The following is a 57,671-nucleotide window of genomic DNA, read 5'->3' on the forward strand; positions in this document are numbered from 1 at the left end:
AAATCATCTTCCCGCTCTGTACGCCTGTACTCGCTACTGTGGCCCTGTTCATCGCCGTCGGCTCTTGGAATGCCTGGTTTGATACGTTCCTGTATGCGTCCTCGGATGTCAAGCTGAGCACCCTGCAATATGAAATGATGAAGCTCCTGGGCTCCACAATGAGCACGAACAACGACCCGTCCATGCTGGCTGGAGGACAGAACAATCAGACGCAGGCAATGGTCACCCCGGCTTCCATCCGTTCTGCGATCACCATCGTTACCGCTGTGCCGATCCTGTTCGTGTATCCTTTCTTGCAGAAGTATTTCGTGGTAGGATTGAACCTGGGCAGTGTGAAGGAATAATTATCCACTCAGGGAATCACATGAGGAATGAGATAGCGATATAGGTATACTATAACCGTTCCGGGTGCAGCCGGAGCGGTTTCTCCTGTTCCATTACAGGGGAGCCGGAGAGAATCAGGAATCTTAATCAAAGATGGTGAATCCGATGCTGAAAGTACTGTTTGCTGATGACGAGCCGCTCATGCTGGAAGGGCTGCGGTTTCTGGTGGACTGGGATGAATTAGAGTTTGAAATCTGCGGTGAAGCGCTGGATGGCGAGGATGCGCTGCAGCTGATTGAGAACAAGCGGCCCGATCTGGTGATTACCGATGTGCGTATGCCGGTTATTGACGGCCTTGAACTGATAAGAAGAGCGTCCGAATATGAGAGCGGTCTGCGGCCCAAATTCATTATCTTCAGCGGCTATGCCGACTTCGAATATGCCAAGCGGGCGCTGAAATACGGGGTGTCCAATTATCTGACCAAGCCGCTGGATGAGCGGGAGCTGACGGAGGCGCTGCAGATTGTAAAAGAAAATATCGAACAGGAACGCAAAAGCTCAACGCGGCGCGAAGCTCTGGCGGCTCTGATGCAGGCGGACACGGTAGCCAGGCTGCTGATGCGGGAGAATACGGCGGAAGCGCTGGCGGACGGGCTGAAGGCGCTGGGCATCTCACCAGCTTCAAGATTATGCTGTGTCCTGGTTCACGGGGCCCAGCCTGACAGTGCGCAAATGCGCAGCCGGCTCACCAGTGTGAACAGCCGGGAAGCGCTGCGCGGCATCACCGCCTATCCGTTCACGGCCGGAAGCCGCAAGCATGGCTATCTGCTTGCGGCTCCGCCGGAAGGACCGGCGCTTGATCCGGCTGCAGTCAACGGGTGGATCGAGGCTATGCGTCCGCTCTATGATTCGCCGGTCCAGTTCACAGCCAGCAGGCAGCACCTGGGCACGGATTCGCTGAACACGGCCTATCACGAGGCGTTGGCTGCCGAATGCTGTTCTAAGGAGGCCGGCAGCGGTGAAGCCGCCTGCTTCTTTCAGGAGCCGGAGAAGAGCCGGATGGCAAGGCTTCCGGCGGAGCTGCGAAGCTCGCTGCTTGCGGCAGTTACCGGGGGCAGTCCGGAGCAGCTCAGCGCAAGGCTGCGCGATGTGTTCAACATCTTCGCCGCAGAAGTAGCTTCGAGCGCCTGGATCGACGGCTTTCTGGCTAATATCAAGGCCGAGCTGCTCCGTGAGATTGCTGTCCGGGGAGGAGACTCGGCCGTATGGGCGGAGAAATGGTTTCCGCCCCGCTATACCGCCGCCTGTCTGCCGCACCTGGAGCGGCAGACAGAAGAGGAACTGGGTGAGGCGGCAGTATGGTTTGCCGCAGCCGCTGAGGCTGCCGGGGAGGACCGGATGATGCCTGCGGTGACCGCATACATCCGGGAGCATTATCAGGAGAAGCTGAAGCTGCAGGATATCGCGAAATCGCTGCATGTTAACTCGGCTTATCTGGGGCAGCGATTCAGGAAGCATTACGGCAGCTCTTTTAACGACTATCTCCATGAATTCCGCATTGAAGAAGCCAAGAAGCTGCTGCGCCGCACCGAGCTGGGGGTCGCAGATGTCGCAAGCAGGGTCGGCTATTCGGACGCTGATGTGTTCGCCGCCAAGTTCAAGGCACTTAACGGAGTCACGCCTTCAGTATATAAGAAGAGTTAGACATAAGGGGAGGGGACTGGCATGAAGGAACCAAGGAAGCCCTCTGCCTTCATCAATGATGTTCCGCTGAAATACAAGTTTCTGTTCATCTATTTAATGTGTGTGCTCGTTCCCATTCTCGTCATCAACGCCCTGTTCTACGTGCAGATCAGCCGGAGTGTGGAGGCGCGGGAGCGGGAGAACCTTGAGATCTCGGTGGACCGTGTGGCCTATGACCTGATGCAGATTGTGAACGAATGCGTGGCGATCAGCAATACGGTTGCCGCGGACCGCCCCTTCTTGGAGATGATGGATTACAATTACCCGGATAACGAGGCGTATTATGATGCCTACAATGATTCGCTGAAGGATAAGCTGCGGCAGTACAGCAACCTGCATTCCTATATCTATTTCATGGGCATCTACACCTCTAATCCGACGATCCAGAACGGCAGCAGTTACTCCATTCTGTCAGATGCGGATAAGAACAGTGAATGGTACCGCAAAATCTCCGGCAGTTCAGATAATGTGCTGTTGACCTCCTATCAGGGAACGAATCCGCTGAATCCGCCGCAACAGGAGATCTTCGTGAGTGTCATCCGCAAGCTGGATAATTTCTCGGGACAGCCCTACACCAAATATCTGCGGATTGATCTGCGGCTGAGCAGCATGCAGGCGCTGTTCGGGAAGGAGCGCGACTACCTGGGATTCAAGCTGCTGGATGAGCAGAACCGCGTGGTGCTGGCTTCCGACCGCTCCTACTCCTCTCTGGATGCGAACGCCTTGCTGAAGACAGACACCAGTCTGGGACAGCAGTCCAATCAGATTATCCGTCCGCTGAGCGGCGCTACCTTCACCGAAGGCTGGCGGCTCGTGGGAATGCCGGAGGGACGGAAGATAAATCATGAGATGAGCCGGGCGCTGCGGTTGTCGCTGATCCTTGCCCTATGTACCACGATCATCCCTACCTTACTGATGATGGTGGTGATCCGTTCTTATAATCTGCGGGTAAGACTGCTCTATAAGCATATGAAGCTGGTCAAGTATGAACAGTTCGAGAATATTGACATCTATGAGGGGAAGGACGAAATCGGCGGGCTGATCCGCAGCTTCAATCTGATGACCGGCAAAATCCGCAATCTGATCAATGACGTGTACAAGCTGGAAATTCAGAAGAAGGATCTGGATCTGGAGCGCGTGCGGGCGGAGCTGAAGTATCTGGAGAGCCAGGTCGACCCTCATTTCCTCTTCAATACACTGAACGCCATTCTCGTCATTTGCAAGAAATACAAATATGAAGAAGTGACTGATGTCATCCGCAATCTGGCGCTGATTATGCGCAGGCTGCTGAGCTGGAAGGATGATCTGATCACGGTGGAGGAGGAGATCTCGTTCATCGAGATGTATCTGCAGATCGAGAAATTCCGTTTCCAGAGCCGGTTCTCCTATGAGCTTGAGATTGACCCTGCGGTGCTGAAATACCGGATTCCGAAGATGAGCATACAGGCGCTGGTGGAGAATTCCTGCAAGCATGGCCTGCAGTCGGTCAAATGGGCCAGAACTATTCAGGTATCGGCAGCACGGGCTGATTCCGGACTGCTGATCAGGGTGGCTGACAACGGCAAGGGGATTGAGAAGGATAAGCTGGAATGGATCTTAAATCATCTGGACACGGAACAGGATTCAGGTAAAAATGTCGGGCTGCGCAATGTATATAAACGCTTGATGCTGTATTTTAACGGCAAAGCCACCTTCAGCATAGAGAGCACCGAATATGAACGGACTGTAATCACCATCCATATCCCGGATGACCTGAGCCTGGTTCCTGAAGTGGAGGAATCTCATGTATAAAGTGGTTTTGGCGGACGATGAAACGATTGCGTTAGAGGGCCTGCGGATGCAGACAGACTGGGAAGAGCTGGGCTTCGAGATCTGCGGAGCCTGTGAGAACGGGGAGGAGGCGCTGGCTGCGATTGTGGAGCATGCGCCCGACCTGGTAATTACCGATATCCGTATGCCTGAGATTGACGGGCTGGAGCTGATCCGGCGCGTACGCGCACTTGAAATGGAGCAGCCTGTCTTCATCGTGCTCAGCGGCTACGGTGAATTTGAATATGCCAGAACAGCGATCCGTTACGGCGTCAGACACTATCTGCTGAAGCCGGTTCCGGATGCGGAATGGGATAAGGTGCTTGCGGACATTACGGATGAGCTGGAGCTGAGCCTGAGGCAGAAGCTGCAGCAGAGGCTGATGGCTAGCCGGCTGCTGCCGCTGGCCATTGCCCGGATGCTTGAAGGCCATCCGGCCGAGCCGGAGGAGGAGGCAGCGGAGCAGATGGACCGGCTGGATGAGGCCTCAGCGGGCTGGACCTATCTGCATGTGGAGGGTCCCGGCGGATATGTGTCTGCGCTATGCCGTGAGCTGGCGGGTCCGGCCGGCGCGTTGTTCATTGATCTGGCCGGCAATCAGGCCGGACTGGTTGTGGAGAGTACGGCAGATACTGCCGGACTGGCGGAGCAGATCGATACGATGCTGAACCGGGAGGGGGGCAAGGGCTCGGTGAGCATCGGGCCAAGTGTACGTTCGCTGCGCGAGCTGCCTGTGTCCTACCGGGAGGCCGCCGGGGCCGCCGCCCGCCAGTATTTCTATGCGGAGAGCAGCGGTCCGGTGAAGACAGGCGGCGAAGCTGCCGGGCAGCAGGGCTATATCATGTCTTCAGCAGAGCAGACCTTGGAACTGATCAGCGAGGTGGAACGGCTGCATGAGCAGAAGGCGCTGGAGCTCTTGAGCGGGATGTTCCGGGAATTCCGGGAGCACCGGACGGCACCCGGCGTGGTCCAGATGACCAGTATGGATATTATGCTGAGAAGCATGGAGCTGCTGAACGAATTCGGAGGAGCGGATGAGCAGCGGATCGCTCCGCTGGATTTTTTCAGAACCGAGCCCAAATCGCTTGAAGCCCTTCAGGCGGCGGTCCAGGCCGTGCTGATGAACTGCATGAACTTCATCCGGCAGCATAAGGAACGCAGCTCGGAGCATCCGCTGACCCGGGTTGAATGGTTCCTGAGGGACAATTATGCCAAGCATCTGACGGTAAAAGAAATTGCCGAGCAGTTCTACATCAATCCGGTGTATCTGGGCCAGGCCTTCATCAAGAAGCATGGGGTCAGCATTCTGGAATATATCCATAATCTCCGGATTGAAGCCGCCAAGAAGCGGCTGACGGAGACCGGCGATACCGTAAGAAGTATCATGGAGAGTGTGGGCTATGTGCACTATCATCATTTCTTAAGAGAGTTCGAGAAGCGGACGGCGATGAAGCCGGTGGCGTTCCGCGAACAGGCCCGGGCCGGGACAGAATAGTGTCCATTTATTTATTCAGGGTCCATTTGTTTACTTTGGTGATGGTAAACGCATTCAAATGCGTTATGATAGAACTAGCTGTGCCAAAATATTGTATTTACAGGAGGTTGGAGAGAATGAACCAGAATAGCAGCACGGTTCCTGCATTGCATGACATGTTCCGGGATGCCTTCAAGATCGGAGCCGCCGTCAGCACACCTATTATTTCCGCACAGGGTCCTTTCATTGCGAAGCATTATAACAGCATCACTGCCGAGAATGAGATGAAGCCGGCCCTTGTCCAGCCGCAGGAAGGGGAGTTCACCTTCGAGTCAGCGGACCGGATCTTTGACTTCGCGGAAACGCACGGGATCGGGGTCCGGGGACATACGCTTCTGTGGCATAACCAGACCGGGGACTGGATGTTCCAGAATGCGGAAGGCGGACCATGCACTAGAGAGCAATTGCTTGCACGTCTGCAGACCCACATCAATACGGTAGTTGGACGTTACCGGGGACGGGCCTATGCCTGGGATGTGGTGAATGAAGCGATTGAGGACAAGTCAGAAGAGTATCTGCGTGATACGAAGTGGCTGCAGATTATCGGTGAGGATTATCTCCGGCAGGCGTTCGAGATGGCTCATCAGGCGGATCCTGACGCCTTACTGTTCTACAATGATTATAATGAGACTGACCCTGTCAAAAGCAAAAAGATCTACAAGCTCGTCCGCAGCCTGCTGGACCAGAATACGCCGATCCACGGCATCGGGATGCAGGGACACTGGAATATCTACGGCCCGTCCATTGACGAGATCCGCAGCGCGCTGGAGCTGTATGCATCGCTGGGCCTCAAGATCCAAATTACCGAGCTGGATCTCTCCGTGTTCAACCATGACGACAAACGCACGGACTTGAAAGCGCCAACAGCAGAAATGCTGAAGCTGCAGGAGGAACGTTATGCGGAGATTTTTGCTGTGCTGCTGGAATACAAGCAGGCGATCGATTCGGTAACCTTCTGGGGCGTGGCCGACGATTATACGTGGCTGGACGGCTTCCCGGTCCGCGGCCGCAAGAACTGGCCGTTCCTGTTCGATGAACAGAAGCAGCCCAAGGCTTCGTTTGGCCGCCTCGCGGCACTGACGGCTCCGAAGTTGTAATTATCCTCATTCATCCTAACTACTACCTTAACTACTAACGATATTCTGGAGGGAATCCTATGACATACCAACTGAAGCAAGCAACCGGCAAGGTGCCGCCGCAAGGCAATCCCCTGGTAGCGCACAGATACGGAGCCGATCCTTATGCGCTGGTATATGGGGACAGAGTCTACCTGTATATGACCAATGATGCGCTGGAGTACGATGAGAACGGCACGGTAAAAGAGAACTCCTACAGCAGCATCAATACAATTACGGTCATCTCCTCGGCTGACCTGGTGAACTGGACTGATCATGGCCCGATCGCTGTAGCGGGACCGCAAGGCGCGGCCAAGTGGGCGACCCAGTCCTGGGCACCGGCAGCGGTCCGCAAGGTCATTGACGGGAAGGATAAGTTCTTCCTGTACTTCGCCAACAATGCCAGCGGCATCGGCGTGCTGTCCAGTGACAGTCCGGTCGGGCCGTGGGTAGACCCGATCGGGGAAGCCCTGATTCTGCGTTCCACTCCCGGCGTGGAGGATGTGACCTGGCTGTTCGACCCGGCGGTGCTGGTGGATGAGGACGGCAAGGGATATATTTATTTTGGCGGCGGTGTGCCGGAAGGTCAGTTCGCTGAGCCGGGCACCGCGCGGGTGATGCCGCTTGGTGAAGACATGATCAGTGTAGTGGGAACGGCCCAGGTGATTCCCGCTCCGTACATGTTCGAGGATGCCGGCATTCATAAGTGGAAGGGCACTTATTATTACACTTATTGCTCGAACTTCTACAAGGGGGAGCGCGCAGAGGGCAGTCCTCCAGCCGGTGAGATTGCTTACATGACAAGCAGCAGTCCGATGGGACCGTGGATGTATCAGACGACCATTCTGAAGAATCCGGGACATTTCTTCGGCGTATCGGGGAACAATCACCACGCGATTTTCCAGTTCCGGGACAGCTGGTACATCGCCTACCATGCCCAGACCTTATCCAAGGCCCAGGGGATTGCGAACGGCTACCGCTCGACGCATCTTAACCGCCTGGCCCATAACGAGGACGGGTCCATCCAGGAGATTCATGCCGACTATGAGGGCGTATCGCAGCTGGGCAGCCTGAATCCGTATGAACGTATTCCGGCGGCAACAATGGGCTGGAGCGCAGGCGTGAAGACCGAATATCTGGCTGAGGGCGGCGTTCAGGCCGTAACGGAGGTGGAGCATGGCGGCTGGATCGGCTTATCCGGGGTAGACTTCGGCAGCGGAGCAGACGCATTCCAGGCTTCGGTGCTGGGACTGGAAGCAGGCGGTGTGCTGGAGCTGCATTTGGATGAACCGGCCGGCCCGCTGATCGGCAAGCTGCAGGTTCCGGCGGCAGGCGCAGCGCAGGGATGGACGGAATTGAAGACAGAGGTCCAGGGAGCGGCTGGCGTTCATGCCCTCTATCTTGTTTTTGCAGGAGAGAGCGGTAAGGATTTGTTCAAGCTGGCCCATTGGCAATTCACTTAAGCAGCATAACTAACAGCAAGGAGGCGGCACATTGAATACAGCCATCATTACTAATCCAGTACTATGGGCAGATGTCCCGGATGTGGATGTAATCCGGGTCGGCCCGGTGTTCTATATGGTCAGCACCAGTATGCACTCGATGCCGGGCTGTCCGATCATGAAGTCGGTGAATCTGAAGGACTGGGAGATTGTGAGTTACGTCTTCGATACCTTCGAGGACACTCCGGCCTTCCGGCTGGAGGACGGTGAAGGCATCTACGGGGGCGGCTCCTGGGCGGCCTCGCTGCGGTGCAGGAACGGAATCTATTATGTATGCTTCTCCTCCAATAATACGGACCGGTTCTACATCTACCAGACCCGGGATATTGAGAATGGGCCGTGGGAGCGTTCGGTCATGCAGGATCTGTACCACGACCCGGCCCTGCTGCTGGATGATGACGGCCGCAATTATGTGATCTACGGGAACGGGGATATCCGCATCCGGGAGCTGAATGAGGATCTGACCGGATGGATGCACGGGGGAACGGAGCAACTGCTGCTCGAAGGTGAGCGGGAGGGAATTATGCTGCGGATGGAGGGCTGTCATGCCCATAAGCGGGGCGGATATTATTACCTGTTCTTCATCGAATGGCCGTCAGAGGGCAATATGCGCAGACGTCAACTGTGCTACCGCTCCCGCGAGCTGCTGGGTCCTTACGAGCGCCGGGTTATCCTGGACGATAACATAGGCTATGAGAACCGCGGTGTAGCGCAAGGCGGGCTGGTGGATACTGAGGACGGCGACTGGTACGCAGTGCTGTTCCAGGATCACGGGGCGGTTGGACGCGTTCCCTGCATATTCCCTGTAGCCTGGGAGAACGACTGGCCGGTGGTCGGAGATGGCGGCAAAGCTCCGGTAAGCTTCGGGACGAAGCTGCCCGCCGGTGAGCCGAAGGCGATTGTAATCAGCGATGAGTTCGATTATAGGGAGAACCGGCTGGAGCTTCAGTGGCAGTGGAACCATAACCCTGACAATGAGCTGTGGTCAGTCACCGAGCAGCCGGGCTGCCTGCGGCTGCGCACGGGACGGGTGGCCGACAGTGTCGTGTCAGCGCGCAACACGCTGACCCAGCGGACCGAAGGCCCGGCTTGCAGTGCAGAGACGGTGCTATATCTGGGCGGCATGAGTGAAGGAGACCGGGCGGGCATGGTTGCTCTCCAATCCGGGTACGGCACAGTTGAGGTGGCGGCCGGAGAGCAGGGACAGTTCGCCGTGGAGATGTGCGTCACTGGTGATAACGGCTCCAATGTGGTAGAGAGCATCCCGTTCGCAGGCCAGCGGATCTGCCTGCGGATTGATTTCAACTTCAGGGATGGTGTGGATGAAGCTTCGTTCTTCTATTCCGGGGACGGGGAGGTCTGGCACTCCATCGGACAGACGCTGCATATGAAATATACGCTCGATCACTTCATGGGCTACCGGATCGGCTTATTCAATTATGCGACCCTGAAGCCCGGCGGCTATGCTGACTTCGGTTATTTCCACTACCGGAGAGAGGATTAGACCCGGGGCTGGAAGCGGGAAGCATATTCGCTTGGAGTCAGGGAGGTATGCTGCTTGAAGATTCTGCCGAAGTACGTCAGGCTCACGAAGCCGACCCGGAAGGCGACCTCCTGAATCGGGTACCGGCGGAGCTGGAGCAGACGGCTGGCCTCATGCACGCGCAGCATATTGACATATTCAATTAAGGTCTTGCCGGTGTTCTTCTTGAACAGATGGCAGAAGTAGTTAGGCGTCACGCAGCAGATCCGGGCGGCGGACTCCACGGTCAGCGGTTCGTGGAAATGGTTGCTGAGGTGGATCAGCAGCGGCTCGATGCCGGTCTCCGGACGGTCTTTTTTGGAACGCGGGGCTTTGAACTCCGCCATGGGGTAAGCCAGACCCATGGCGGAGAACAAGCCGCCCTTGATACATAATTCATATCCGAAGCTTTTGCTCTGATAACTCTGTACAATATGTTCAATGCTTGCTCTGATCTGCCCGGTCACCGGCTGGTCTGCGGAATAGAAGGCCGGCAGCCGGAGCTCTCCGCTGAGCAGCGGCCGGATATGCTGAAGCTCGGTAGGGTCTCTCATCCCGCTCAGCAGCGCCTCGTTATAGACTACCGCATACAGCTCGCTGCCGTCCTCTGTCGGATAGGCGGCATGAATCTGCGGCCGGCTGACGAAGGCCAGCTCGCCTGCAGTCAAGACTCTCGAATGAGGACCGACCTGGACGCGGAAGCTGCCCTTAGTGACGAGAATCCATTCCAGGTGGTCATGCCAGTGGGGCGGTATGATGCTGCGGTCCGGAAAGCAGATATGAAACACATTCACCGGGAACAGCTCTTCCGGCATTTCCGTATGCTCTTTTTTCCACGGATAAGGCTTGTCCTCGAAGGTTTCTTCCAACGTAATCCCTCCACAAAAACGTAATATCGTATTATAGATGCGTACTTTTAGGTGTAGTAACGCGGCTTGGCACTCTTTATACTGTGGTTGCAACCTTATTATAGAACTGTTGGAGGGATCGCGCTATGTTTCTTGAACAGAATGGCCGGCTGATCAGAGAATATGACCATGAGAAGGTCTGGATAGAGCCATGGGGTGCGAATTCGCTGCGGATTCGCGCATCCTATGCGCAGATTACCGATGAAGAGTGGGCGCTGCTGCCTGCACCGGAGACCCCGGGCGAGATAACGATTACTAAAGAGCGGGCAACGATTGTGAACGGAAAGATCCGGGCGGAGATTACGGAGAAGGGGCAGATTTTCTTTTATAACCAGCATGGTAAGCTCCTGCTTAACGAGACCGAAGATACGTACCAGTTGAAATATGGCGGCAGAGAGCTGGCGGCGGTTCCGGGGAGCAGTGATTTCTCCGTGAAGCTGCGGCTGGAGGCGGACCCTAACGAGAAGCTGTTCGGGATGGGGCAATACCAGCATTCCTTCCTCAACCTGAAGGGCTGTTCCCTGGAGCTGACCCACCGCAACAGCCAGATCAGTGTTCCGTTCGTGCTGTCCAGCAGCGGCTACGGGTTCCTGTGGCATAATCCGGCAGTCGGTCAGGCGCACTTCAGTCTGAATGTGACCGAATGGACAGCCCCTTCGTCCAAGCAGCTCGATTACTGGATCACTGCCGGGGATACCCCTGCCGAGATCGAGGAAGCGTATGCCAAGGCGACGGGAACCGTGCCGATGATGCCGGATTACGGCATGGGCTTCTGGCAGTGCAAGCTCCGTTACCGCACCCAGGAGGAACTCCTGGAGGTGGCGAGAGAGCATAAGCGGCGGAATCTGCCGATTGACGTCATCGTGGTCGATTTCTTCCACTGGACGAACCAGGGGGACTGGCGTTTTGATCCCGAGTACTGGCCTGATCCTGAGGCGATGGTGCGGGAGCTGCAGGAGATGGGCATCGAGCTGATGGTCTCGGTATGGCCGACCGTGCAGACGGAGAGTGAGAATTACCGGGAGATGCTGGAGAAGGGGTATCTGCTCCGCTCCGACCGCGGGGTCCGCACCCAGTTCCAGTTCCTCGGGCAGAATGCTATTTTCGATGCGACCAATCCTGCGGCCCGCGAGTTCCTGTGGGGGCTGATTAAGCAGAATTATTATGACAAGGGGATCAAAATCTTCTGGCTGGACGAGGCCGAGCCGGAGCTGACCGTCTACGATCATGATATTTACCGGTATCACATCGGCTCCAGCAAGCAGATCGGCAACCTCTATCCGATGCGGTACAGCCAGACGTTCTATGACGGAATGACTGCTGCGGGGCAGGAGAACATTATCAATCTGGTGCGTACCGCCTGGGCAGGCAGCCAGCGTTACGGGGCGCTTGTCTGGTCCGGGGATATCCATTCCAGCTTCAAGGTGCTGGCGATTCAGGTGCGGGCCGGGCTGAACATGGCGATTGCCGGCATTCCCTGGTGGACGACCGATATCGGCGGCTTCCACGGCGGCAACCCGGCCGAGCCTTCCTTCCGCGAGCTCATGGTCCGCTGGTTCCAGTACGGCGCGTTCTCGCCGGTGTTCCGGCTGCATGGGGACCGGCAGCCGTTTGTGCCGCCGACCGGCACGAGAGGTGGCGGTGTGTGCGGCAGCGGCTCGGACAATGAGGTGTGGAGCTACGGCGAAGAGGCCTACGCCATCTTCAAGGAGTTCATGCAGATCCGGGAGCGGCTGAAGCCGTATATCCGCGGGCTGATGCAGGCTGCCCATGAGCAGGGAACCCCGCCGATGCGCCCGCTCTTCTATGATTTCCCGCAGGACCCGGACGCCTGGAACGTCGAAGACCAGTATATGTTCGGGCCGGACCTGCTGGTCGCCCCGGTGCTGGCCGAGGGGGAACGGTCGCGCAGCGTATACCTGCCGGCTGGCGCGCAGTGGACCCACGTCTATACCGGCGACACCTATTCCGGCGGACAGGCCATTGTGGTCGATGCGCCGCTGGAGCAGATTCCGCTCTTCGTGCGTGACGGCGCCCCGCTGCCGATTCTGGGCGGAGCAGAAGAGTAAGGACGTTGTTAACAAGGGCAGCGATTCTCCGGTGGAGGGTCGCTGCCCTTTGTTAGTTGGGGCGGAATGTGTGTGGACGGATGTATGCGAAAAACCGAACACATTGGGCGTGACAGAGGCACGCGGGCGGAATGTAGACGAAAAACCGACCACATTCGGCGTGGCGGAGGCGTGTGAGCGGAATGTAATCGAAAAACCGACCACATTGGGCGTGACAGAGGCGCGTGGGCGAAATGTAATCGGAAAACCGATTAGATTGGGCGTGACAGAGGCGCGTGGGCGAAATGTAATCGGAAAACCGATTACATTGGGCTTGCGGGAGGCGTGCGAGCGAAATGTAATCGAAAAACCGATCACATTTGGCGTGGCGGAGGCGCGAGGGCGGAATGTAATCGAAAAACCGATTACATTTGGCGGCGGCGAGAGGGTAGCCCGCAGTTGGAGCAACGATGTATTCACATCTCCACATACCCTTTGCCATACTACTAACTCACTCCCACCTAACCCTCGTCTAACTCCGGCCCTATTACGCCCCCCCGCCCTACTCCCCCTCCCGCCCCTGCGGCTCTCTGGCGTTCAGCTTCTCCCGGTAGGTCCGGGGAGAGAAGCCGGTCAGCTGCCGGAACTGGCGGCAGAAGTGCTCGACATTCGCGTAGCCGCAGAGCGCGGCGATCTCGGCGATCTTGTGCTGGCCGTAGCCCAGCTTCTCCTTGGCCAGGCGAATGCGGCAGTGAATGACATCCTCCATGCAGGAGATGCCGAAGGTCGATTTGTAGATCGTCTGCAGATAGCCTGCGCTGATATGCAGATGTTCGGCCATGGAGGACACGGTCCAGGGGTAGCCAGGGTTGCTGTATAAGGTCTTGCGCAGCTCCAGCAGATTGTAGTATTGCGGCGTCAGCTTATCCTGGGTCGCCTCCGAGAGCTTGTTGAACAGGAGGCGGAACAGGTAGTCAATGGACAGCTCGCGGTAATCGTTCTGGAATGAATTCTCCAGGGTCAGCAATTGGAACAGCTGGTGGCAATAGCCGGGGTCGGGCAGCGAGAACGGCTTGGCGATCGGTACCACGCTTTCCGTGATATAAGATTCATCCGCATCGAACCGGACCCAGTCGTTAACGTATTTCTTGGCGCAGGCCCGGTAATAGATGGGGTGGCCCGGCGGATACAGGACTGCCGAGTGAGCGGGGAATTCCTTAAGCTCTCCGTTCACCTCGAATTGCGCCGGGGTCTGGGTCAGAACAAGAAGCCAGGCGTCCAGTCCCTCAGGGATGCTGTAGACGAAGTTCGCAGGATGTGCGGCATCGTATTCCACGTAGTGTATGGTGGGCATTGGCTTCTCCTTTCTTCGGATAGATCAAATAATGGTCAGTAAATATCATTGTTAGAATTTCGCTGAATCTCTATAATTTGTAGTGAATATGATGATAGTATCTGAAGGCTGACAGAGAATTGAGAGATTATTGTTATGAGAAATCATCAATAGAAGAAAGGTTGTTGCTTAATGATACCACAACAGGGCGAAGATCGGAATTATATCCTCTGCTACACCCGGCTGCCGCAGGAGGATATCGTGTATGCTCCGAAGCTTGCGCATAGTATGCATCTTGCCTGCAGTGCAGACGGCATAAGCTATCAGGCGCTGAACCATAACTCGGGTGTTCTGTTCGCCAAGGCAACCGAGAATGCAGACGGAACGCTCCGGGCCAAAAGCCTGAAGCAGCCGTACCTCTTCCAGACAGCGGACGGGAGCTTCGGCGTCATTGCCGTGCGGACGGAGGCTGCAGGTGAACCCGATGAAGAGAGCAAAGGGAAGGTGCTGGTATTCTCATCCGGGGATCTGCTGCAATACACGGAGATTGGGCTGCTGGAGCTTAAAGCCGATACGTATGTGAGCGATGTTGCGTGCACCTATGACTCTGAGCGTAAGGTGTACGAGATTCACTGGACGGATGAGGACGGCCAAGGCTATGAGAATACAATCGCCGATATTATGAGGCTGAGGGGCATTTCTGCACCGGAAGAAGCGCAGCCGCTCACGGCAGATACAATATCTACAGATATCGAAGGCATTCTGCCGCGCAATGTGATTGCTGTACCCGAAGAGATTGGCCGCAGGCTCCGCTTCAAGCTTACCGTTCCTGAGAATGTGGCCGTGGTGGTCCCTGACCGGATAAGCGCGGCTTCGCCGGAGGAGCTGAAGGCAGTCCGGGCGACCGCGCTGTACAGCGACGGCACGCAGGCATCCAAGCGGGTGAACTGGGATACGTCCGCTATCGATTGGGACAAGGCGGGTACCTACAAGATCACGGGTGAGATCCATCAGGACCATTTTGCATTCCCTATTGCACTGAACCGCGCAGACCCCTGCATTACGAAATGGAAAGGAAAATATTATTTCATCGCGACTAATGATGCGGATAAGGAACATACGCTGTATATGAGGGAAGCGGATACAATTCCCGGGCTGGTTACCGCAGAGGAAGCCCTGATTCTCGATTCCTCTACCTATGAAGGAATCGGCGGCCTGCTATGGGCGCCGGAATTCCATATCATTGAAGACGGGCTGTATATCTTCCATGCGGCTACACCCGGCGAATTCTTCCACGAAGAGTCGCATGTGATGAAGCTCAGCGCGGGCGGAAACCCCATGAACGCTGCAGACTGGTCCAGACCCCGCCGGGTGGTGAAGAAGGACGGCAGCTATCTGTGTGAAGCGGGTAAGACGATCTCGCTGGATATGACGGTCATCCGCTGGAACGGCCAGCTCTACGCTGCATGGTCAGAGCGCCAGTTCCTGCCGGTTGATCTGGGAGCTTGGGTCTATATCGCAACGATTGATCCCAAGGAGCCGTGGAAGCTGACCAGTGATCCGGTGCTGCTGACCCGCCCGGAATATGGCTGGGCCAATAACCATACGTTTGTGGATGAAGGCCCTTTCGCCCTCTACACCGATGACAAGCTGTACCTGACCTTTGCCAGTGCGGCGGTGGATGCAACCTATGTCGTCGGTCTGTTGACCGCTGACAAGGGTGCGGATCTGCTGGATATCCGCAGCTGGACCAAGGGCAACTATCCGTTGCTGACCTCCAGAAGTGTGCCGGGTGAATATGGTCCGGGTCATAACTCCTATGTGACGGACGATGACGGGGTGATCTGGAACGCCTACCATGCGCGGCCGAGCATTGACGGTCCCCGCAGCTCAGGTCTGCGCCGTGTACATTTCGACATTGACGGGGCACCGGTGCTGGATCTCACCGAAGAGAAGGATCTGAACCCGCAGCTGAAGCAGGTATCTATAGAAGTGAATGTAGGCTAGACCTGCCGGCCGGACCGGCCTTATAATCTATATGAAGCTATGCAGATGGAACCCTTGACCCGTGATTATACTGGCCGGGGGTTCCTTTGTTTTCGTTTGGTCCTCCGTCCACAACCAGGCGGACGGGCCGGGCAGCCAACCATTATAACAGAGGAGTGAATCCGGCATGTACGGAATAATCATTGTTGACGACGAGGTGTTTGTCCGCAAAGGCCTGATCGGGATGATTGACTGGGCGGGAAGCGGCTTCGAGATTACCGGCGAGGCGGATGACGGGGAGGATGCGCTGGAGCTGATCCGTGCGAAGCGGCCGCAGCTGGTGATCACCGACATCCGTATGCCGATCCTGGACGGCATCGGTCTGATTGAAGCGGTGACGGAGGAGCAGCTCGGCACCAAATTCATTATTATCAGCGGATATAATGATTTCCGGTATGCCCAGCAGGCTGTACGTTACGGTGTACTGGATTATGTGCTAAAGCCGGTGGATGAGCACGAGATTGTGAAAGCGCTTCATAAATTCCGCGAGGAGTTCTCGGCCCGGCAGCAGCTCCAGGACCGGCTCCAGCTTCATGAAGGGGAGAAGCGGATGGAGGCCTTGCTCCGGGGGGAACCCCTGGACGCTGTGCTGGAGGACTGGGAGCAGCAGTGGACGGCTGCGGGGGCGACACAGTTCACCTATGTCCTGCTGGAGGTCAACAATGTGTTCCCCTGGAGCGGTCGGCAGCTGCCGGGCAAGGCGGAGCTGAAGGAGTCCATCCGGCAGGAGGTCGGCGGAATCACTGCCGAGCCGCCCCTTGTCTATGAGCACCGGCGCTTCTTCGGCTTCATTGTGCCGGAGCACTATCTGCGGCAGCATGGCGGAGAGCTGCGCAGCTTCCTGGCGGAGTGTCTTAGCCGGCTCTGCGGACGCCTGGATATACAGGCCGCAACATATGCAGGCCAGCCTGTCAGCACGCTTAAGGAGCTGAAGCATTCTTATACCTCAGCCAAGGAGACCGCTGAGTTCAAATACGCCAGACCCGCACAGCAAATTCTTACGTATGCGGATATTGCCGGGCTTGAGCTGAAGTACATCCACCCCGGCAATGAGGTGTTCCGGGCCTGGATGGAGGCGATCGAAGAGAATAACACCGTAGCGCTTCTTGCGGCCCTTGACCGGCTGTTCGCGGAATTCCGGGAGCAGCTGGTCTCTAAGGAAGCGATGAAGGCGGCTGCCGTTCAGTGCGTCCATAGCGTGCTGCACACCATCCGCAGCTTGAAGGGCGATGAGAAGCGGCTCGCCAGCCTGGTCCCGATGATGAACTGGTACGATCACAATATCACCCTGGATGAGCTGCGCTCTTTGTTCGAAGTCTTCTCGCTGGAGGCGGCAGAGCTGATTCAAGGTCTGTACCAGAGCTATGGCACCGGCGGCTTGCACAGAATCAAGTCCTATGTGGACCGGAACTTCCATGAGAATCTGAACCTGAAGCAGATTGCGGGCCAATTCTATATGAATTCAGCCTACCTGGGCCAGGTATTCAGGAAGAACTATGGCCTGTACTTCAACGAATATCTGCTCCAGCTGCGGATTACAGAAGCCAAGAAGCTGCTGCGGCAGACCGATCTGCGGATCTATGAGATTGCCGAGCAGGTCGGCTTCAGGAATGCCGATTATTTCGTTACCCAGTTCGAGAAGCTGGAGCAGAGCACGCCTACCGAATACCGAAACCGGATGGGCCACCGTTAAGGCCAGGAGGACTGCTGCATGAAGCTGTTAAATAACATCCGGCTCAGGGACAAAATGTTCCTGGTCTATTTCCTCGGCGTCATCGCCCCGCTCCTTATAACCAATATCATCTTCTACAACATCATTACCGGCAATGTGCGGGAGCAGCGGATCAAGGACATCGACCTTGCGGTCGAGCAGATCAAGAACGAGTTCCGGCTGATGGTCGACCAGGCGGTCGGGCTGTCCTCCTATTTCTATGCCGACTACAAAACCAATGAAGTGCTCAATATTGATTTTACGCAGACAGAAGATTATGTAGAGGCCTATGATCTCTATTTGCGCTCCACGCTGAACAACTACTCCCCGTTCTCCTCCTCGCTGCAGAACAAGACCCTCTATGTAGATAATCCCACCCTGCTGAATTCGGGGAACATCGGACTCCTGTCTGGCGAGATCCGCGAGACCGGCTGGTATAAGCAGTGGATGCAGGGAGCATCGTCTCAGCCAATGTTTGTGCGGATTGACGCCGCAGACGGCCGCTTCGAGTCCTTCTCCGTGCTAAGGCGGATGGACTACTTTGCGGACCGGATGGACAAGGAGAAGCTGGTGAAGATTGATTTCAAGACGATCGATCTGATGGAGGTGTTCGCCAATCTGAATGTGCAGGGAGATGTGTATCTGGTGGGACCCGGGGGCCAGATTGAGTATACGACGAACCCCTCCATCAATTGGAAAAGCGGTGAGAAGCTGCTCTACGCCTCGCTGAAGTCCGATCATGTCATCCGGTTCGAGAAGGAGTACGGGAGCATCAGCTACCTGTCCGGCTGGAAGATTGCAGGCACGATTAACGAGAATGAGATTATCAGGGAGGTGCTGAAATCCCGCCATTTCATCCTGTGGTCGGCCTGCCTGATGATGATCATTCCCACTGTCATTATTCTGTTTATCACCCGGTCGGTGAATCTAAGAATAATTGAAATTCTGCGGCATATGAAAAAGGTGAAAACCCAGCAGTTCCAGACCATCATGCACGGGGAGTCACGCGATGAGATCGGCCAGCTGACCCTCGAGTTCAACAGTATGATCATGCAGATCAAGACACTGATCAATGATGTATACCTGACCGAGATTCAGAAGAAATCGCTGGAGCTGGAGCGGCGGAAGGCACAGCTCAATGCGCTGCAGAGCCAGATTAATCCCCACTTCCTGTTCAACGCGCTGGAGACGATCCGGATGCGCAGCCTGCTCAAGCACGAGAACGAGACCGCCAAAATCATCCAGAGCATGGCGATGATCCTGCGCAGCTCGCTGACCTGGAGCAAGGAATGGGTGAGCGTGGAAGAGGAGCTCGGCTTCATCCTGTGCTTCCTGGACATCCAGAAATACCGGTTCGAAGACAAGCTCAGCGTTCAGATTGAGGTGCAGCCGGAAGCACGCATATGTATTGTGCCCAAGATGGTGTTTCTCCCCTTCGTGGAGAATGCCAGCATTCATGGTATCGAGCCGCTCAAGAAGGGCGGAACCATGGACATCCGCATTGCAGTGGAGGGGGCGGAGGTGGTGTTCACGGTGCAGGATAACGGGATTGGCATGAGCAGCGAGCAGGTGGATAAGCTGTACAGTTACCTGAAGCTGGACGGAATTATCGGTGAACGGATCGGTATCCAGAATGTCATCTACAGAGTCAAAATGCTGTACGGCGAGCAGGTCACCTTCAACGTGGACAGCAGCCCGGGCGAAGGGACAAGGATTGAGCTGAGGATTCCGCAGAAACCATAGTTTTCAAAGGAGAAGCCATAATTTCGCGGGTAACGGCGAATTGAAAACGCTTTTATACTGGAAGAGTATTACATCATGCATACAAAAGGGGGAGTAAAAGCAATGCGCAAAACCAAGAGATTCTGGCTTCTCAGTCTCACGGCAATCCTCTCATTATCGATGATTACTGCATGCTCCGGCACCAATAACAAGACGAAGGAGGCCACGGGGAAGACGGAGCCGTCCAGCTCGGCTGCTGCCACTGCGACGGCGGAAGCCAAGCAGGATAAGGTGACCTTCAAAATCTTCAACGGGGTAGCCGGCTCAAAGGACGGAAACACGAACCAGACGACGATCGGCAAGCTGCTGGAGGATCAGACGGGTGTGAATTTCAAGCTGGAATTCGTCGTGGGCGACCTGAACACTAAGATCGGAACGATGATTGCCGCCAATGATTACCCGGATGTGCTGATCCCGGATGCCGCGATTGAGGAAGTGCTGAATGCCGGCGCGTTCATTCCGCTGGATGACCTGATTGAGGAGCATGGCCCGAATATCAAGCGGGTATACGGCAAATCGCTGAACCAGATGCGGTCCAAGGACGGTAAAATCTACTTCCTGCCGATTGCCGCGCAGGTGAATGACTTCATTCCTGAGCCGGAGGCGGGAGCGGGCTTCTGGGTCCAGCGCCGGGTGCTGGAGGAAGCAGGCTATCCGAAGATCAAAACCCTGGATCAATATATAGAGCTGATCAAGAATTACCGCGACAAGCATAAGGATGAGAATCTGACCGGGATGGTCTCCCTGACGCATGACTGGAGATTCTTCGCCACCTCGAACCCGCCGATGCATCTGATGGGCTACCCCAACGACGGTAACGTTACTGTAGATACCAACACCTGGGAAGCCAAAACCTATGCCGGTGCAGAGTCCACCAAAAAGTGGCTGAAGGCGCTGAATGACCTCAATGCCGCCGGTCTGTTCGATAAAGCCTCCTTCGTCGATAACTATGACCAGTATATTGCCAAATTAACCTCCCACAAGGTGCTCGGCTTCTTCGACTACCGCTGGCAGGTCGACAATGCGCTCAATGTGCTGAAGGATGCCGCCCGCAAAGACCCTTCACTGGACGGTTATAAATACTTCCCGCTGCCGGTCACCTTTGACGAAGGCACGCCGGATGCCTACCTTGATCCTCCAGGAGGGCTCGTTACCAACCGCGGAATCGGGATTACAGTCAGCGCCAAAGATCCGGTCCGCATCATCCAGTTCTTCGACAACATGCTGACCGAAGAGAACCAGACGCTGATGTCCTGGGGCATCAAGGGCGAGACGTATGAAGTGAATGAACAAGGCCGTTACTACCGGACGCAGGAGCAGATCGACAAGATTGACGAGCCGTTCAGAGAGAGCTTCGGCTTCAAGTATTTCAGCTGGAACTGGCCGATGTATAATGCCACCTCTACCCTGGCCGACGGCAATGCCAAGAATGTCGCCAGCCAGCCGGAAGTGTTCCAGATGACCCTCACCGACAAGGATAAGTTCATTCTGGAGAAATACGGCGTACAGACCTACAGCCAATTGTTCGCTGAACCGGTGCCGCGTCCATACTTCCCGGCCTGGGGCTTCGCCAAGGAGCAGAATTCGCCGGAGCAGCTATGGGAAGCGAGCAAGGATGAGCTGACGAAGAAGTATTTCCCTAAGCTCGTATTGACCACCCCGGACAAATTCGATTCCGTCTGGGAGGAATATATGAAGGAATTCGGCAAGCTCGATACAGCCGGTTACGAGAAATGGACGACAGAGCAGGTCAAAGCGAAGGTTGAACTGGCGAACCAATAAGAGGATGACGGGAGAGGCCGGACCTGCACCGCCGGTGCCGGTCTTTCCCCGTTACCGCCTGGCCGCCCGGTGTCTGGAAGGAGAGAATTCAGATGGATAATAATACAGTACCAGCCATGCCCCGGCAGGCGGCGAGCAAGGAGCAGCCGGGCCGGATCAAGCTGTTCTTCAGGAAGCTGTACCAGCAGCGTGCTTTGGCTGTGATGTCGGTTCCTTTTCTGATCTGGCTGGTTGTATTCAAATATTTGCCGTTATGGGGCTGGAGCATTGCCTTTCAGGATTATAAGCCGGCCAAGAAGTTCATGGAGCAGACCTGGATCGGCTTCGAGCATTTCAAATTTCTGTTCGGTGACGACCGGTTCCTGCGCGTACTGCGCAATACGCTGGCGATGAGCTCGATTAATCTGTTTTTTGGTTTTGTCACCGCGATCACCCTGGCCTTGCTGTTGAACGAGGTACGCAATATCGCCTTCAAGCGGGTTGTGCAGACGGTCAGCTATCTGCCGCATTTCATCTCCTGGGTCGTCGCGGCAAGCATTATTCAGACCACACTGTCACCGGACGGCACCATTAACCAGCTGCTGGTGGGACTCGGCTTCATCGACCGCGGCAATGAGATTCTGTTCCTGGGCATCCCGGAGTACTTCTGGACCATCTTCGGCGCAAGCTCCGTTTGGAAGGATATCGGCTGGAACACCATTGTCTATCTGGCGGCCATGACCACGATTGACCCGACGCAATACGAGGCTGCCGAGATCGACGGCGCGAACCGCTTCAAGAAAATGATCTACGTCACGCTCCCGGGCATCAAATCGGTTGTGATTGTCCTGCTGATTATGAATATCGGTTATCTGCTGGAATCGGGATTCGAGCCACAGTATCTGCTGGGCAACGGCATGAATGTGGATTATTCCGAGAACATTGATATTTTCGTCCTGAAATACGGTATCGCCCAGAGCAATTTCTCCCTGTCCATCGCAGCGGGCATGTTCAAGACCGTCGTCAGCTTCATTCTGCTGTTCATGGCGAATAATGCCGCGAAGCGCATGGGCGAAGCAAGGCTGTACTAAAAAAGGAGGTGTAGGTATGCCCAGGATCAGCTCTTCCACCGGCGACCGCTTGTTTGTTATCTGCAATTACACCTTCATGGTAATACTCATGATCGTGACGCTCTACCCGTTCATCAACGTGCTGGCTGTTTCGCTTAACAACGCGCAGGATTCGATCAAAGGCGGTATCTATCTGCTCCCCAGAGAGTGGACGCTGGCGAATTACAGTTATATTTTCAAGGAAGCGACGATTTTCCATGCCACCTTCATCTCTGTGCTGCGGACCGTCATCGGAACAGTAGTGACTGTCTTCTGCTCAGCGATGCTCGCCTATACGCTCAGCAGACAGGACTATGTCCTGCGCAAGTTCATCACGATTGCCTTCATTATGACGATGTACTTCAACGGGGGGCTGATTCCGAACTATCTGCTGATCCGCGATCTGGGGATGGTGGGCAGCTTCTGGGTCTACATTCTTCCGGGGATCATCGGCGTGTTCAACCTTATTATTATCCGTTCCTTCATTGAAAATCTGCCGGAGAGCATTATCGAATCGGCGAAGATTGACGGGGCGGGGGACTTCAGAACCTTTTTCAGCCTCATTCTGCCGCTGACGGTGCCCGTTCTCGCTACGGTGGCCCTGTTCTCGGGAGTGTTCCAGTGGAATTCCTGGTTCGATGTGTTCCTCTACAACTCCTCGGATGAGAAGCTGAGTACCCTGCAATATGAGCTGCAGAAGATTCTGCAGAACTCCAACACAACCACTGGCACCTCATCGCTGGACGGGATGATTCAGGGAGCGACCGGAGGGCAGCAGAATGCGGTCACGCCGATGTCTGTCCGGGCCACGATGACGATTGTCGCCTCGGTGCCGATTATTATGGTGTATCCGTTCCTGCAGAAGTATTTTGTGAAGGGCATGATGGTCGGCGGGGTCAAAGGGTAGGTTTAGATAGTCTAAATTGTATACAACCGCGGTTCCATAGCGGGAATGGTATTAGAGGGATCGCATGCCTTGATGTGCAGGGTATGCGGTCTTTTCTGTTGGAGTTGTATACATGGTTATAGCAATATCGAGAGAATTCATTTAAAATGTCCATATGACATATAAGAAAGAGGAGGATTTCATCATATGGAATATCATGTTGCAATTCAGGGGAGCGATCAGGCTCCCGGTACAGCGGCTGAGCCCTTCCGCTCCATCTCCCGCGCTGCGGCGCTGGCGGAGCCGGGGGATACAGTTACCGTTCATGCGGGTACATACAGGGAATGGGTGAGCCCGGCTAACGGGGGAACTGAGGAACTGCGAATTGTCTATCAGGCTGCCGGGGACGGGGAAGTCGTTATCACAGGGGCTGAGCCGGTGGCAGATTGGCAGGATGAAGGAGACGGGGTCTGGAGTACAGAGGTACCGAACAGCCTGTTTGCGGTGCGCAATCCTTTTAAGGAGAAATTGTATGGCGACTGGCTGTTTGAAGGGGCGTTCGAGCCTCATCTGGGGGAGGTCTACCTGGACGGCAAATCGCTGTATGAAAGTGATAGCGTTACCAAGCTGCATGATCCCAAGGTATGGCCGCAGGCCAAGTACGCGGAGGATTCTCTTCTGCAGTGGTATGCGGAGGTAAGCTCGAATGCTACTAAAATCTGGGCGAACTTCGGGGGCAAGGACCCGCGCCGGGAGAATGTGGAGATCAGCGTGCGCCCCTATTGCTTCTGGCCGGAGAAGACAGGGCGCAGCTATATAACCGTCAAGGGCTTCACGCTCCGCCAGGCGGCTCCGCAGTGGGCCCCGCCAACAGCATTACAGGAAGGGCTGATCGGCCCCCACTGGAGTAAAGGCTGGATTATTGAGGACAACCACATCTGCGAGTCCAAATGCACTGGGGTCAGTCTGGGTAAAGAAATCTCAACCGGACACAACGAATGGTCGAAGGGCAAGATGAAGGGCGGGACGCAGCGGGAGCAGGAGGTTATTTTCCGCGCACTCCGCCAGGATTGGCATAAGGACAACATTGGCAGCCATATCGTGCGCAATAATGTGATTCATGATTGTGAGCAGGCCGGTGTCGTTGGTCATTTGGGCGGGGCCTTCAGCCAGATTGTCCAGAACCGGATTTATAATATCCATCATAAACGGATTTTTCATGGGGCAGAGGTGGCCGGAATCAAGCTCCATGCTTCCTTGGATACCCAGATCAGCGGGAATGTGATCTACAGCTCCTACCGGGCATTATGGCTCGATTGGCAGGCGCAGGGCACCCGGATCAGCCGGAACGTATTCTACGACAATCTGTCCGAGGACTTCTTCATGGAGGTGTGCCACGGCCCTTATATGGTGGATCACAACCTGTTCCTGTCGCCGATGAACTTCCGCAATATGGCCCAGGGCGGCGCGTTCGTCCATAATCTGTTTGCCGGCCGGTTCGTGGTGCGCTCTGAGCTTACCCGTTATACACCGTACCATATGCCGCATGAGACGGCGGTCGCCGGGTACAGCAATATCGCGGGCGGAGACGACCGGTATTACAACAATATCTTCCTGCGTGATGAGGACACGGACAATGAGGTCGTGCCGATGACGTTCTTCGAGCATCTGCCGCTTGCCCCAAGAGAGCAGATTAACGATAACGGTGAACGGGTGATGGACGGGATTCCTGATAATTCCCGCTGTTATCTGCATCCGGTCGGACTGGGCGGCTACGACGAGCATCCGAATGCGCTGGATAAGCAGTGGTGGGAGTTCACCAAGGAAGAGATCAAGGCGCTGATTGATTCCGGGAAGCCGTTCCACCCCGAGCAGATGGCCCTTCCCGTCGCGGTTCAGGGCAATCTGTATCTGAAAGATGCGGTGCCGGGCACCCATGAGCTGAAAGCGAAAGTCTACGCTGACAAGGGACTTGAGATTGAGGTTGATCCGGCCTCCGGCAAGGTGCAGGTGCATATTGTGAACCCTGAGCTGCTGCGTGCCGCAGCGCCTACGGTAGTTACAACGGATCTGCTGGGCAGAAGCTATCACGCCGAGATGCGCTACGAGGAGCCGGACGGCACGCCGTACCGCCTCGACCGCGACTTCTTTGGTACACAGCGCCCGGACTCGAATGTGACGCCTGGACCGTTTGAGCTAACGGATGATAGTCCGGTGAAGATTGTGCTGTAAGGCACTAAATGGTTGAGAAGCCTGTCCCCTGGGACAGGCTTTTGTGTGTTTTGAGGGATTTCATGAGCATGTGCGCTCTCCACGAAGGCGGGGACCCAAATGTATGACGAAAACAGTATACAATGTGGCTGTGCTGGGGCGAGCGGAGCGGATGTATGTGGAAAACAGCATACAATCGGGACTGTACGGGGCGAGCGGACTGAATGTATGTGGAAAACAGTATACAATGGGGCTGAGCGGGGCCGAGTGGCCCGGATGTATGCTAAAAACAATATATAATGGGGCTGTACGGGGCCTAGTGGACCGAATGGATGAAATGATCCTAATGTTTAAAGAATATAAAGTATTAGACTGAAAAATAAAGTTGTAGACTGAGAAAATAAAGTACTAGACTGGGGAGTTTCATTAAGCTAACGGGCAGGTTAACGCCCAAATGGGTGTTTCATTTACAGAATGTGGGATAGTTTTCTCTATAGTACTGCCCACTCGTGTCAGCTGATATATACCTCGAACGAAATACCGCGGGGACAAAAAAAGGGACTAATTAAAGTCCCTCGAACAGCCTTAGAACAACTTATTGATTTCTATAAACATCTTTTCAAATCTATTTAGCGTATTCGGATTAAATTGTTTACTTTCCCACGCCAACTGAGTTAGTTTGTGAGCAGGTCGATAATGATTAAATCTAGGCTTTCCGATTACCTTATTGATTTGAGGGATAATTTGGTTAATTTTTGTGCCTAAGTCACTAACTGAAATATCATTATGTTCTCCAAACGCCGAGTTAAACCATTGGAGGTATTCCTCTTTTTCAAATAAGTCTTCAATGTCCGCGTAATTTCCACCGATGTTCGAAAACTCGTCGAAGAATCTTATATTTTTCTCTTTAATTATTTGGTGCATTATAAGACTTTCAACTTTTTGCTTTCCTTTTTGATCTGTGAAGGTATCTAATAAGCATACTACATTTAATTTACTACCTCTTAACAGAGAAATAAACGTCGCTACTTTATCTAAACCACCTACGGGCACAATTGTTATATCCTGTTTTAAACCCTTTCGTCCTACCGATTCAAGAGCACCGGACAGTACTGTCAGATATAATAAATCAGCCGGTCCCTCCACTAATAAATTATTTTTAGAAATATATAAATTTTGTGCGATGTCGTATCCTAAGGCAGCCTGTAATGGGAACAACGTATCGGAGTCTTTTTCCTCGATAGCCTCTGAGATATAACTTCCTTTCTTGGGATCCATAGAGTCAAATACCGTTCTAACTTGATGTAGTTTAGTGGAATCAATCATAAAAGGAGAATGGGTAGTATATATAACTTGATACTCAGTTGCCAACTTTTCCTCGATAAACCTAAGTAAATCTTTTTGAGCTGATGCATGGAGGTTTAACCCAGGCTCATCCAGTAAAAGAATATATTGCTTAGAACCTTTGTTTTGAATTTTACTGAACCAAACAAGAAAGGAGAAGAACCAAATAAAACCTTTACTCCTATTTTTCAGTGGTAAAGACACCCTGTGTTTTGTATTTCTTATGCGAATATTAAGTATTTTATCCTCACTCATTATGGTATTATTTGGGTTTTTTTCAATTACTGTCTCAATCTCAAATTTTATCTCAAGGTTACTGTTAGTGGTCCAATATTCTAAGAACTCGTCTGTTATTGCGTTTGAGGTTGCCTCCAACTCAGAGATAAATGACTCAAAGCTGTCAGCATTACTCAATTCCTCGATATCTATATTCGCCAACTCAAAAAGTGCTTTTGCTGTATTAAATTCCTCGCGGGAAAAATCAGAATCAATAATCTCATTTTTCATCTTGTTGATGCTTATACGAGAAGGAATAGTAAAATACTCATCGAAATACCAAAACTTTGGCATTTTAACTTTGAGATATCTACATGCTATATAACCTTCCACCAAATTTGCCCAGTTATAGGCGTGTTGTACGATTTTTTCTTTAATGTGCTTCAATACTTCTGCAGCGCCTTCATTTTGCTCGCAAAGAACAATAAGTTCTTTGACAGTCTTAGCGATATTAATTGAAGACTTAACTTCATCTTCCAGATCAAAGCTATCAAGTATATTTGTTATGTATTTCTTCTCGTCGGCTATAACTCCCGAATAAACATTTTTACCCTTATACTTAACACTATAGGAAAACTCCTTGCTTAAAAAAACGTTTTTTCCGAGATCTGCTTCAATTTCCTTTAACAATGCATCTTCTAATTCAAACGTACATTTTACTACCTCGATATCCTCTAATCCGCTTTTTTGATAACTTTTCCACTCATTTTTAGGAAAATCAAATGAGTCGTCGAACTTAAAAGTAGGAATATCCTCAAAATAATTGAATTTAGCTAGTGCCTCTAATATTGATGTCTTACCAGATTCGTTTTTACCAACTATTCTTGTGATTCCTTCATCAATACCAACTTCTTGTAGATGCAAAAAACTCTTATATTTATTTATGACCACTTTTGTCAACTTCATGAGTGACTCCACCTTATATAGTACATTCATCAATTTTACAGAATCCTCCATAATAATACCATTTCTATCAAGCTCAAAACAGCTATATGTCGTTTTTTTGCACAATTTAGCCCATGTCTTTAATAAATTAAAGTGTAAGACTGAATTTTGAAGTAATTGAGTAAGAAAAAAGTTTTAGATTGCGACACGGGAAACGTTAGTTAAACGACAACAGAAGGAGTCTGCGACTATATTTATCAAGTCTTGGTCCGTCGCTGCTTCTTTTAATTGATCAGTCTAAAACTTATTATTCAAAAGCTGAAGATTCCTCAATTCTAAAATCGCGTCATATCAAAGACTCCAGTCTAATACTTTATTTTCAACGAACAACTAACAGATCTCTGCCTATAAAGGGATGGGGGGTATTCCATATAATAGAAGAAGCTTGAAATGATTAGAGTCGAACGAATGGAGCTGATGTGAAGTGATGAAGGCAGTTCATGAGAAGTATATAGACACCCCGGAGAATTTTAACACCGTTCATGCCTTTTTAAGAAAAATGGTAACCTTGACTGGAAAGCTTCAGACCTGGGAATTTGTCAGATTCGAGTTCTGGAACCAGTACGAAGCGCCCAAAAGTGCAGACCCAAATTTTATGGAGCATAATGCACACCTATGGAAGAATGAAGCCGGTGAGATCACAGGCCTGTTCATTTCCGAATCCGGAGGCGGTTTCTTCAGCTTAATCGTTCATCCGGATTACCCGTATCTGGCGGACGAGATGGTCGCATGGACACGGAATGTATGGGGTAAGGAGAAAAAGAAGCTCAACACCGATTGCTATCCCTACGGTCTGGAGGTTAAGGCTCTATTAGACCAGGGATTTGTCCAGGATTCCCATATCGGGAATACAAGAAGATATGATCTGCTACATACAGAGTACACCTGCTTGGATCTGGAAGAAGGATTCTCGATACGGAGCATGGCCGAAATAGCAGACGAAGAATCGAAGGGCGAGTTGATTGAACAGATCTTCTCTCCGTCTGATTCCGGCCCAGTCAAGGTAGAGTATTGGAGAAAAACTCTGCCCTCCTATCTTGCGGAGCTTGATTTCTCTGTGGTTGATGATAAGGGCCGGCATATTGCCTTTTGCTTCGGGTTCGTGGATCAGGATAACGGGATTGCGGTCATAGAGACCATTGGGACCCACCCGGATTACCGGCAACGGGGTTTCGGCAAGGCGGTGGTTACCGCATGTTTCTTGCGGCTGAAAGAGCAAGGTGTGAAAACGGCTTATATTACGGGGTTTTCAGCCGAAGCTAATGCACTCTATCAATCTTTGCAGCCGGTGGAGATTATTCCAGTTAATTCATATGTGTATGAGTTTTAGATACAGTCCGTATAGTCCGTTATAGCTGGACTTCCATGCACCATATATATTTTTCCGAAGCAGGTTCCTCAGCAGGATTTCACACTTAGTTTATCGAATAAACAAAGCGTGAAGATATACATATAATCTATGAGAGGAATGAGCAGCATGGACACGAATCAGCAGAAGTATACAACGCAAGCAGCAGGATATGATCAGAAGAGAGAAGGGATTGCGCACGGGGAAATCCGCATGATTGAATATTCCTCCGCTACAGTAGGCAACACCCGGAAAGCCAGAGTCTACACGCCGCCTGGCTACTCGGACGCAGAGAAGTACAGTGTCCTGTATCTGCTGCACGGTATCGGTGGAGATGAGGACGAATGGTACACTCACGGCACGCCGCAGATTATTCTGGACAACCTGTATGCTGACCAACTGCTGAAGCCGATGATTGTGGTGCTGCCGAACGGGCGGGCGATGCTGAATGACCGGGCGGAGGGCGACATTTTCGCTCCTGATAAGCTGGAAGCCTTTGCAACCTTTGAGTCTGATCTGCTGAACGACCTCATCCCTTATATTGAAGCGAATTATTCCGTGCTGACAGACCGGGAGCACCGCGCGCTGGCCGGGTTGTCGATGGGCGGAGGGCAATCGCTCAACATGGGTCTGAAGAACCTGGACCGCTTCGCCTGGGTGGGAGCCTTCTCTCCGGCACCGAATACGAAGGAGCCTGAGCTGCTGGTGCCCAACCCGCAGAAGGTAACGGACGCGCTTAACCTGCTCTGGTTATCCTGCGGAGACCGGGACAACCTCAAGTACGTCAGCGACCGTACCCATGCCTACCTCGCGGAGCACAACGTACCGCATATCTGGGTGGAGGAGCAGGGCGACCACGACTGGCCGGTCTGGAAGAACGGGCTGTATCAATTCGCGCAGCTTATTTTTTAGGGAGCAGAGGGTGTCCGGGAGCGAAGGCCCCCTGATTTTGCGGGAAGAACGGTTACCATTAACAAAAAAGGCAGTCCCAAAGCCATCTGCATGGCTCCGGGGCTGCCTCTTCTTTTACAGCTTACGCGTAACGCTCACTTGCTTACTTGTTGGCAACAGCATCAGCGCGCATTTTCACAATTTTCTCGGCTCTTTCTTTGTCAACCGCGAACACATCGTTCCAGCCGAGACCTTCCACATCGCTCTTCAGCTTGGTCCAGAGCTGGTCGAATTCCGCCTGGTCCTTGGCGAAGATCATTTTCCAGGAGGTGTTCTTCACATAATCCGAGATCTGGCTGCGTTTGTTCTTGATGTCCGAGGAATCGGAGCCCAGACTGGTGTTGATGTTAGGCACGATGTCGATCATGTTGTTCTTCTGGTAGTACTCGGTCGGAGTGGTAGCACCATAGGTGTTCTGCCAGTCGGTGGTCAGCTTGGTTTTGTTCGCTTCGATGGTGGAAGCCCAGTACGTGCTGTTGTAGAACTCTTTGGTGTCCGGGTCAATGACGAAGTCACTCATAATCATCGAGTTCACCTTGCTCTGGCCGTCCTGGTAACCGCCGCCGCCGTATTCGGCAGGCACAGGGGTGTTTTCCTGGAATGCGGTCTGGCCGACTTCGGTCAGCTTGAATTTGCCGTCAGGTGTCTTTTCATAGTTGAAGCCCTCGAAGCCGTTCGTGTAGTAACGCAAGCCTTCCGGTGAAGACATCCAGTCCATCAGCTCCATGATTCTTTCCGGTTCTTTGGCTTTGGAGCCGATGGCGAACACTCGGCCGTTCCCGAAGTAAGCGTCACTGTTCTGGATCAGGTGGGTATCTGCAATTGGAACGGCTACGTTTCCGTCGCCCTGGTTGCCGCGTTCAATCGTATTGTAAAAGCCTCTCTGCCAGGAGTACCACAGGAGCAGCACCTGCTTGTTGGTCAGCTTCTCGGAGACCTTGTTCCAGTCCTGAGAAGGGGAGTCCGGGTCCACCAGACCCATCTTGTTGGCATCATAGTAGAATTGCAGAATCTTCTTGTACATGCTGTTGTCGTCTACAAGCGGCACGATGTCGCCCTTGGCATTCAACTGAATGGTGGTCGTGCCGTTTGGCTGCTCATAGCCGTACCAGTTGCTCAGCCAGCGGACATTCTCCATGCTGCCGCCGTCCCAGTCCTTCCAGAGGGTAATCGGAACAATCGGCTTGCCGTCAGGTGTCTTCGGATATTTGGTCTGCATATCCTTCAGGGCAGTCATCAGATCATTCAGGTTATTGAGCTTCGGTGCGCCGATGCCTTTGTAATAATCCCAAGGCAGAATCGGGCTGGAGTAAGGCAGCTCTTCCGAGAAGGTGGTTGGTGACGTATCGGCGGTGAACGCAGGCAGGGCGTAGATTTTCCCCTCTGGATTCTGCTTCTCGAAGGCCACATTGAACGGCTTGAAGTGATTGTCTACATATTTGGACAGATGCTCTGTATTCTTGATCATGTCGGTAAGATCCATAATCATGCCTGCCGGAATCAGTTCCTCGAGCTGGCTGTTCTCAATAATCAGGAGGTCGCCGAGGTCGCCGGATGCCGAGCGGGTCTTGTAGAGCTGGTCGCCCGCTACCTGCGGAGCCAGAATGTTCAGCGTGATGTTGAATTTGTCTTTGAGCAGCTTGCCGTACCAGCCGGTCTGTTCACCCTGATAGTTCGCCGCGTTGTCGAATACGGTAATGGTTAGCGGTTTGCTGTGATCAATGCCTGTGCTTGTGCCTGGATCGGATGACTCCGTGGGTGTTCCTGGTTCAGCCGTCCCCGCTGCATTGCCTCCGTTATTGGAGTTCCCGCTGCAGCCGCTTAGTGCGGTTGTTACCAGCAGAATGGTCGTTCCCAGCAGGAGTGCGGACTTTCTTCCCAGCTTATGATGTGTTCTCATGTGTAGCCCCCCGAATGTTTAATGTATCATAAATGGCGCAGCGGATTAGCCCTTAACCGCACCAATTATAATTCCTTTGACGAAGAATCTCTGGAAAATCGGATATACCAGCAGGATTGGCGCGACTACGATAATGGTAACAGTCATGCGGATGGAGGTAGAGGTCTGCTTGGTCGCCAGGGTGGCCATGGCCGTTGAGCCGGAATTCTGCAGATTCACCATGGTCGACAAGGAGCTCGCCTGGTTGATGTAGTTATACAGAATGAACTGTAAGCTGTACAGCTTACTGTCCGTCACCAGCAGCAGCGTATCCTGGAAGGAGTTCCACTGGTTGACCGCCGAGAAAATGGCAACGGTTGCAAGGATCGGCTTGCTGATCGGCAGAATGACTTTGTAGAAGATCGTGAAGATTCCCGCGCCGTCAATGCTGGCCGCCTGCTGCAGCTCCTTCGGTGTCGCTTCCACGAAGGTTTTGACCAGGATAATGAAGAAGGGAGCGACAACGGACGGAAGAATGTAAGCCAGGAAGTTATCCGTCAGATGCAGCGATCTCATGGTCAGATACCAGGGAATGATCCCGGCGTTGAAGAACATTGTGATGATGGTGAAGCGGTACCAGAACTTTTTGCCCCACATATCCTCCTGGGCGAACATGAATCCGAGGAAGGCCGAAGCGCCGACCGTCAGCAGCGTACCGATCACGGTTCTGCCGAGGGAGATCATGAACGCATTGCCGAGACCCGGGATTTTGAACACATCGATGTAGTTCTGGAAATGAATCCCCTTAGGCCAGAAAATAATTTCGCCCTTCGCACTGAGATCGTTCGCGCTGATCGTATTGATGATGATCGAATAGAACGGATAGACGCAGAGGAAGGCGAACAGGGAGAACAGGATATAAATGACGGTGGAAATGAGTTTGTCGGTGGCGCTGACCCGCATTTTGACCGGTTTTTTGGTGAGGTCGATCTCACGGGTATTTGGCGTAAGACTGGTCTGGTTGTCACTCATACGATGCCCTCTCCTCTGAACATTTTGGACAGCCCGTTTACTGAAAAGAGCAGCACAACGCTGATTACACTCTTCAGCATACTGATAGCAACGGAGACGGAATAGCTGCCGCCGCCCATGGCGAGGTTATACACATACAGATCAAGAACCTGAATTGTGTCCTTGTTAAACGCATTCTGGAAGACGAAATATTGCTCCAGCCCGTTGTTCAGGAAGCTGGCAATCTGAAGCATCAGCAGGACGAAGTACGTTGGCATCATGCTTGGCAGTACGACATGGCGGATCACCTGCATCCGGGTAGCGCCGTCTACATAAGCTGCTTCGTACAGCGATTCGTCAATGCCCATGATGGCTGCGATGTACAGAATGGCGGACCAGCCGAGAGTCTTCCAGGTCGCCCAGGCCCACATTGTCCACCAGACATGCTCTGAGCTCTGGAGGAACATAGTTGGAGAATCGGTCAGCCCCGTCATATGCAGGAAGCCGTTGACCATCCCTTCGCTGGAGAACATGGAGAAGGCGAGGGAGTACACAAGCACCCAGCTGATGAAGTTCGGCAGCGTGGTGACCGTCTGGATGAATTTGCGGAAACGTACTGCCTTGATCTCGGTCAGGAAGATAGCGAAAATCATCGGGAGCCAGGAGAACAGAATGCCCAGCCCGCTGATGCCGAAGGTATTCCAGATGACCTGCATCAGCTGGTCGATCTTGACCTGATTCTCGATCAGGGAATGGAACCATTGGAAGCCGACGAACTCGGATTTGGATAACGGGATAGGCGGGGTGTAATCAAAGAAGGCATATACCCATCCATAGAGCGGATAGTAAGCAAACACAGCAAGTAAAACCATAAAGGGAGAGATGTAAAGGAATTTCCGGAAAGAATTGCTTCTCATGCTCTGGCTGCGCATTGTTTCACTCCTCATCTTATTCTCTTTGTGTAATTGCTTCCTTGAGGCTAAGCCGAGGCTAGCAATTCCTTGTATTAGGCTGTCTGTCATCCCCCTTCTTCCCAAAAGCAATCTTAGTGCACGCGGCGGGTCTTCTGCTTGCTTTTCCCCGGGCCCCTCTGTATTGATAACGCTTTCATGTATGAAACTATAATAAATTATCGGTTATGTTCTAACAATGACCGATCCTCATCAAATATTGATCTATTGTCAGGTCGAATCAGCTTGTGATCTTGCGGCGGGGTGGGCAGGAGGGGGAAAGGGAGAGGCAGGGGACGCGGATGAAACGGGCAAATGTATGGGACAAGTTCATGGGAGGTGAGGGAGGAGAGGAATGCTGGAGATTAAGTGGCGCGAAAAGTGGTGAGGTGGGCGGATGGGCTGAATGAAGTGTAAAAGTGCACTTGATTACATCAATCGTCACATCAATCATCGGTAGAGGTGCGGGCCGGTGCGTACTGGAACAAACATAACATTAGTTTTCACACCAGCCCCACCAGTCACACCAACTACACCAATCGAACAGCCGCATCAGCCGCTCCCACCGCTTGCGCCATTCCCACCGTCCCCGGCCGCCTCAAGCCGTAACGTAACACTGCTTACGGTACTCGTTCGCACTCGTACCCGTGTAGGCTCTGAACTTCTTGTAGAACCAGTCGATTTCCGAGTACCCGACAGCGTCGGCAATCTCATAGATCTTCATGTCCGTCGTTTCCAGCAGCAGCTTCGCTTTCTCCATCCGCTGCCGCAGCAGATATTCGTTGAAGGACATCTGCTCCTGCTGCTTGAATTTCTGCCCGAGGTAGGCGCAATTGAATTTCAGGGAGTCGGCAATTTGCTTAAGTGTAATATTACGATGGAGCTGTTCCTCCACGAATTGCTTGATGGTGCTGACAATCGGGCAGGCGGGCGCAGGCTCCCGGTGGATTACCGTCCGGTGAATCACCGCCTGTACCGGCTCAGGGTGCGTGCTTCCTATGGTACGAAGTCCCGACTTCACGGCCTCCAGACTTCTCTCCAGCTCGGCCGGATCAACCGGATCTGCCAGGTAATCGCTTACATTATACAAAAGCGCTTGGCGTGCCAGCCCGAAATCCCCGCTTCCTCCAAGAAGGATCACCGGGACGGCGCTCTCCCTGCGGATCTGCCCGCACACATTCATGCCCGCAGTATGGGCACCCCTGATATTCAACAGCACCAGCGAGATGTTCTCCCTGCGGATCAGCCGGGGAAGGTCGGACGAATAATCAGCTTCCGCATGGACGATGAAATCCGGGAATTGGCCCTCTGCTATATACGAAGCGGTCTCCCGCATTTGGGCGTTCCGCTCTACACACAAGATTCTGTACAACATCAAGACCCCGCTTTCCTGAGAAGTTAAGTCTGCCTGTATTCATTATGTGCAAGAGAAGGAAGCGCTACAATGTGCAATTCTTGCGCCAGGCTCCATTTGTTTACCTGATGAATTGCCAGCCCCGCGGCGGATAAGGCCCGCAGGTCCCAACCTATAATTTGACAGGTGAACACCTGAAATCAGACAGGTTGCTGCCTGAAAATGTAAGCGCTAAACTTTCGAGGTAAGTCAATCAAATCTGGGGGGACACAATATGCGGGCAAAAAAAGTAATGTCAATATTCATCAGTTTGTTGTTATTGGGTACAACGGCGGCTTGCGGCGGAGGCGGCAACGGCGGGAGTGCAGGAGGCGGAGCTACGGCAGCACCGGCGGCAGCTACAGAGGCACCAGTGGCCGAAGCATCGCCGGAAGCCACACCGACGCCGGAGCCCAGCAACGCTACGCCGGAGATGGATTTCGATATGGGGGGCCGGACGATCAAGATTGTCTCCTGGTGGGATATGACGATCCCCGAGGACAACCCGGACAATATCCAGCGCTCGAAGAATCTGAAGGAACTGATGGCGAAGCATAACTTCAAGGTGGAATATGTGGCGCTTGACTTCGGCGAATACCAGAAGAAGGTTGTCGCTTCCCTGGTGGCCGGAGAGCCGCTTGGCGATATCGTGCGGATGGGCAAGGGTTATATGATTCCCGTGCTGACCAAGCAGGATCTGTTCTGGCCGGTGGACGAGTACACGAAGAACGAGAATGCCTTCAACCAGCGGATGACCACCGAATTCTCGCAATATGAGGGCCGGGGCTATGGCTTCTCGGAGAATGCGGGCAACCTGATCAGCGGGATTTTCTACAACCGGACCCTGATGAAGAAGCTGGGCATGAAGCCGCTGCAGGAGTATGTGAACGAGGACAACTGGAACTGGGAGACCTTCACCCAAGTGGCCAAAGAAGCGAACAAGGATACAGATAACAACGGAAAACTTGATGTCTGGGGCTTGGCCTCCGGCGGCTTCCTGGAAATGGCGCTGGCCTCGAACGAGACCGATCTGACGAAGGACGACAAGCAGAATCTGGATGATCCGAAGACGCTTGAGGTGTTCAAGTTCATCTCGAAGCTGGGTGCCGAGAAGGTAGCGCGGCCGACTGAAGGCGGAGACTGGCAGGAGCCGGCGCAATTTTTCCGCCAGGGGAACACGCTGATGTACGCAGGGGCCGATTATGAGGCGAACGGCTTCAAGACGGATATGAAGGATTATGATATCGGCTTTGTTCCTTTTCCTAAGGGGCCGAATGCTACTGAATACCACAGTGTGGAATCCAATGTCCAGTTCCTGACGATCCCGAAGAAGGCCGAGAATCCGGAGCAGCTGCTCTATATCTGGGAGAAAATCAACGACATCGAGTCGATCTATGACTATCCGAAGCAGGCATCGCTGGAGAGCACCTATGACAACGAGGATGATATCAACAACGCCAAGCTGGTAGAGGGCGGGATGCTGCTGACGAACCACAATACGTTCTCGACCATGCCGTATTACGAGATGATTGACGAGCTGAAGAAGGGAACCTCAGCCTCAACAGTGATTGAGAAGTACAAGGCTAAGGTTCAGGCATCGGTAGACGCTGTCTACAAAAAATAACCGGATACCCGGTATGGTCAACAGTCCCCGGCTGGCAGCAAGTGCGAGCCCGGCGGACTGTTGTTCCGATTAGGATGATCATGATTCATCGCTTAAGGGGAGGAGAACGTTGAATATTCGACATAGGAACATAACGGTTATATTGGTTCTCATTCTGCTGGCCGGAGCGGTGTGGCTATACACTTCCTCAGGGCAGCCTGTTCATTCCGATTCTCCGGCGGCAGGCACATTTACAGCCGTCTCCAGCGACCCGGCGGAAGGCAGCTATGAAGCTTATCTGCAGCAATACGGGGAGGCCGCGCGCCCGGACCGGGTGATCCGTATCGAGGGTGAGGATTATGCGCGAACGGAGGGCGAGGGCTTCGAAGTGAAGGCGCAACTGGAAGGGCTGGACGGTTCGGCTGTGCTTACCCCGGAAGCTGGAACGATTACCTGGGAGGTGCCGGTGACGGATGCCGGACTCTACAACATTCGGATTCATTATTATCCGGTAGCAGGCAAAAGCTCGGCCATTGAGCGTTCCCTGGCCATTAATCAGCAGACCCCGTTCAAAGGCGCGGACACGCTGCTGTTCGACCGGGTCTGGGGGAACCGCGAGGCTGAGGTCAAGCGGGATGACCGCGGCAATGACCTCCGTCCCCGGCAGGTAGAGCAGCCGGTATGGCAGACCACGGTGTTCAAGGACAGTGAAGGCTTCTATGAGGAGCCTTACGCCTTCTATCTGGAGCAGGGGAAGATGACCTTATCGCTGACTGCGCTCCGCGAGCCGATGGCGATCGACTACATCGAGCTGTTCCAGGACCGGAAGGTGCGGTCCTACGAGGAGGCCAAGCAGGAATATGCGGCTAAGGGGCTGCAGCCGGTGACGGAGCCTTATGTAGAGGTCCAGGCCGAAGCGGCGTCCGCCAAATCCTCGCCTACCTTATATCCGTTAGCCGACCGGTCCAGTCCGGCGGTGGTGCCTTATCATGTCTCGAACCTCAGAATCAATACGATCGGCGGGGTGAACTGGAAGCTGCCCGGCCAGTGGATTGAATGGGAGATTGAGGTTCCCGAAGATGGCCTGTACCACATCGCACTGAAGGAGAAGCAGAACCAGCTGCGGGGCGTCTATGCTAACCGCAGTCTGACGATCGACGGTGAATATCCGTTCACGGAGATGAAGCAGATCCGCTTCAATTACAGTCCCGGCTGGCAGATGAATGTGCTCGGAGGAGAAGAGCCTTATCTGTTCCATCTTACCCAAGGAACACACAAGCTGAGGCTGACAGTAACGCTCGGTGATATTGCACCGCTGGTGCGGACGATCCAGTCCAGTGTCCTGACGTTAAATGAGATGTACCGCAATATTCTCGCGATTACCTCCAACAACCCGGACAAATTCCGCGACTACCAGCTCGAGAAGCGTCTGCCCGAGATGACCAAGGTCTTCCGCGAACAGGCAGCGACCATCCGCAGCGTCGGGGAATACCTGGAGCAGGCCACCGGGGAGCGCAGCGACAAGGTGTCGATTCTGTACTCCATGGTGACCCAGCTGGAGGATATGGCAGAACATCCTGACACCGTCGCCAAGCGGCTGGTTGCCTTCAAGACGAATGTCGGCGGACTCGGTACATGGATTCTGACCGTGCAGGAGCAGCCGCTGACACTGGATTCCCTGATTGTGTCAGCGCCCGGCAAGAAGCTTCCGCGTGCGCAGGCCACCTGGTTCCAGAAGATCAAGCATGAGCTGGGAGCTTATACTGCCTCTTACTCTGCGGATTACGACAGTATCGGGAACGTGACGAAGAACCAGAAGGCCATTGAGGTCTGGATCTCAACCGGCCGGGACCAGGCTCAGGTGATGAAGAGCATGATCGACGATACGTTTACGCCGGATACCGGCATCTCCGTCTCGCTGAGGCTGGTGCCGCCGAACATCCTGCTGCCCGCTACACTGGCCGGCGAAGGGCCGGATGTCGCGATGCAGATCGGAGAGGATCTTCCCGTCAACTATGCGATGCGTAAGGCCTCGGCGGACCTGTCCCAATTCCCGGATTTCCAGGAAGTGGCTAAGCGGTTCCGGGAGAGTGCGCTCACGCCTTATAAGTACAACGGAAGTGTCTACGGGCTGCCGGAGCAGCAGATTTTCCCGATGCTGTTCTACCGTAAGGATATTCTGCAGGAGCTTGGCCTGGAGCCGCCTACTACGTGGGAGGAAGTCTACAATGTGGTCTCTGTTCTGCAGAGACATAACCTGGAATTCTATCTTCCGCTGGAGGATACGCTTAACAATGCAACGCTGGTGCCCAATGCAGCCTTCACTATGCTGCTCTATCAGAACGGAGGCCAGCTCTACACGGATGACCAGAAGCGAAGCGCGCTGAACTCGGAGACCTCTATGAGTGAGTTCAACAAGTGGACCCAGTTCTACACCAATTACAAGTTCCCGGTCAAGGTGGACTTTCCGAACCGCTTCCGTACAGGCGAGATCCCGATCGGAATCGCCGATTATACCATCTATAACAGCCTTACAGTGATGGCGCCGGAAATCCGCAACCTGTGGGAATTCGTGGTCGTACCTGGGACCCCGCAGCCGGACGGCACTGTAGATCACAGCGTAGCCAGCCATACGACCGGTGTCATGCTGCTGGAGAATGCCAAGGACAAGGATTCGTCCTGGGAATTCATGAAGTGGTGGACGGGTAAGGACACCCAGGTCCAGTACGGCCGGGAGATGGAGGGTCTGATGGGCGCCGCAGCGCGTTATCCCACCGCCAATATCGAGGCGCTGGAGGAATTGCCATGGCCGGTGAAGGATTATAAGCAGCTCGAGAGCCAGTGGCAATGGGTGAAGGGCAATCCGCAGGTTCCGGGCGGATACTTCACAGGCAGACATCTGGACAACGCATTCCGCAAGGTAATCAACGGGAAAGTGAATCCGCGCGAAGCCCTGTCAGATTATCTGATCTACATTAACGATGAAATTCAGATCAAACGGAAGGAATTCAAACTTCCTTATTAGGTTGGAGGCTGTAAGCTGATGGTACAAATTCAGAATACCACCGAACCAGCCTTACCAGGGCTGGCGGGCGGACCCCGGAGGGAGTCCCGCCTGGCGCTTTTATGGAAAGATATCAAGAAGAGCAAGCATTACTATATTATGATGAGCCCTTATATGATCATCTTCTTCCTGTTCACGGTGATCCCGGTGCTCGTCTCGTTCGGGCTGAGCTTCTTCTACTTCAACATGCTGGAGACGCCGCGGTTCGTAGGCTGGGAGAACTATTCAAGGCTGCTGCTGGGTGACGATGTGTTCATGATTGCGCTGAAGAACACCTTCCTCTTCGCAGTCATTACAGGTCCGCTGAGCTATATCGCCTGCTTCCTGTTCGCCTGGCTGATCAATGAGTTGTCGCCCTTTGTCCGGGCGCTGATGACGCTGGTCTTCTATGCGCCTTCGATCTCGGGCAATGTGTTCTTCATCTGGCTGATCGTCTTCTCGGGCGACAGCTATGGCTATCTCAACGGCTTCCTGATGAAGATCGGGGTGCTGCTGGAGCCGGTTATATGGCTGCAGAATGAGAAGTATATCCTGGCGATTGTCATCATCGTCCAGCTCTGGCTGAGTCTCGGGACCAGCTTCCTGGCGTTCATCGCCGGACTGCAGACCGTGGACCAGTCGCTGTTCGAGGCGGCGGCGATGGACGGCATCAAGAACCGCTGGCAGGAGCTGTGGTTCGTCACCCTGCCGTCGATGCGTCCGCAGCTCATGTTCGGCGCGGTGATGCAGATTACCGCCTCGTTCGCGGTCGCCGAGGTCTCGATCGCGCTGGCCGGGTTCCCGAGTGTCAACTATGCGGGACATACCGTTGTCACCCATCTGATGGATTACGGGACACTCCGCTTCGAGATGGGCTATGCCTCAGCCATCGCGACCATTCTCTTCGGCATCATGCTCGGCACTAATATGATGACCCAGAAGCTGCTGCGAAAGGTGGGTGAATGACCCTGTATACAAGAGTGATAGGGGCACTTCGCCCCCCAAAAAGACTGAACCGATCCTTCGCCGTCAGCTTCATGCTGTTCGGCCTGCTGCTGGCCTTCGGCTCATTCATGATTCTGCCGCTGGTCTATGCGGTGAACAATGCCTTCAAGCCGCTGGATGAGCTGTTCATCTTCCCGCCGAGATTCTTCGTGCGGAACCCGACGCTGGAGAATTTCACCGATCTGGCGGTCATCATGGGCAATTCATGGGTGCCGTTCACCAGATATGTAGCGAACACCTTGCTGATTACCCTGGTAGGTACAGCAGGTCATATCCTGCTCGCCTCGGCTGCGGCTTATCCGCTGGCCAAGTTCAAATTCCCGGGCTCCGGGATGTTGTTCAGAATCGTTGTGCTGTCACTGATGTTCTCGCCCCATGTAACGGCGATTCCCAACTATCTGGTCATGTCTCAGCTCGGCTGGATCAATACCCAGGCGGCGATTATCGTGCCTTCGCTGGCGTTCTCGCTGGGCCTGTTCCTGATGAAGCAGTTCATGGAGCAGATCCCGGATGCGCTGATTGAAGCGGCCAAGATCGACGGGGCGAATGAATACCGCGTGTTCTGGCAGATCGTGATGCCTAACGTGAAGCCGGCTTGGCTCACGCTAATGATCCTGCAATTTCCGGCATTATGGGGCACTGATGGCGGCAACTTCATCTACAGCGAGAATCTGAAGACGCTGCACTACGCGCTCGGCCAGATTATTCAGGGCGGGATTGCCCGGGCCGGTGTAGGGGCGGCGGTCGCGCTGCTGCTGATGACCGTGCCGATCCTGTTGTTCATTATTTCACAGAGTAGCGTCATCCAGACGATGGCTACATCCGGTATGAAAGAGTAGAGAGGGGGAACGGTGACAATGGTCGCAAGGATGAACAAACTGAAAGCCGGCCTGCTGGCCTTGTGCTGCCTGGTCAGCCTGGGTCTTGGCTCAGAGCTGGCCTCGGCGGAGAGCGCAGCCCCCTCCTACAATTATTCCTACTGGGGGAATAATGTGGCGGCTCCTTCTGCCTACGAGGCAGTGACACTGATCACGGGGGCAAGCGCCGGTGCGGGCGGATTCAAGAACCCGCAGGATCTCCAGGTCACTTCGGATCAACAGACCTATGTGATGGATACGGGCAATAACCGCTTTGTTGTGCTGGATCAGGACTACCGGATGGTTACAGCCGTGGATTCCTTCCAGCTTAACGGCAAGAGCGAGCAATTCAATAATCCGCAAGGGATCTATGTGACACAGCAGAAGGAGGTCTATGTTGCCGATACGGGCAACAAGCGGATCGTTCATTTCGATAACAAGCTTAACGCAATAGGGGTGATTGAAGCACCGAAATCCGAACTCCTGCCGGCCAACTTTGAATTTCAGCCTGTCCGCGTAGCTGTAGACCAGGCGGACCGCATCTACGTGATGTCTGCCGGCGTATTTGACGGCTTCATGGAATTCAGCGCGGACGGCGTGTTCAAATCGTTCACCGGAGCGAACCGGGTGCGGGTCGATGCGGTGGAGTACTTCTGGAAATCCATCTCGACCAAGGCCCAGCGGGAGCAGATGGTGATGTATACGCCGACTGAATTCACCAATCTGGATATTAATCACGAGGGCTTCCTGTATGCTACCAACGGAGACGAATTCGGTGACCCGATTAAAAAACTGAATGCGCAGGGGGCCGACATTCTGCGCCGTGAGGGCTACTATAAGCCCGTCGGAGACCTGATGTATAACACGCGCTCGGGCGGTGCTCCGCGCCTGATCGATATCGATGTGAGCGACAGCGAGATGTATTCGGTGCTGGATGCCAGCCGTGGCCGCATTTTTACGTATAACGGTGATGGTTATCTGATGTACATCTTCGGCGGCATCGGCAACCGTCTGGGCGAATTCAATACCCCGGTGGCGATTGAGCACAGCGGTGACGACATTCTGGTGCTGGATCAGGCGCTGGGCGAGATCACGTTATTTCAGACCACTGAATACGGCAGACTGCTGAACAGTGCGGTCAGAAGCTACTACAGCGGCGATGAGGAAGCGGCCTACCGGCAATTCAGCGAGGTCGTGAATCTGAACGCCAATATGGAGTACGCTTATGCAGGCATTGGCAAGGCCTATCTGCGCAAGGGTGAATACAAGGAGGCGGCCGCTTATTTCAAGCGCAGCATGGACCGCTCCAACTATTCCAAGGCCTTTCTGCTCTACCGGAAGGAAGTGCTGCGCGGGCAATTCTCCACGATTATGACCGCAGCGGTCGCACTGGTGATCCTGTGGCTGGGCCTGAGAATGTACAGGTCAATGAAGGCCAGAAAGAAGGTTGAGCTCCATTGAACAGAGAAGCGCTGCAACATCCGCTGTACGTGATGGTTCATCCTTTTAACGGATACTGGGACCTCAAATATGTACGCAGTCAAAAAACGAGCCTGATCCTGTCCTTCGGCATCCTGTTTATGCTGATTCTCACCAATATCCTGGGCAGCCAATACAGCGGCTTCCTGGTGAATCTGAACAATCCCAGGTATCTGAACAGCCTGCTGGAAGCAGTCTACGTGCTGGTCCCGGTGCTGTTCTGGTGTGTGGCGAACTGGTCGCTGACCACGCTGATGGACGGGGAAGGGAAGTTTGCGGAGATCTTCATCACCACCTGCTTCGCGTTATTTCCGATAGTGCTGATCAATTTCCCATGGATCTGGATCAGTAATTTCATTTCGGCGCAGGAGAGCTCGTTCTACTACTTTTTCAAAAATTTCGCCGTGATCTGGTCGGGTCTGCTGCTGTTCGTGGGCATTATGACCGTACACCAGTTCACGCCGGCGAAGACGATAGGAACGATCCTGCTTACTGTAGTTGCCATGGCGTTCATGGCGTTCCTGACTCTGCTGTTCTTCAGTCTGTTGCAGCAGATGATTGTATTTATCTCAACCATATACCAAGAAATTGTCTTGAGGAGATAGGAAGGAGGACCGGGAATGAGGAAGCCGTTAACCATGCTGCTCTCGATTCTCTTGAGTATAAGTATGCTGGCGGGCTGTTCATCATCAAGCCCGAGCAGCGGGGCCGCCGGACATGAGCCGGATCTTGAGCTTAACTTCACGGACGGCAGCAGCCTGACCTCTGCCTTCACGGACCCGCTGGCCGGCGGCATGAAGGGGGTGCTTGAGAACGGGCAGCTCCGGCTGTTCATAGATGAAGCTACAGGAGGTATCGCGGTTCAGAACCAGAAGGGCGGTAAGCTGTGGTACAGCAATCCGCCTGAACGTGAAGCCGATGCCCAGGCCACCGGGGATAACAAGGACCTGTTGTCCGCACAGCTTAAGCTGGATTTCTACAACAATCTGGGACAGGTCAGCTCTGTCAATTCTTATACCGACAGTGTGGCGCACAAGCAGATGAAGCTCGAACAGACGCCGGAGGGCGTCAAGGTCTTCTATCAGTTCGGAACCACCGCCAAAACGGCGGAGGATCTCCCGCAAGTGATAGGCAAGAACCGGTTCGAGGAGAAGATCATGAGCAAGATGGATAAAACCGGGCAGCGCACGATGAAGATTGCCTATACCTTCGATGAAGAGAACGCGGTCTATAAGCGCAACGATGAAGCGCTGAAGGGTCTCCAGCTGGAGCGGACGCTGAAGGGCTTCGAGGAAGCGGGCTACACCGACGAGGATCTGCAGCAGGATATTGCCGAGAACGGCCTGAGCCAGACGAAGCCGGTGCCGCGCATTTTCCAGCTTGCCATCGAATATTCGCTGGACGGGGATCAATTGGTCGTTAAGGTTCCGTCTGCGGATATCCGCTACCCTGCAGATTATCCGGTGAACGACATCTCCGTCCTGAGCTTCCTGGGCGCAGGGGGGAACAAGGAGTCCGGCTCGATCCTGGTGCCGGATGGCTCCGGGGCGCTGATTCATTTCAATAACGGCAAGACCCGGTATCCGGCCTATAAGCAGGCCGTGTACGGCAAGGACGGGACCACTGAAACAACAGATGCTTACGCGCAGCAGCAGGAAGCGAAGCTGCCGGTATTCGGCCTGATCCGGGAGAAGGACGCGATGCTGGGCATTATTGAGCAGGGAGCCTCGCTCGCCACGATCAACGCCGATGTAAGCGGCAGATTGAACGGCTATAACTATGTGTATCCAAGCTTCACGCTGCTGGCCAAAGGGGATGTTACCCTGTCATCAAGCGAGCAGAACCGCTCCCTGCCGAGATTCCAGCAGGAGCCGCCCAAGACCGACTATGTGATCCGTTACGCCTTCCTGAGCGGGGAAGAGGCGTCTTATCCGGGCATGGCACGTTATTACCAGAATTATCTGCTGGAGCGCGGCGGACTGCCGGAAGCGCAAGTGGCCGAGGCCCAGGATTCCCCGGGAAATACTCCTTTCTACCTGGAATTGGTAGGCGGAATTACGAAGACGAAGCATGTGCTGGGCATTCCTTATCAGTCGCTGGAGCCGCTGACCACCTTCACTGAGGCGCAGCAGATTCTGGAGCAGATGAAGGAGCGCGGCATTGACAATATCCGGCTGAAATATGCCGGCTGGTTCAACCGGGGACTGGACCATAAAGTCCCGGACAGCCTCTCCGTAGACAAGGCGCTGGGCGGCAGCAAAGGGCTGGAGAAGCTGGCGGCCTTCGCCAGAGAGCAGGGCATTCAGCTCTTCCCGGATGTGGCGCTGCTGCGGGCGAACCAGCCTAAGGGCTTCAAGATCAATAAGGAGGCTTCCCGGATGCTCAGTGAGATTCCGGCGGCTGTCTACCCGTATAATATGGCCTTGAACCGGCGGGACCGATCCTACACCCCGGCCTATATTATTTCGCCCTCCAAAGTGGGCGGATATGTCGATGATACGCTGAAGGGAATCGCACCCTTCCAGACCGGCGGAATCTCCCTGCGAGACATGGCTGACCAGCTCAATAGCGACTTCCGCAAGAATCATGAGATTGACCGCACTGTCTCCGAGCAGATCTCGGTGCAGTCGCTGGACCGGATTGCCGGGCAATCCCTGCGCATTCTTGCGGACGGCGGCAATGCCTATGCGCTGCCATACCTGTCAGATATCACGGATGCGCCGGTGACGAGCAGCCGCTTCAAGCTGGAGGATGAGGAGATTCCGTTCTATCCGATGGTGGTGCGGGGGTATGTGAACTATACCGGCAAGCCCTTTAACCTGTCCACCTTCACCAGTCCGAGGCAGTATGTCCTGAAGAGTCTGGAATACGGTTCCGGCCTCTATTATGAATGGATTCATGCGCCGAATCACAAGGTGAAGGATACGGACTTCGATTACTTGTATGCGGTCAATTATAAGCAGTGGATCAGCCAGGCCGCCGAGATGTATGAGGAAGTGAACGGGGTCATGAAGCATGTCCAGAACCAGCGGCTGACCGGGCATGAGAAGCTGGCAGACGGTGTCTACAAAAGCACGTATGAAGGCGGCATGTCTGTCATCGTTAATTATAACCGGACCCCTGTCACCGCCGAAGGCCGGACGGTTGAAGCCGAAAGCTATATTACGGGTGGTGAGCAATCTTGAAATCCATACTGAGACTGGACCGCACCAGGTCATATAACGAGCAGAAGGCGCGAATGGGCTTCCTCTATGTGCTGCCCTGGCTGCTGGGCTTCCTCTTCTTCTTCCTGGTTCCGCTGCTGTCCTCCCTGCGTTACAGCTTAAGCTCGGTGCAGGCGAATTCCGACGGCCTGATTATTCAATTCAGCGGGCTGAAGAATTACATTGAAGCCCTTACGGTGAATACCGAATTCAACCGCTCGCTGGCCGATGCCATTATGAACATGGTTATCAATGTGCCGCTGATCGTGATCTTCAGCCTGTTCCTGGCGGTGCTGCTGAACCAGAAGTTTATCGGCAGATCGCTGGCCCGGTCGATCTTTTTCCTGCCGGTGATTCTGGCCTCGGGGGTCATCCTGAGTCTGGAGAGCACGAGCCTGATTCAGGCCGTTAACGAGCAGAATGCAGGAGCCGGGGCGATCCGGGGACTGGGCACCTTCGCGCTGGAGGATCTGATGCTGGACGCTGGCTTAAGCGAATGGGTGGTTAATTATCTGAGCAGCGCCGTAAGCCGTATCTACAGCATTGTCAGCCAGTCGGGGGTACAGATTCTCATCTTCCTGGCCGGGATTCAGACGATCTCGCCGCAGCTTTATGAAGCTTCCAAAATGGAGGGGGCGACCGGCTATGAAGCATTCTGGAAGATCACTTTTCCCATGGTCAGTCCGCTGATTCTGGTGAATACGATCTATACGATTATCGATTCCTTCTCCAATAACACCATGACCGACCTGATCCGGGAGACCGGCTTCACCCAGTTCAACTTCGGTCTCAGCTCGGCGATGGCCTGGCTGTATTTCGCAGCGGTTGCACTGATTCTGGCTGTCAGCAGCTATCTGATCTCAAGGAAGGTCTTCTACTATGATTAAAAGGGGGATGGGACTATTGCATGCGAACCGTCTGGTGTCGCTGGAACACTGGAAGAAATGGATCTGGTCCTTCGTGCGGCTGACGCTGATTGCCGGCTTGTCGTTCGTGATCCTCTATCCGGTGCTTCAGAAGATCTCCACAGCCTTCAAGGATAAAAGTGATCTGTATTCGCCGATTGTGGTCTGGCTTCCTGAGCATTATACGCTCGACAATTTCGTTAAGGCGATCGGAATTATGGATTACTGGCAGGCTCTGCTGAACACGTTCACCCTGTCGGCGCTGACCACGCTGCTGACCGCCATGTCCTGCGCCCTCGCGGGATACGGCTTCGCCCGGCTGAAGTTCAAGGGCAGCCAGCTTTTGTTCGCCTGCGTCATCCTGACGATTCTGGTTCCGCCGATTACGATTCTGATTCCGGTCTACCTGAACCTGAAGGACTTCAGCCTGATGGGGCTGATCCCGCTCTTAACCGGCGGCAAATCCATTAATCTGCTGAATACCTACTGGCCGTTCATTCTGACGTCGGCGACCGCCAACTCGCTGAAGGCCGGGCTGTACATCTTCATCTTCCGCCAGTTCTTCCGGGGGATTCCGAAGGAGGTAGAAGAGGCGGCGTACATCGATGGGGCGGGTGTGGGCAAGACCTTCTTCCGTATTATGCTGCCGAACGCGATCCCTTCCATTGTCACCGTACTCCTCTTCTCATTCGTATGGCAGTGGAATGACAGCTTCTTCACCACCACCTACCTGACCTCAAGCAAGGTCATGGCGACCCAGCTCGGCTCGCTGCCGTATAACCTGCAGATTCTGCTGGAGGACGGGGCGAATTCCAAGGCCGATCCGTTCTACTTGAGTATGGTGCAGGATACCGGGATTCTGCTGGCGATCCTGCCGCTGATGATTATCTATCTGTTCGTGCAGCGTTACTTCGTGGAGAGTATTGAGCGTACCGGTATTGTCGGTTAATTATTGAATGTTGCTAAAAAGGAGGGGATGACTGTGACCTACAACGGCAGACACAGGCTTCCGGCCAGACTGGCCCGGAGCCTGGTCTTCGCCGCAGCGCTAGTGTGGTTGTCCGGCTGCTCGGGCCCGGGGGCCGCAGAGGCTCCCGCTTCGCCCGCTGCTTCAGCCGAGCCTGCGGTGCAGGCAGAGCTTCCGTCGCTGGCGGCTGCCTACGCGTATTACTTCCCTATCGGCGCTGCGATTGAGCCGGATCAGACTGAGGGGCCTTCTGCGGAGCTGCTGAAGCAGCAGGTCAATTGGCTTGTGGCGGAGAATGCCATGAAGCCGGATGCGCTTGCGCCTGCCGAGGGGAGCTTCACCTGGGAGCGGGCGGACCGGATTGTAGCTTTTGCGAAGGAGAACGGTATGGAGCTGCGCTTCCATACGCTGGTGTGGCACAACCAGACGCCGGAGTGGTTCTTCCGGGATGAGGCCGGCGGGGATATGGCGGAGGAGACTGATCCTGCTAAGCGCCAGGCCAACAAGAAGCTGCTGCTGGAGAGACTCGACCGCTACGTCACGGCTGTAGTCAGCCGCTACAAGGAGGATATCACCTCCTGGGATGTTGTGAATGAGGTCATTGAGCCGGGAGACCCGGAAGGGATGCGTGCCAGCAACTGGTACAAGATTACCGGCACCGGCTTCATCGAGACGGCCTTCAAGGCGGCCCGCAAGGCCGGGGGACCGGAACTTAAGCTGTATATCAATGATTACGGCACGGACAACCCGGAGAAGCGGGACCGGTTATACGAGCTGGTCAAGGAGCTGTTGGAGAAGGGAGTGCCGATTGACGGTGTTGGTCATCAGACGCATATCAATCTGGAGTATCCTTCTGTAGAGAGCATTATAGAATCCATGGATAAGTTCCATGCCCTTGGACTCGACAATCAGATTACGGAGCTGGATATGAGCCTGTACGTCTATAATGATCTCAGCGATGTGGGTGCTGAGGTTCCCGCCGATATTCTGCAGCGGCAGGCGGAGCGTTACGGAGAATTATTCGCTGCCCTTAGAGTGAATAAGGAGCTGCTCAGCGGCGTAATGTTCTGGGGCATTGCCGATAATCATACCTGGCTGAGCACGTTCCCGGTTGTGCGCACCGAGGCGCCGCTGCTGTTCGACAAGCAGCTTCTGGCCAAGCCGGCATTCCGGGCAGTAACGGATTTCTAATCAGGTTTCTAACCACATTTGCAACCCTGTCTCCAAGTAGTAAAGAACGGGTAAGCCAATCAAGAGATGGACCTTACAATTCCATTTGCTTTGCTTGAATAATATAATATTCCGGTATTTATATTCTTGCAAAGTGAGGTTGCAACTGGTGCCGATAACAATCAAGAAGAACCGAATGGTCTGGACTGCCGCAGTATGTTTGGCTGTACAACTGTTGACCGCTTGTGAGAGGAACGGCAGCCTTCCGGCGCATTCTCCGGTCCCGGACGCAGAGACTGGAGAAGCGCCGCTCTATCATGAGCCGGGCTTAAGCAAATACGATCCGCCGATTGAGCTCTCGTTCGTGCGGGAGAACAATGATGCGCTTGAAGAGCTGCTGAAGGAGCTGCCGGGGGAGACGCTGGAGCATAACCGCTGGACCGACCTGTATGAGGAGGTGCTGGGTATCCGCATTACCTATGACTGGACGGAGTGGAGCTCCATCTATTCCCGCAAGCTGGGGGTCTCCCTGGCCTCCGGCGATATCCCGGATATTGTCCGGGTTAATGCGGAGCAGCTCCGGGTGCTCAGCAATGAAGGGCTGCTTCAGGATTTAACCGGGGTCTATAGCAGCTATGCCACTCCGCTGACCCGCAAGGTGCTCGGCGGGGAAGGGAGCGGTCCCTTCGATACCGCAACGATTGACGGCAGGCTGATGGCAATCCCTGAGACTACCTCCTCTATTGAAGGGGCAATGTTCCTGTGGATCCGGACGGACTGGCTGGAGCGGCTGGGCCTTGAGCCGCCGCGGACGATGGATGATGTGCTGGCAATTTCGAAAGCGTTTACGGAAGATGATCCGGACGGAAACGGCAAGCAGGATACCTTCGGACTGGCGGCAACCAAATATTTGTGGGACCCGGTAATGGGACTTACCGGGTTTATGGCCGGTTACGGCGCTTATCCGGGAATCTGGATCAAGGACGGAAGCGGCAAGCTGATCTATGGAGGCATTCAGCCGGAGATCAAGAAGGCCTTGCTGGTGCTGCAGGAGATGTACCGCACCGGCCAGATTGACCGGGAATTTGCCTTCAAGGACGGGGTCAAGGCCAGTGATTCGATTGCCAATGAGCAGGTCGGGATGCTGTACGGTGAGCAGTGGGCCTCCTTCATGGCCCAGCTTAGCCGTGAGAAGAACCCGCAGGCGGAGTGGCAGGCCTTCCCGCTTGTATCGGAGACGGGCGCAGCGCCGAAGATTCCGCTTCCGTTCAGCACGAATCAGTTCCTGGCGGTCAGGCAAGGGGCTCCGCATCCTGAAGCGCTGGTCAAGCTGTTCAACCTGCATCTGGAGAAGAGCTGGGGAGCGACCAGTGAGGTGGAGCGGTATTACAATGCTCCGCAGGCGGTATGGAAGCTGTCACCGGTAACACCTTATCCGGTGCGGAAGAATCTGGACGCTTACCGGGAGCTTGAGACCTACCGGCGTACCGGGAATGCTTCCGTATTGCGGGATGAGGCGAAGACGATCCAGAAGCGGATTGCCGCCTATGAAGCCGGAGGGGAAGACAGTGAGACAGGCTGGGGCTGGGAGAAGACCTACGGGCCGGCAGGGGCGTTCTCTATTTTGGACCGGTATGAGAAGAACCATCAGCTTCTGTATGAGAGCTTTGTAGGTGCGCCTACAGAGACGATGATCGAGAAGGAGAAGATATTGTACAATCTTCAGATTGACACCTACATGGATATCATTCAGGGGAGGCCGATCGGAGAGTTCGACGAATTCGTTGCCCAGTGGAACAAGCTGGGAGGCGAGCAGATCACCGCTGAGGTCAATGAGTGGTACCGGGAGAAGGGCGGGAGCGGAGAATGATCCGTCCTGACAAAAGCAACGGAGGCGGTACAATTGCTTAAATTTCCTGCGGTGTCCATGCGCCACACGATTTTTATCCGGATGGTTGTCACTTATCTCGCTATTATTCTGCCCATTCTGCTGTTAGGTCTCTATCTGTACAACTGGAGCTACAGGAACGCGAGCCAGGATCTGTCCAGAGCTACGATGTCCCAATTAACCTACTATCTGGAGGACCTGAACCGTGAAGTGGAGTGGATGGAGATTCAGCAGTATGATCTGGCCCAGGATACCGAGCTGAACAAGATTGCCGTCACTTGGAGCTATATGGACGATATTCAGCGCAGAGAGGGCCTGAACTATGTAACGCAGCGGTTAACCTCCCTGAAGAACAGCAGCGCCTATATCAGCGATGTGTTCGTCCACATCCGCACGATCGGCAAGACGCTGTCGGCGATGAACGGAATTGACGAGTTCGACAGGGGCAAGTTCGATTACTTCAGGTCCGTCAATCTGCGCAAAGAAGGCCGGCTCATCAACTGGAACAACTTCCTTGAGCTTAGCGTTACCCAGTCCAGCGGAAGGATGGGGGAGCCGCCGCTGTTCATCGTGCAGATTGAGCTGGATAACGAGAAGCTGAAGGATTCTCTACGGGCGATTAACGCTTATGCGCAGAGCGGCTCGCTGCTGGTGTCGCAGAAGACGGATTATGCCCTCGGAACGGAGAACAGCTCTCCGGAGCTGATCCGGAGCTATCAGCAGGCTATTGATGAAGGGAATCTGTATAACTGGGAGCTTGAGGGGATGCGTTATCACATCGACAGCTTCACCTCCGACCGGCTGGGGATGTCTGTTGCCACCTATCTGCCGGAGAAGGAGGTCAAGCGCCCGCTTACCAAGTTCGTCGTCTGGGCCTGGCTGTTCGCGGCGGCGTCTTTTCTGGCGGTGCTGATCTATTCCTATGCTACCTTCAAGTTCGTTCAGAAGCCGCTGCTGGTGCTGATCCGCAGCTTCAAACGGATGGAGAGCGGGGCGCTGGATATCCAGATTGACCATGCCCGCAAGGATGAATTCGGCTATCTGTATCTGCGGTTCAACCAGATGCTCAGCCGGCTGCGGATGCTGATTGACCAGGATTATACCCGCAAGCTGATGATGCAGCGGGCCGAGCTGAAGCAACTGCAGTCGCAGATCAATCCGCATTTTCTGTACAACAGCTTCTTCATTCTCAGTGCACTGGCCAAGCAGGGGGATGTAACCCGGATTGAAGAGTTCTCCGGGATGCTCGGCGAATATTTCCGGTTCATCACCCGCAATGGTGAGGATAATGTCCGGCTGGCCGAGGAGACCCGGCATTCCCGGATGTACACGGAGATTCAGAAGATGCGCTTCTCCAGGCGGATTCAGGTGCAGTTCGACGACCTTCCTGAGGACATGAAGGAGCTGCGTGTTCCGCGTCTGATTCTCCAGCCTCTGATTGAGAATGCGTATGAGCATTGTCTGGAGAAGCAGGCGGAGGATGGGGAGCTGCGGGTTTCTTTTGAACAGGAAGCGCAGGAGATCAGGCTGATTGTTGAGGACAATGGCAGCGGGCTGACCGATGAGGCTATTGAAGCCTTGAGACAACGGCTGAATCAGCACGGCGGCTCGCATGAAATTACGGGGATGAGCAATATTCACCGCCGTATCCAGATAATCTATGGGGAAGACAGCGGCTTGTTCCTGGACCGGAGCACCTTGAACGGGCTTCGGGTGATGATCCGCATCAGGCTGACAGGAGGTGAGGGTCTTGTATAGACTATTGATTGTTGATGATGAAGAGATTATTACAGACGGGTTATACGATGCCTTCAGCGGGCTGATTCCCGACAAGCTGGATGTGTACAAGGTCTATTCCGCCACAGCGGCGCTGGACTGGCTCTCCCGCACCCGGATCGATATTGTGCTGACAGATATCCGGATGCCGGGGATGAGCGGGCTAGAAATGTCTGAGCAGATTAGGGAATTCTGGCCGCGTTCACGGATTGTGTTCCTGACGGGCTACAGCGAGTTCGATTATGCGTACAAAGCGCTGCAAATTCCCGGCGCGCGGTACTTGCTCAAGACCGAAGGCTTCGACAAAATTATTGAGACGGTTCGCGAAGTGCTGCAGGAGATTGAGCAGAGCAACACGCTGAATGAATTGCTGGAGCAGTCCAGGGAGCAGCGCGATACGGCGGAGCTGGCGGCACAGGGTGATTACCTCCGCCATCTGCTCCAGGACAGCGGAGCCTGGTGTAAGGACGCTCATAGGCTAAGCATGGATTTCAGCAAGCTGGGCCTTGCCCTGGATGCGGAGTCTCCGGTTATGCTGGTGCTCGGACGGCTGGCTTACCCGGACGGCATCTCCTATATGGAGCAGCGCGAGCTGCTGGATGCTTCCCGGCTGATCTGGAATTCTTATCTGGAGGAAAAAGCCCGCTATGCCTTAATGTCCGACCGGCACGGGGATCTCTTGTGGCTGCTGCAGCCCCGGGATTATGCGACAGAGGGTGCACTTGGCGCAGGCGGCCACTTCCCGCGCTATCTGGAGGGCACGCTGGAGCTGATCCAGGATGCCTGCCGGCAGACGCTCGATCTGCCGGTGGCCTTCACGGTCAGCGGCGCAGCCTGTGCCTGGACGGAGCTCAGCGGGCAGTACGGGCGGCTGCACCGGCTGCAGCAGGTGAAGATCGGTGAGGGCATCCCGATGGTGCAGATAGACCGGGCCGGAAGGCCGGAGGCTGACAGCCTCCGGGAGGCGGGCGTCCGTCTCCATCAGCGGGTGGAGAATCTTGCGGCCCATCTGGATGCAGGGCGGCAGGAGCGCTTCGCGGAGACGCTTGAAGAGATCAGGGACGGCATACATACAGGCATGTCCGTTGAAGAAGCCACGGAGCTGTACTATACCGTCGCCCTGGTGCTTCTGTCCCATATGAACCGCTCGGAGCTCTACAGCCTTGTCCATGAGCATGGCAAGCTGATGAGGCTTGACGAGCATCCCTCGCTGAAGGAAGGCATTCATTATCTGGAGCATGTGGCCGCAGGCTTATTCGAGCTGCGAAGCTCTGCCGAGAAGGCGCGCTCTTCCGAGGTGATCGGGCGGATCTGCGACTATATACACAGCCACTTGGGCGAGGATCTGTCCCTGGTGCGGCTGGCGGAGCTGCATTACTTCAATCCGTCGTACCTCTCCCGGTTCTTCAAGCAGGAGCAGGGCATCAATCTGTCGGAGTACATCGACCAGTGCCGGGCGGCGAAGGCGAAGGAGCTGCTGGGGAACGAGGCGCTGAAGATCCGTGACGTCGCTCTGTACGTCGGTTATGAGGCTCACCATTCCTTCACCCGCTTTTTCAAAAAAAATACCGGCATGACACCGCAGGAATACAGGGAATCGATTCATATTAATCTATAATCTGTAAGTCTATCAGCTATAATTGCACAGGTTGTTCCCCCCTCTTCACGCAGAGTACAATTCATGTGTATTCGCTTTCATTAGTGAATCTACCAAAAGAAGGAGATGGGTATCTGTGAGAAAAAGGAAGTTTAGCTTATCCATGAAGCTGCTGGTGATGCTGGCCCTGTTGCTGACACCGATGCAGACCGGCGGGGGTACCGCAAGTGCTTGGGAGGGATCGCCTGTCCCCAAGCTTCATGTCAGCGGCAACCAGCTGGTGAACAGCAGCGGACAGCCGGTCCTGCTCAGCGGCTGGCATCAGCCTACCGGAGCTTACTGGACGTATCAGAACAGCAACTATTATCTGAACCGCAACGGTGGCAACCGGCATAAGGCGACTCTGGAGTATCTGAAGGAAATCACGGATACCTTCACCAGCACCTCGGCTAAATATGGCAACAGCCATGGCTGGTACTCGAACCAGGTCCGCCTGTTCATTGACCGGGAGGATATGGGCGATGTCGCCGCAGGAACGTATAACTTCGCTGGCCTTCAGGCCGCTACCCAGAATCTGATCATTCCTTATGTCGAATACGCGAAGACGAAGGGGCTGTATGTCACGCTTGGCCTGGACTTCACGCTGCTGGACAACAAGGCGACCACCCAGGCGAATCTGGATAAATTCAATCAGATTTGGGGTTATCTTGCCTCCCAGCCGGCGCTCAAGAGTGCAGACCATGTAATGTTTGAGCTGGTCAACGAGCCGGTGCTGAGCGATGTGAACGGGCAATGGGGCGGCAATCCTTCCCAGCCGAACTTCGCGGCCTTCTGGAATTCGCTGAAGAACTTCCAGAATTCCATGATCTCTACCATCCGCAGCAAAGGCGCAGACAACGTAATCTGGGCGGCAGGACTCGGCTGGGATCAGCATTATCAGCTGACCGCCTCCAATCCGCTGACCGACCCGCTGAACAATTACGGCTATGCCGTACACTGGTATCCGGGCTATGGAGCGTATGATGACTTTAATGCGCTTCAGCAGATCTGGGATACCAGCATCAAGCCTGCGGCCGACAAGTACCCGATCAATATTACCGAAACCACCTGGTTCAAGAACCAGCCGGGCGACTCCTCGTATTGGGATCTGTTCAACGGCACGAACGCAGGCTTCGGCAAGAACACCAAAGCGATCTTCACCGCAGCCGGCAATGTCAGCATTGCGGTCCATATGAACGGCTTCCTGCTGCAGCCCGGTCCCAAAAGCTCCTTCGCCGATCCGGACGGCGGGCTGCTCTATGACGGCAACGCCACCCGGGACGGCATGGCACGGTTCATCTTCGAATGGTACTACGAGCGGGCCCAGTTCAATCCCTGGAACGGGGTATGGAACGGGGTAACGAATGGTGCGAAGTACAAGTTCATCAACCGGGCCTCGGGCAAGGCAATCGATGTGCCGAACGGCCAGAACACGAATGCCCTTCAGCTCCAGCAATGGCCGGAGAATACCGCGCTGGCCCAGCAATGGACAGCTACTGATATGGGCACCTACAATAACATTTACCGGCTGCGCAGTGTGAATTCCTCCGATAACAAGGTGATGGATGTGCGTAACAGTACAAAGAATAACGGCGAGGCGATCCAGCTCATGCAGGATCTGAACAACACCGCCCAGCAGTTCCGGCTGATCAAGCTCAGTAACGGCTACTGGAGCATCCTCAATGTCAACAGCAACCGTGCCGTTGAGGTGACCGGTGCCTCCAGCGCCGACGGCGCGAAGCTGCAGCAGAACCTGTACCGCGGCGATGCACACCAGCAATGGAAGCTGGTGCTGGTGAACTAGAGCTTTATGGTAAGAGGCCCCTTCTCCATCTACTGGCGGTCCGGGACAGTACCGGATTGCCTTGTGGGGGGAGGGGCTTTTTTGAGCATGCGGGAGGCGCGTGGGGGAAATGTAATCGGAAAACCGATTACATTCGGCACTGCGGAGGCACACGGTCCAAATGTAATCGAAAAACCGATTACATTCGGCACTGCGGAGGCACACGGTCCAAATGTAATCGAAAAACCGATTACATTCGGCACTGCGGAGGCACGCGGTCCAAATGTAATCGAAAAACCGATTACATTGGGCGCAGCGGAGGCACGTGGGTACAATGTAATCGAAAAACCGATTACATTCGGCGCTGCGAAGACGCGTGGGCTCAATGTAATCGAAAAATCGATTACATTCGGCGGGCGCGGGGGTGTGCGCGAATGTGTGTGAAAAACCGAATACATTCGGCGTGTACGCGGGTGTGAGAGCAAATGTGTACGAAAAATCGAATACATGGGGCGTGCGGGGAGGTGGGGGAGACGGGTGGAGAAGGCTGGAGGGCCGGGAGCGAAGGTGTGGAGTGAAACAGTTGCCTTTTATACACTTGCTGATGAACGGAAGGCTTCTCCTACGCCAATGGTTGGGAAAACAACACTTAATTTTGCGCATTTCCACTAAAGTGACGATATCAAACAAATTAGATGCTACTTTTCCACCTGCTCCCGCCCAATCCTGAGAATCCGGCGAATAAAGATACGTTTTTCCACTTATTTCCTAGAGAGAAGATAACACAAGTAGTTTAATTGCAGCAGAGGAGAGAAGGTGTGGTTTTCAGGCGGCCTGTCCACGCATACTCATACCAGCCCCGACCTGTCACGCAAACAATCCGCCTACACCAGCCTACTCATCTACTAACACTAT

The 57,671-nt window shown here is 54.3% G+C and carries 39 protein-coding genes (1 of these 39 running past the window's edge); 32 read left to right on the top strand and 7 right to left on the bottom strand.

What is annotated here, in order from left to right; translation table 11 throughout:
• From K1558_RS00750 to K1558_RS00780, 7 genes are all read left to right on the top strand, one after another.
• Nucleotides 1–344: the end of a carbohydrate ABC transporter permease gene (locus K1558_RS00750; protein WP_238649467.1), read on the top strand. The gene continues 568 nt to the left of window position 1, outside the view; the window shows 344 of its 912 coding nt (coding positions 569–912); its start codon lies off the left edge, out of view; its stop codon occupies nt 342–344.
• A 145-nt stretch (nt 345–489) separates the two neighbouring features.
• Nucleotides 490–2,028, top strand: a complete 1,539-nt coding sequence (locus K1558_RS00755) for a response regulator transcription factor (RefSeq protein WP_238649468.1) — start codon at nt 490–492, stop codon at nt 2,026–2,028.
• 21 nt (nt 2,029–2,049) lie between these two features.
• Nucleotides 2,050–3,858: a sensor histidine kinase gene (locus K1558_RS00760; protein WP_238649469.1), complete on the top strand. Its 1,809-nt coding sequence runs from the start codon at nt 2,050–2,052 to the stop codon at nt 3,856–3,858.
• Nucleotides 3,851–5,371: a response regulator transcription factor gene (locus tag K1558_RS00765; protein ID WP_238649470.1), complete on the top strand. Its 1,521-nt coding sequence runs from the start codon at nt 3,851–3,853 to the stop codon at nt 5,369–5,371. Before K1558_RS00760 ends, K1558_RS00765 begins: the two co-directional genes overlap by 8 nt.
• Before the next feature lie 116 nt (nt 5,372–5,487).
• Nucleotides 5,488–6,507: an endo-1,4-beta-xylanase gene (locus K1558_RS00770; RefSeq protein WP_238649471.1), complete on the top strand. Its 1,020-nt coding sequence runs from the start codon at nt 5,488–5,490 to the stop codon at nt 6,505–6,507.
• 59 nt (nt 6,508–6,566) lie between these two features.
• Nucleotides 6,567–7,988 carry a glycoside hydrolase family 43 protein gene (locus tag K1558_RS00775; protein WP_238649472.1) on the top strand — a complete coding sequence of 474 codons (1,422 nt, stop codon included), beginning with the start codon at nt 6,567–6,569 and terminating at the stop codon, nt 7,986–7,988.
• Between the two features lie 31 nt (nt 7,989–8,019).
• Nucleotides 8,020–9,531: a glycoside hydrolase family 43 protein gene (locus K1558_RS00780; RefSeq protein WP_238649473.1), complete on the top strand. Its 1,512-nt coding sequence runs from the start codon at nt 8,020–8,022 to the stop codon at nt 9,529–9,531.
• Here the strand turns inward: K1558_RS00780 and K1558_RS00785 are convergent.
• Complete coding sequence (locus K1558_RS00785) at nt 9,528–10,418, bottom strand: AraC family transcriptional regulator (RefSeq protein WP_238649474.1); 891 nt, start codon at nt 10,416–10,418, stop codon at nt 9,528–9,530. The genes K1558_RS00780 and K1558_RS00785 overlap by 4 nt on opposite strands.
• Before the next feature lie 125 nt (nt 10,419–10,543).
• Between K1558_RS00785 and K1558_RS00790 the strand changes: the two genes are divergently transcribed.
• Entirely contained in the window at nt 10,544–12,526 is a 1,983-nt protein-coding gene (locus K1558_RS00790) for a glycoside hydrolase family 31 protein (RefSeq protein WP_238649475.1), read from the top strand.
• Nucleotides 12,527–13,067: 541 nt separating this feature from the next.
• Here the strand turns inward: K1558_RS00790 and K1558_RS00795 are convergent.
• A complete protein-coding gene (locus K1558_RS00795; protein WP_238649476.1) occupies nt 13,068–13,859 on the bottom strand; it encodes a helix-turn-helix transcriptional regulator in 792 nt (263 codons plus the stop codon).
• Between the two features lie 171 nt (nt 13,860–14,030).
• On the opposite strand from K1558_RS00795, the gene K1558_RS00800 reads away from it, so the two are divergent.
• The 7 genes from K1558_RS00800 to K1558_RS00830 all read left to right on the top strand — a co-directional run bounded on the left by K1558_RS00800 (nt 14,031) and on the right by K1558_RS00830 (nt 25,365).
• Nucleotides 14,031–15,845: a family 43 glycosylhydrolase gene (locus tag K1558_RS00800; protein WP_238649477.1), complete on the top strand. Its 1,815-nt coding sequence runs from the start codon at nt 14,031–14,033 to the stop codon at nt 15,843–15,845.
• Nucleotides 15,846–16,011: 166 nt separating this feature from the next.
• Nucleotides 16,012–17,577 carry a response regulator transcription factor gene (locus K1558_RS00805; RefSeq protein WP_238649478.1) on the top strand — a complete coding sequence of 522 codons (1,566 nt, stop codon included), beginning with the start codon at nt 16,012–16,014 and terminating at the stop codon, nt 17,575–17,577.
• Nucleotides 17,578–17,595: 18 nt separating this feature from the next.
• On the top strand, nt 17,596–19,338 hold the full coding sequence (locus tag K1558_RS00810; RefSeq protein ID WP_238649479.1) for a sensor histidine kinase: 1,743 nt from the start codon (nt 17,596–17,598) through the stop codon (nt 19,336–19,338).
• Nucleotides 19,339–19,440: 102 nt separating this feature from the next.
• Nucleotides 19,441–21,159 carry a type 2 periplasmic-binding domain-containing protein gene (locus K1558_RS00815; RefSeq protein ID WP_238649480.1) on the top strand — a complete coding sequence of 573 codons (1,719 nt, stop codon included), beginning with the start codon at nt 19,441–19,443 and terminating at the stop codon, nt 21,157–21,159.
• A 116-nt stretch (nt 21,160–21,275) separates the two neighbouring features.
• On the top strand, nt 21,276–22,229 hold the full coding sequence (locus K1558_RS00820) for an ABC transporter permease (RefSeq protein WP_238649986.1): 954 nt from the start codon (nt 21,276–21,278) through the stop codon (nt 22,227–22,229).
• 16 nt (nt 22,230–22,245) lie between these two features.
• A complete protein-coding gene (locus K1558_RS00825) occupies nt 22,246–23,154 on the top strand; it encodes a carbohydrate ABC transporter permease (protein WP_238649481.1) in 909 nt (302 codons plus the stop codon).
• Nucleotides 23,155–23,340: 186 nt separating this feature from the next.
• Nucleotides 23,341–25,365 carry a right-handed parallel beta-helix repeat-containing protein gene (locus K1558_RS00830; RefSeq protein WP_238649482.1) on the top strand — a complete coding sequence of 675 codons (2,025 nt, stop codon included), beginning with the start codon at nt 23,341–23,343 and terminating at the stop codon, nt 25,363–25,365.
• A 564-nt stretch (nt 25,366–25,929) separates the two neighbouring features.
• On the opposite strand, the gene K1558_RS00835 is transcribed toward K1558_RS00830, so the two are convergent.
• Nucleotides 25,930–27,870, bottom strand: coding sequence for an AAA family ATPase (locus tag K1558_RS00835; protein ID WP_238649483.1), 1,941 nt, complete (start codon nt 27,868–27,870; stop codon nt 25,930–25,932).
• A 466-nt stretch (nt 27,871–28,336) separates the two neighbouring features.
• Between K1558_RS00835 and K1558_RS00840 the strand changes: the two genes are divergently transcribed.
• Both K1558_RS00840 and K1558_RS00845 read left to right on the top strand, forming a co-directional pair.
• Entirely contained in the window at nt 28,337–29,239 is a 903-nt protein-coding gene (locus tag K1558_RS00840; protein WP_238649987.1) for a GNAT family N-acetyltransferase, read from the top strand.
• A 147-nt stretch (nt 29,240–29,386) separates the two neighbouring features.
• A complete protein-coding gene (locus K1558_RS00845; RefSeq protein WP_338019661.1) occupies nt 29,387–30,169 on the top strand; it encodes an alpha/beta hydrolase in 783 nt (260 codons plus the stop codon).
• Nucleotides 30,170–30,311: 142 nt separating this feature from the next.
• Here the strand turns inward: K1558_RS00845 and K1558_RS00850 are convergent, their stop codons facing one another.
• From K1558_RS00850 to K1558_RS00865, 4 genes are all read right to left on the bottom strand, one after another.
• On the bottom strand, nt 30,312–32,108 hold the full coding sequence (locus tag K1558_RS00850) for a type 2 periplasmic-binding domain-containing protein (protein ID WP_238649485.1): 1,797 nt from the start codon (nt 32,106–32,108) through the stop codon (nt 30,312–30,314).
• A gap of 45 nt (nt 32,109–32,153) precedes the next feature.
• Complete coding sequence (locus K1558_RS00855) at nt 32,154–33,119, bottom strand: carbohydrate ABC transporter permease (protein WP_238649486.1); 966 nt, start codon at nt 33,117–33,119, stop codon at nt 32,154–32,156.
• Nucleotides 33,116–33,955, bottom strand: a complete 840-nt coding sequence (locus K1558_RS00860; RefSeq protein WP_238649487.1) for an ABC transporter permease subunit — start codon at nt 33,953–33,955, stop codon at nt 33,116–33,118. The genes K1558_RS00855 and K1558_RS00860 overlap by 4 nt, the downstream gene beginning before the upstream one ends.
• Before the next feature lie 691 nt (nt 33,956–34,646).
• Complete coding sequence (locus K1558_RS00865; protein ID WP_238649988.1) at nt 34,647–35,423, bottom strand: helix-turn-helix transcriptional regulator; 777 nt, start codon at nt 35,421–35,423, stop codon at nt 34,647–34,649.
• 253 nt (nt 35,424–35,676) lie between these two features.
• Here K1558_RS00865 and K1558_RS00870 point away from each other — a divergent pair, with 253 nt between their 5' ends.
• The 15 genes from K1558_RS00870 to K1558_RS00940 all read left to right on the top strand — a co-directional run bounded on the left by K1558_RS00870 (nt 35,677) and on the right by K1558_RS00940 (nt 57,200).
• Nucleotides 35,677–37,065, top strand: a complete 1,389-nt coding sequence (locus K1558_RS00870; RefSeq protein ID WP_238649488.1) for an ABC transporter substrate-binding protein — start codon at nt 35,677–35,679, stop codon at nt 37,063–37,065.
• A gap of 109 nt (nt 37,066–37,174) precedes the next feature.
• Complete coding sequence (locus K1558_RS00875) at nt 37,175–40,069, top strand: extracellular solute-binding protein (protein WP_238649489.1); 2,895 nt, start codon at nt 37,175–37,177, stop codon at nt 40,067–40,069.
• An 18-nt stretch (nt 40,070–40,087) separates the two neighbouring features.
• A complete protein-coding gene (locus K1558_RS00880) occupies nt 40,088–41,053 on the top strand; it encodes a carbohydrate ABC transporter permease (RefSeq protein WP_238649490.1) in 966 nt (321 codons plus the stop codon).
• Entirely contained in the window at nt 41,050–41,931 is an 882-nt protein-coding gene (locus tag K1558_RS00885; protein WP_238649491.1) for a carbohydrate ABC transporter permease, read from the top strand. The genes K1558_RS00880 and K1558_RS00885 overlap by 4 nt, the downstream gene beginning before the upstream one ends.
• An 18-nt stretch (nt 41,932–41,949) precedes the next feature.
• Nucleotides 41,950–43,410, top strand: a complete 1,461-nt coding sequence (locus K1558_RS00890; RefSeq protein ID WP_238649492.1) for an NHL repeat-containing protein — start codon at nt 41,950–41,952, stop codon at nt 43,408–43,410.
• Complete coding sequence (locus K1558_RS00895) at nt 43,407–44,033, top strand: YIP1 family protein (protein WP_238649493.1); 627 nt, start codon at nt 43,407–43,409, stop codon at nt 44,031–44,033. Before K1558_RS00890 ends, K1558_RS00895 begins: the two co-directional genes overlap by 4 nt.
• A gap of 15 nt (nt 44,034–44,048) precedes the next feature.
• Nucleotides 44,049–46,613 carry a DUF5696 domain-containing protein gene (locus tag K1558_RS00900; RefSeq protein ID WP_238649494.1) on the top strand — a complete coding sequence of 855 codons (2,565 nt, stop codon included), beginning with the start codon at nt 44,049–44,051 and terminating at the stop codon, nt 46,611–46,613.
• Entirely contained in the window at nt 46,610–47,518 is a 909-nt protein-coding gene (locus K1558_RS00905; RefSeq protein ID WP_238649495.1) for a carbohydrate ABC transporter permease, read from the top strand. Before K1558_RS00900 ends, K1558_RS00905 begins: the two co-directional genes overlap by 4 nt.
• 7 nt (nt 47,519–47,525) lie before the next feature.
• Nucleotides 47,526–48,485 (top strand): carbohydrate ABC transporter permease, encoded by a 960-nt coding sequence (locus tag K1558_RS00910; protein ID WP_420800389.1) that lies wholly within the window; start codon nt 47,526–47,528, stop codon nt 48,483–48,485.
• A gap of 33 nt (nt 48,486–48,518) precedes the next feature.
• Nucleotides 48,519–49,694 (top strand): endo-1,4-beta-xylanase, encoded by a 1,176-nt coding sequence (locus K1558_RS00915; protein ID WP_238649497.1) that lies wholly within the window; start codon nt 48,519–48,521, stop codon nt 49,692–49,694.
• 175 nt (nt 49,695–49,869) lie between these two features.
• Nucleotides 49,870–51,543: an extracellular solute-binding protein gene (locus K1558_RS00920; RefSeq protein ID WP_238649989.1), complete on the top strand. Its 1,674-nt coding sequence runs from the start codon at nt 49,870–49,872 to the stop codon at nt 51,541–51,543.
• Between the two features lie 33 nt (nt 51,544–51,576).
• Nucleotides 51,577–53,319 (top strand): sensor histidine kinase, encoded by a 1,743-nt coding sequence (locus tag K1558_RS00925; protein ID WP_238649498.1) that lies wholly within the window; start codon nt 51,577–51,579, stop codon nt 53,317–53,319.
• Nucleotides 53,312–54,955: a response regulator gene (locus K1558_RS00930; RefSeq protein ID WP_238649499.1), complete on the top strand. Its 1,644-nt coding sequence runs from the start codon at nt 53,312–53,314 to the stop codon at nt 54,953–54,955. Before K1558_RS00925 ends, K1558_RS00930 begins: the two co-directional genes overlap by 8 nt.
• A 115-nt stretch (nt 54,956–55,070) precedes the next feature.
• Nucleotides 55,071–56,777, top strand: a complete 1,707-nt coding sequence (locus K1558_RS00935) for an RICIN domain-containing protein (protein WP_238649500.1) — start codon at nt 55,071–55,073, stop codon at nt 56,775–56,777.
• Nucleotides 56,778–56,858: 81 nt separating this feature from the next.
• Nucleotides 56,859–57,200, top strand: a complete 342-nt coding sequence (locus K1558_RS00940) for a hypothetical protein (protein ID WP_238649501.1) — start codon at nt 56,859–56,861, stop codon at nt 57,198–57,200.
• The last annotated feature ends 471 nt before the right edge of the window (nt 57,201–57,671 follow it).

The sequence above is a fragment of the Paenibacillus piscarius genome (assembly GCF_022234545.1).
Lineage (GTDB): Bacteria > Bacillota > Bacilli > Paenibacillales > Paenibacillaceae > Paenibacillus_AQ > Paenibacillus_AQ piscarius.

Coding starts and splice junctions, on each gene's coding strand:
- K1558_RS00755 (WP_238649468.1), top strand. CDS start 490: ATGCTGAAAGTACTGTTTGCTGATGACGAGCCGCTCATGCTGGAAGGG.
- K1558_RS00760 (WP_238649469.1), top strand. CDS start 2,050: ATGAAGGAACCAAGGAAGCCCTCTGCCTTCATCAATGATGTTCCGCTG.
- K1558_RS00765 (WP_238649470.1), top strand. CDS start 3,851: ATGTATAAAGTGGTTTTGGCGGACGATGAAACGATTGCGTTAGAGGGC.
- K1558_RS00770 (WP_238649471.1), top strand. CDS start 5,488: ATGAACCAGAATAGCAGCACGGTTCCTGCATTGCATGACATGTTCCGG.
- K1558_RS00775 (WP_238649472.1), top strand. CDS start 6,567: ATGACATACCAACTGAAGCAAGCAACCGGCAAGGTGCCGCCGCAAGGC.
- K1558_RS00790 (WP_238649475.1), top strand. CDS start 10,544: ATGTTTCTTGAACAGAATGGCCGGCTGATCAGAGAATATGACCATGAG.
- K1558_RS00795 (WP_238649476.1), bottom strand. CDS start 13,859: ATGCCCACCATACACTACGTGGAATACGATGCCGCACATCCTGCGAAC.
- K1558_RS00800 (WP_238649477.1), top strand. CDS start 14,031: ATGATACCACAACAGGGCGAAGATCGGAATTATATCCTCTGCTACACC.
- K1558_RS00805 (WP_238649478.1), top strand. CDS start 16,012: ATGTACGGAATAATCATTGTTGACGACGAGGTGTTTGTCCGCAAAGGC.
- K1558_RS00810 (WP_238649479.1), top strand. CDS start 17,596: ATGAAGCTGTTAAATAACATCCGGCTCAGGGACAAAATGTTCCTGGTC.
- K1558_RS00815 (WP_238649480.1), top strand. CDS start 19,441: ATGCGCAAAACCAAGAGATTCTGGCTTCTCAGTCTCACGGCAATCCTC.
- K1558_RS00820 (WP_238649986.1), top strand. CDS start 21,276: ATGCCCCGGCAGGCGGCGAGCAAGGAGCAGCCGGGCCGGATCAAGCTG.
- K1558_RS00825 (WP_238649481.1), top strand. CDS start 22,246: ATGCCCAGGATCAGCTCTTCCACCGGCGACCGCTTGTTTGTTATCTGC.
- K1558_RS00830 (WP_238649482.1), top strand. CDS start 23,341: ATGGAATATCATGTTGCAATTCAGGGGAGCGATCAGGCTCCCGGTACA.
- K1558_RS00835 (WP_238649483.1), bottom strand. CDS start 27,870: ATGAAGTTGACAAAAGTGGTCATAAATAAATATAAGAGTTTTTTGCAT.
- K1558_RS00840 (WP_238649987.1), top strand. CDS start 28,337: ATGAAGGCAGTTCATGAGAAGTATATAGACACCCCGGAGAATTTTAAC.
- K1558_RS00845 (WP_338019661.1), top strand. CDS start 29,387: ATGGACACGAATCAGCAGAAGTATACAACGCAAGCAGCAGGATATGAT.
- K1558_RS00850 (WP_238649485.1), bottom strand. CDS start 32,108: ATGAGAACACATCATAAGCTGGGAAGAAAGTCCGCACTCCTGCTGGGA.
- K1558_RS00855 (WP_238649486.1), bottom strand. CDS start 33,119: ATGAGTGACAACCAGACCAGTCTTACGCCAAATACCCGTGAGATCGAC.
- K1558_RS00865 (WP_238649988.1), bottom strand. CDS start 35,423: ATGTTGTACAGAATCTTGTGTGTAGAGCGGAACGCCCAAATGCGGGAG.
- K1558_RS00870 (WP_238649488.1), top strand. CDS start 35,677: ATGCGGGCAAAAAAAGTAATGTCAATATTCATCAGTTTGTTGTTATTG.
- K1558_RS00880 (WP_238649490.1), top strand. CDS start 40,088: ATGGTACAAATTCAGAATACCACCGAACCAGCCTTACCAGGGCTGGCG.
- K1558_RS00885 (WP_238649491.1), top strand. CDS start 41,050: ATGACCCTGTATACAAGAGTGATAGGGGCACTTCGCCCCCCAAAAAGA.
- K1558_RS00890 (WP_238649492.1), top strand. CDS start 41,950: ATGGTCGCAAGGATGAACAAACTGAAAGCCGGCCTGCTGGCCTTGTGC.
- K1558_RS00900 (WP_238649494.1), top strand. CDS start 44,049: ATGAGGAAGCCGTTAACCATGCTGCTCTCGATTCTCTTGAGTATAAGT.
- K1558_RS00910 (WP_420800389.1), top strand. CDS start 47,526: ATGGGACTATTGCATGCGAACCGTCTGGTGTCGCTGGAACACTGGAAG.
- K1558_RS00920 (WP_238649989.1), top strand. CDS start 49,870: ATGGTCTGGACTGCCGCAGTATGTTTGGCTGTACAACTGTTGACCGCT.